The organism is Aquimarina macrocephali JAMB N27, assembly GCF_000520995.1.
In the GTDB taxonomy this organism is placed as follows: domain Bacteria; phylum Bacteroidota; class Bacteroidia; order Flavobacteriales; family Flavobacteriaceae; genus Aquimarina; species Aquimarina macrocephali.
This window is the reverse complement of sequence record NZ_JACA01000041.1, coordinates 1-57,671: the sequence shown is the minus strand read 5'-3', so window position 1 is coordinate 57,671 and position 57,671 is coordinate 1. Positions and strand designations below refer to the sequence as shown.

General features: G+C 32.8%; 65 protein-coding genes (1 of these 65 running past the window's edge). 39 read left to right on the top strand and 26 right to left on the bottom strand.

The genetic code is table 11. From position 1 onward, the window contains the following. The 22 genes from Z054_RS0120210 to Z054_RS0120105 form a co-directional block, all read left to right on the top strand. Positions 1 to 264 carry the 3' portion of an SIR2 family NAD-dependent protein deacylase gene (locus Z054_RS0120210; protein ID WP_024771854.1) on the top strand. It extends 570 nt beyond the left edge of the window, so the window shows 264 of its 834 coding nt (coding positions 571-834); its start codon lies off the left edge, out of view; it ends in the stop codon at positions 262 to 264. A 58-nt stretch (positions 265 to 322) separates the two neighbouring features. Beyond that, complete coding sequence (locus Z054_RS0120205; RefSeq protein ID WP_024771853.1) at positions 323 to 904, top strand: hypothetical protein; 582 nt, start codon at positions 323 to 325, stop codon at positions 902 to 904. A gap of 64 nt (positions 905 to 968) precedes the next feature. Then, positions 969 to 1,424 (top strand): hypothetical protein, encoded by a 456-nt coding sequence (locus Z054_RS0120200; RefSeq protein ID WP_024771852.1) that lies wholly within the window; start codon positions 969 to 971, stop codon positions 1,422 to 1,424. A 135-nt stretch (positions 1,425 to 1,559) separates the two neighbouring features. Further along, positions 1,560 to 1,805 carry a VF530 family protein gene (locus Z054_RS0120195; RefSeq protein ID WP_024771851.1) on the top strand — a complete coding sequence of 82 codons (246 nt, stop codon included), beginning with the start codon at positions 1,560 to 1,562 and terminating at the stop codon, positions 1,803 to 1,805. Between the two features lie 190 nt (positions 1,806 to 1,995). After that, positions 1,996 to 2,787 carry a leucine-rich repeat domain-containing protein gene (locus tag Z054_RS28925; protein WP_024771850.1) on the top strand — a complete coding sequence of 264 codons (792 nt, stop codon included), beginning with the start codon at positions 1,996 to 1,998 and terminating at the stop codon, positions 2,785 to 2,787. Between the two features lie 60 nt (positions 2,788 to 2,847). Continuing rightward, a complete protein-coding gene (locus Z054_RS0120185) occupies positions 2,848 to 3,678 on the top strand; it encodes a CPBP family intramembrane glutamic endopeptidase (protein ID WP_024771849.1) in 831 nt (276 codons plus the stop codon). Positions 3,679 to 3,797: 119 nt separating this feature from the next. After that, entirely contained in the window at positions 3,798 to 4,310 is a 513-nt protein-coding gene (locus Z054_RS0120180) for a GNAT family N-acetyltransferase (protein WP_024771848.1), read from the top strand. Between the two features lie 107 nt (positions 4,311 to 4,417). Then, positions 4,418 to 5,320, top strand: coding sequence for a DUF1963 domain-containing protein (locus tag Z054_RS0120175; RefSeq protein ID WP_024771847.1), 903 nt, complete (start codon positions 4,418 to 4,420; stop codon positions 5,318 to 5,320). A gap of 166 nt (positions 5,321 to 5,486) precedes the next feature. Next, positions 5,487 to 5,864, top strand: a complete 378-nt coding sequence (locus Z054_RS0120170) for a nuclear transport factor 2 family protein (RefSeq protein ID WP_024771846.1) — start codon at positions 5,487 to 5,489, stop codon at positions 5,862 to 5,864. Positions 5,865 to 6,047: 183 nt separating this feature from the next. Further along, complete coding sequence (locus Z054_RS0120165) at positions 6,048 to 6,917, top strand: DUF5694 domain-containing protein (protein WP_024771845.1); 870 nt, start codon at positions 6,048 to 6,050, stop codon at positions 6,915 to 6,917. A 300-nt stretch (positions 6,918 to 7,217) separates the two neighbouring features. Continuing rightward, the gene (locus tag Z054_RS0120160; protein ID WP_024771844.1) at positions 7,218 to 7,724 is read left to right on the top strand and encodes a flavodoxin family protein; all 507 of its coding nucleotides are present in this window, start codon (positions 7,218 to 7,220) and stop codon (positions 7,722 to 7,724) included. After that, positions 7,724 to 8,500 carry an arylamine N-acetyltransferase family protein gene (locus Z054_RS0120155; RefSeq protein WP_024771843.1) on the top strand — a complete coding sequence of 259 codons (777 nt, stop codon included), beginning with the start codon at positions 7,724 to 7,726 and terminating at the stop codon, positions 8,498 to 8,500. The genes Z054_RS0120160 and Z054_RS0120155 overlap by 1 nt, the downstream gene beginning before the upstream one ends. Positions 8,501 to 8,517: 17 nt before the next feature. Next, complete coding sequence (locus Z054_RS0120150; protein ID WP_024771842.1) at positions 8,518 to 9,051, top strand: GNAT family N-acetyltransferase; 534 nt, start codon at positions 8,518 to 8,520, stop codon at positions 9,049 to 9,051. A 58-nt stretch (positions 9,052 to 9,109) separates the two neighbouring features. Continuing rightward, positions 9,110 to 10,609, top strand: coding sequence for a malate dehydrogenase (quinone) (gene mqo, locus Z054_RS0120145; protein WP_024771841.1), 1,500 nt, complete (start codon positions 9,110 to 9,112; stop codon positions 10,607 to 10,609). A gap of 127 nt (positions 10,610 to 10,736) precedes the next feature. Then, positions 10,737 to 11,864 carry an AraC family transcriptional regulator gene (locus Z054_RS0120140; RefSeq protein ID WP_024771840.1) on the top strand — a complete coding sequence of 376 codons (1,128 nt, stop codon included), beginning with the start codon at positions 10,737 to 10,739 and terminating at the stop codon, positions 11,862 to 11,864. Positions 11,865 to 11,959: 95 nt separating this feature from the next. Then, positions 11,960 to 12,367: a lipocalin-like domain-containing protein gene (locus Z054_RS0120135; protein ID WP_024771839.1), complete on the top strand. Its 408-nt coding sequence runs from the start codon at positions 11,960 to 11,962 to the stop codon at positions 12,365 to 12,367. Positions 12,368 to 12,564: 197 nt separating this feature from the next. Next, positions 12,565 to 13,125 (top strand): TIR domain-containing protein, encoded by a 561-nt coding sequence (locus Z054_RS0120130; protein ID WP_024771838.1) that lies wholly within the window; start codon positions 12,565 to 12,567, stop codon positions 13,123 to 13,125. 626 nt (positions 13,126 to 13,751) lie between these two features. Beyond that, positions 13,752 to 16,979, top strand: coding sequence for a SusC/RagA family TonB-linked outer membrane protein (locus Z054_RS0120125; RefSeq protein ID WP_024771837.1), 3,228 nt, complete (start codon positions 13,752 to 13,754; stop codon positions 16,977 to 16,979). An 11-nt stretch (positions 16,980 to 16,990) separates the two neighbouring features. Continuing rightward, positions 16,991 to 18,406, top strand: coding sequence for a SusD/RagB family nutrient-binding outer membrane lipoprotein (locus tag Z054_RS0120120; protein ID WP_084050493.1), 1,416 nt, complete (start codon positions 16,991 to 16,993; stop codon positions 18,404 to 18,406). Positions 18,407 to 18,698: 292 nt separating this feature from the next. Further along, complete coding sequence (locus Z054_RS32240) at positions 18,699 to 19,079, top strand: hypothetical protein (RefSeq protein ID WP_024771835.1); 381 nt, start codon at positions 18,699 to 18,701, stop codon at positions 19,077 to 19,079. A 49-nt stretch (positions 19,080 to 19,128) separates the two neighbouring features. Next, positions 19,129 to 19,713, top strand: a complete 585-nt coding sequence (locus tag Z054_RS0120110) for a penicillin-binding protein activator LpoB (RefSeq protein ID WP_024771834.1) — start codon at positions 19,129 to 19,131, stop codon at positions 19,711 to 19,713. A 66-nt stretch (positions 19,714 to 19,779) separates the two neighbouring features. Then, a complete protein-coding gene (locus Z054_RS0120105; protein ID WP_024771833.1) occupies positions 19,780 to 21,195 on the top strand; it encodes a COG3014 family protein in 1,416 nt (471 codons plus the stop codon). Between the two features lie 17 nt (positions 21,196 to 21,212). Here the strand turns inward: Z054_RS0120105 and hemL are convergent, their stop codons facing one another. The 4 genes from hemL to Z054_RS0120085 are packed head-to-tail and all read right to left on the bottom strand — an operon-like array spanning position 21,213 to position 24,650. Continuing rightward, entirely contained in the window at positions 21,213 to 22,499 is a 1,287-nt protein-coding gene (hemL, locus tag Z054_RS0120100; RefSeq protein WP_024771832.1) for a glutamate-1-semialdehyde 2,1-aminomutase, read from the bottom strand. Between the two features lie 2 nt (positions 22,500 to 22,501). Next, positions 22,502 to 23,374 (bottom strand): glucosaminidase domain-containing protein, encoded by an 873-nt coding sequence (locus tag Z054_RS0120095; protein ID WP_035092840.1) that lies wholly within the window; start codon positions 23,372 to 23,374, stop codon positions 22,502 to 22,504. Between the two features lies 1 nt (position 23,375). Continuing rightward, positions 23,376 to 24,323 (bottom strand): 1-aminocyclopropane-1-carboxylate deaminase/D-cysteine desulfhydrase, encoded by a 948-nt coding sequence (locus Z054_RS0120090; protein ID WP_024771830.1) that lies wholly within the window; start codon positions 24,321 to 24,323, stop codon positions 23,376 to 23,378. After that, positions 24,324 to 24,650 (bottom strand): hypothetical protein, encoded by a 327-nt coding sequence (locus Z054_RS0120085; RefSeq protein ID WP_024771829.1) that lies wholly within the window; start codon positions 24,648 to 24,650, stop codon positions 24,324 to 24,326. Between the two features lie 29 nt (positions 24,651 to 24,679). On the opposite strand from Z054_RS0120085, the gene Z054_RS31825 reads away from it, so the two are divergent. The 3 genes from Z054_RS31825 to Z054_RS0120070 all read left to right on the top strand — a co-directional run bounded on the left by Z054_RS31825 (position 24,680) and on the right by Z054_RS0120070 (position 26,249). After that, positions 24,680 to 24,856, top strand: a complete 177-nt coding sequence (locus Z054_RS31825) for a DUF5522 domain-containing protein (protein WP_159025630.1) — start codon at positions 24,680 to 24,682, stop codon at positions 24,854 to 24,856. A gap of 156 nt (positions 24,857 to 25,012) precedes the next feature. After that, positions 25,013 to 25,543 (top strand): DUF4136 domain-containing protein, encoded by a 531-nt coding sequence (locus tag Z054_RS0120075; protein WP_024771828.1) that lies wholly within the window; start codon positions 25,013 to 25,015, stop codon positions 25,541 to 25,543. A 94-nt stretch (positions 25,544 to 25,637) separates the two neighbouring features. Continuing rightward, positions 25,638 to 26,249 (top strand): DUF4230 domain-containing protein, encoded by a 612-nt coding sequence (locus Z054_RS0120070; RefSeq protein WP_024771827.1) that lies wholly within the window; start codon positions 25,638 to 25,640, stop codon positions 26,247 to 26,249. Positions 26,250 to 26,504: 255 nt separating this feature from the next. Here the strand turns inward: Z054_RS0120070 and Z054_RS30455 are convergent, their stop codons facing one another. Then, a complete protein-coding gene (locus tag Z054_RS30455; RefSeq protein WP_161635316.1) occupies positions 26,505 to 26,975 on the bottom strand; it encodes a GNAT family N-acetyltransferase in 471 nt (156 codons plus the stop codon). Positions 26,976 to 27,309: 334 nt separating this feature from the next. Between Z054_RS30455 and Z054_RS0120060 the strand changes: the two genes are divergently transcribed. Continuing rightward, on the top strand, positions 27,310 to 27,603 hold the full coding sequence (locus Z054_RS0120060) for a hypothetical protein (RefSeq protein WP_152538625.1): 294 nt from the start codon (positions 27,310 to 27,312) through the stop codon (positions 27,601 to 27,603). Positions 27,604 to 27,679: 76 nt separating this feature from the next. Here the strand turns inward: Z054_RS0120060 and Z054_RS0120055 are convergent, their stop codons facing one another. The 13 genes from Z054_RS0120055 to Z054_RS28905 form a co-directional block, all read right to left on the bottom strand. Then, the gene (locus Z054_RS0120055) at positions 27,680 to 28,372 is read right to left on the bottom strand and encodes a nitroreductase family protein (RefSeq protein ID WP_024771824.1); all 693 of its coding nucleotides are present in this window, start codon (positions 28,370 to 28,372) and stop codon (positions 27,680 to 27,682) included. A 71-nt stretch (positions 28,373 to 28,443) separates the two neighbouring features. Continuing rightward, positions 28,444 to 29,586, bottom strand: a complete 1,143-nt coding sequence (locus Z054_RS0120050) for an FAD-dependent monooxygenase (protein WP_024771823.1) — start codon at positions 29,584 to 29,586, stop codon at positions 28,444 to 28,446. Positions 29,587 to 29,850: 264 nt separating this feature from the next. Next, on the bottom strand, positions 29,851 to 30,294 hold the full coding sequence (locus Z054_RS0120045; protein ID WP_084050491.1) for a GNAT family N-acetyltransferase: 444 nt from the start codon (positions 30,292 to 30,294) through the stop codon (positions 29,851 to 29,853). After that, the gene (locus Z054_RS0120040; protein WP_024771821.1) at positions 30,260 to 30,505 is read right to left on the bottom strand and encodes a hypothetical protein; all 246 of its coding nucleotides are present in this window, start codon (positions 30,503 to 30,505) and stop codon (positions 30,260 to 30,262) included. The genes Z054_RS0120045 and Z054_RS0120040 overlap by 35 nt, the downstream gene beginning before the upstream one ends. 68 nt (positions 30,506 to 30,573) lie before the next feature. After that, a complete protein-coding gene (locus Z054_RS30450) occupies positions 30,574 to 31,998 on the bottom strand; it encodes an AraC family transcriptional regulator (protein WP_024771820.1) in 1,425 nt (474 codons plus the stop codon). Between the two features lie 124 nt (positions 31,999 to 32,122). Then, a complete protein-coding gene (locus Z054_RS30445; RefSeq protein ID WP_024771819.1) occupies positions 32,123 to 33,589 on the bottom strand; it encodes a serine hydrolase domain-containing protein in 1,467 nt (488 codons plus the stop codon). Between the two features lie 220 nt (positions 33,590 to 33,809). Further along, a complete protein-coding gene (locus Z054_RS0120025) occupies positions 33,810 to 34,268 on the bottom strand; it encodes a DinB family protein (protein ID WP_024771818.1) in 459 nt (152 codons plus the stop codon). A gap of 5 nt (positions 34,269 to 34,273) precedes the next feature. Next, entirely contained in the window at positions 34,274 to 34,624 is a 351-nt protein-coding gene (locus Z054_RS0120020; RefSeq protein WP_024771817.1) for a nuclear transport factor 2 family protein, read from the bottom strand. After that, positions 34,611 to 35,201 (bottom strand): TetR/AcrR family transcriptional regulator, encoded by a 591-nt coding sequence (locus tag Z054_RS0120015; RefSeq protein ID WP_024771816.1) that lies wholly within the window; start codon positions 35,199 to 35,201, stop codon positions 34,611 to 34,613. Before Z054_RS0120015 ends, Z054_RS0120020 begins: the two co-directional genes overlap by 14 nt. Before the next feature lie 159 nt (positions 35,202 to 35,360). Then, entirely contained in the window at positions 35,361 to 35,855 is a 495-nt protein-coding gene (locus Z054_RS0120010; RefSeq protein WP_024771815.1) for a DUF6265 family protein, read from the bottom strand. Between the two features lie 173 nt (positions 35,856 to 36,028). Further along, complete coding sequence (locus tag Z054_RS0120005) at positions 36,029 to 36,337, bottom strand: hypothetical protein (RefSeq protein ID WP_024771814.1); 309 nt, start codon at positions 36,335 to 36,337, stop codon at positions 36,029 to 36,031. Further along, entirely contained in the window at positions 36,334 to 36,903 is a 570-nt protein-coding gene (locus Z054_RS0120000) for a DNA-3-methyladenine glycosylase I (RefSeq protein ID WP_024771813.1), read from the bottom strand. Before Z054_RS0120000 ends, Z054_RS0120005 begins: the two co-directional genes overlap by 4 nt. 83 nt (positions 36,904 to 36,986) lie before the next feature. Further along, entirely contained in the window at positions 36,987 to 37,478 is a 492-nt protein-coding gene (locus Z054_RS28905; protein ID WP_241461433.1) for a Crp/Fnr family transcriptional regulator, read from the bottom strand. Between the two features lie 315 nt (positions 37,479 to 37,793). On the opposite strand from Z054_RS28905, the gene Z054_RS0119990 reads away from it, so the two are divergent. Beyond that, positions 37,794 to 38,129: a single-stranded DNA-binding protein gene (locus tag Z054_RS0119990; RefSeq protein ID WP_024771812.1), complete on the top strand. Its 336-nt coding sequence runs from the start codon at positions 37,794 to 37,796 to the stop codon at positions 38,127 to 38,129. Positions 38,130 to 38,243: 114 nt separating this feature from the next. Here the strand turns inward: Z054_RS0119990 and Z054_RS0119985 are convergent, their stop codons facing one another. Beyond that, positions 38,244 to 38,897, bottom strand: a complete 654-nt coding sequence (locus Z054_RS0119985; RefSeq protein WP_024771811.1) for an OmpW/AlkL family protein — start codon at positions 38,895 to 38,897, stop codon at positions 38,244 to 38,246. Positions 38,898 to 39,192: 295 nt separating this feature from the next. Between Z054_RS0119985 and Z054_RS0119980 the strand changes: the two genes are divergently transcribed. Further along, a complete protein-coding gene (locus Z054_RS0119980) occupies positions 39,193 to 40,434 on the top strand; it encodes a peptidase U32 family protein (RefSeq protein ID WP_024771810.1) in 1,242 nt (413 codons plus the stop codon). Next, positions 40,434 to 40,664: a ferredoxin gene (locus tag Z054_RS0119975; protein ID WP_024771809.1), complete on the top strand. Its 231-nt coding sequence runs from the start codon at positions 40,434 to 40,436 to the stop codon at positions 40,662 to 40,664. The genes Z054_RS0119980 and Z054_RS0119975 overlap by 1 nt, the downstream gene beginning before the upstream one ends. Positions 40,665 to 40,728: 64 nt before the next feature. Here the strand turns inward: Z054_RS0119975 and hppD are convergent, their stop codons facing one another. After that, the gene (gene hppD, locus Z054_RS0119970) at positions 40,729 to 41,886 is read right to left on the bottom strand and encodes a 4-hydroxyphenylpyruvate dioxygenase (RefSeq protein ID WP_024771808.1); all 1,158 of its coding nucleotides are present in this window, start codon (positions 41,884 to 41,886) and stop codon (positions 40,729 to 40,731) included. 25 nt (positions 41,887 to 41,911) lie between these two features. Beyond that, positions 41,912 to 43,072, bottom strand: a complete 1,161-nt coding sequence (locus Z054_RS0119965) for a homogentisate 1,2-dioxygenase (protein ID WP_024771807.1) — start codon at positions 43,070 to 43,072, stop codon at positions 41,912 to 41,914. Between the two features lie 400 nt (positions 43,073 to 43,472). On the opposite strand from Z054_RS0119965, the gene Z054_RS0119960 reads away from it, so the two are divergent. Further along, positions 43,473 to 44,051 (top strand): helix-turn-helix domain-containing protein, encoded by a 579-nt coding sequence (locus Z054_RS0119960; RefSeq protein ID WP_024771806.1) that lies wholly within the window; start codon positions 43,473 to 43,475, stop codon positions 44,049 to 44,051. Between the two features lie 48 nt (positions 44,052 to 44,099). On the opposite strand, the gene Z054_RS0119955 is transcribed toward Z054_RS0119960, so the two are convergent. The 3 genes from Z054_RS0119955 to Z054_RS0119945 are packed head-to-tail and all read right to left on the bottom strand — an operon-like array spanning position 44,100 to position 47,147. Beyond that, complete coding sequence (locus Z054_RS0119955; protein WP_024771805.1) at positions 44,100 to 44,786, bottom strand: phosphonatase-like hydrolase; 687 nt, start codon at positions 44,784 to 44,786, stop codon at positions 44,100 to 44,102. Positions 44,787 to 44,788: 2 nt separating this feature from the next. Continuing rightward, complete coding sequence (locus Z054_RS0119950) at positions 44,789 to 45,946, bottom strand: TIGR03364 family FAD-dependent oxidoreductase (protein ID WP_152538624.1); 1,158 nt, start codon at positions 45,944 to 45,946, stop codon at positions 44,789 to 44,791. Next, complete coding sequence (locus Z054_RS0119945) at positions 45,930 to 47,147, bottom strand: DUF5690 family protein (protein ID WP_241461432.1); 1,218 nt, start codon at positions 47,145 to 47,147, stop codon at positions 45,930 to 45,932. The genes Z054_RS0119950 and Z054_RS0119945 overlap by 17 nt, the downstream gene beginning before the upstream one ends. Before the next feature lie 732 nt (positions 47,148 to 47,879). On the opposite strand from Z054_RS0119945, the gene Z054_RS0119940 reads away from it, so the two are divergent. The 9 genes from Z054_RS0119940 (at position 47,880) to Z054_RS0119900 (ending at position 56,448) form a co-directional block, all read left to right on the top strand. Beyond that, the gene (locus Z054_RS0119940; RefSeq protein WP_024771802.1) at positions 47,880 to 49,490 is read left to right on the top strand and encodes a glutamate synthase-related protein; all 1,611 of its coding nucleotides are present in this window, start codon (positions 47,880 to 47,882) and stop codon (positions 49,488 to 49,490) included. A 122-nt stretch (positions 49,491 to 49,612) separates the two neighbouring features. Further along, positions 49,613 to 50,359 (top strand): hypothetical protein, encoded by a 747-nt coding sequence (locus Z054_RS0119935; protein WP_024771801.1) that lies wholly within the window; start codon positions 49,613 to 49,615, stop codon positions 50,357 to 50,359. A gap of 5 nt (positions 50,360 to 50,364) precedes the next feature. After that, positions 50,365 to 50,748 carry a DUF2721 domain-containing protein gene (locus Z054_RS0119930; protein ID WP_024771800.1) on the top strand — a complete coding sequence of 128 codons (384 nt, stop codon included), beginning with the start codon at positions 50,365 to 50,367 and terminating at the stop codon, positions 50,746 to 50,748. Positions 50,749 to 50,767: 19 nt separating this feature from the next. Beyond that, on the top strand, positions 50,768 to 52,723 hold the full coding sequence (locus Z054_RS0119925) for a thiamine pyrophosphate-binding protein (protein WP_024771799.1): 1,956 nt from the start codon (positions 50,768 to 50,770) through the stop codon (positions 52,721 to 52,723). Between the two features lie 2 nt (positions 52,724 to 52,725). Next, entirely contained in the window at positions 52,726 to 52,944 is a 219-nt protein-coding gene (locus Z054_RS0119920; RefSeq protein ID WP_024771798.1) for a hypothetical protein, read from the top strand. Next, complete coding sequence (locus Z054_RS0119915) at positions 52,941 to 53,348, top strand: hypothetical protein (RefSeq protein WP_024771797.1); 408 nt, start codon at positions 52,941 to 52,943, stop codon at positions 53,346 to 53,348. The genes Z054_RS0119920 and Z054_RS0119915 overlap by 4 nt, the downstream gene beginning before the upstream one ends. Continuing rightward, a complete protein-coding gene (locus Z054_RS0119910; RefSeq protein WP_024771796.1) occupies positions 53,348 to 54,379 on the top strand; it encodes a Rieske 2Fe-2S domain-containing protein in 1,032 nt (343 codons plus the stop codon). Before Z054_RS0119915 ends, Z054_RS0119910 begins: the two co-directional genes overlap by 1 nt. An 11-nt stretch (positions 54,380 to 54,390) precedes the next feature. Continuing rightward, positions 54,391 to 55,188 carry a hypothetical protein gene (locus Z054_RS0119905; RefSeq protein WP_024771795.1) on the top strand — a complete coding sequence of 266 codons (798 nt, stop codon included), beginning with the start codon at positions 54,391 to 54,393 and terminating at the stop codon, positions 55,186 to 55,188. Positions 55,189 to 55,206: 18 nt separating this feature from the next. Beyond that, the gene (locus tag Z054_RS0119900; protein ID WP_035092826.1) at positions 55,207 to 56,448 is read left to right on the top strand and encodes a cation:proton antiporter; all 1,242 of its coding nucleotides are present in this window, start codon (positions 55,207 to 55,209) and stop codon (positions 56,446 to 56,448) included. A gap of 18 nt (positions 56,449 to 56,466) precedes the next feature. Here Z054_RS0119900 and Z054_RS0119895 read toward each other — a convergent pair whose 3' ends face one another. Further along, positions 56,467 to 57,078, bottom strand: coding sequence for a Crp/Fnr family transcriptional regulator (locus Z054_RS0119895; RefSeq protein WP_024771793.1), 612 nt, complete (start codon positions 57,076 to 57,078; stop codon positions 56,467 to 56,469). A 338-nt stretch (positions 57,079 to 57,416) separates the two neighbouring features. Continuing rightward, the coding region (locus Z054_RS28900) for a carbonic anhydrase family protein (protein ID WP_024771792.1) at positions 57,417 to 57,671 on the bottom strand (255 nt) is incomplete at its 5' end.

The window sequence follows — 57,671 nt, the reverse complement described above, 5'->3', positions numbered from 1 at the left end:
AAGAAATTTAGCGCTCTGAAAGTTGCAAAAAACAGTGGGATTCTTTTCATTGTAGGAACATCAGGTGCAACAAATTTACCTTTAGAAATTGCTCGAACAACTTTAAAATATGGTGGATATGTGGTTGATATGAATATCGAAGACAATCATTTTACAAACCTTTTAAAGGGTAAAAAAAGAGCTTTAGTAGTGAGAAAAAGAAGTAATGACATACTTCCTGTTATCAAAGAACAAATAGAAAAAAGCATAGAACAAGGGATATAATGTATGACTATACCTCAGGATAGCAACAACATCATACACAAGATCGTTAGGCATAATTATGAACAATACTGTTTTCCATAATAAAAAGTTTGAATTAAATGGAGTACCTATCCCTGATTTTGAGTTAGTATCCGGAAAAATAATAAAGGTTTATGTGCCAAATTTCGATTCTGAAAATAATGGATTAGGTTATAAGTTTTGTTTACACCTATCAGAGAGGTTTAAAAATCAAAATTCTGAATTAATGTGGATAAAAGAATATTCAGAAACAAGATTTCGGAAATTCTTAAAACCTATTTCAGTTGGAGATTTTATAATAGATCAATTAAAAACGGATTACCAAACAGCGCAAAATATCTCGGAATATCTTGAATTAGATTTCAATGAAAAAGTAAAAAACTTGATTCTCGGAAAGGGAAAAGCATTAGCAATCAAATGTAATTTTGAAAAGTATAACATGCTAATCTTTGATTATTATGGAATTGGTGCTAGTGAAATTGATTATGTTGAGAGAATTGTCAATTCGGAAATTAGAAAAGGAAAATCAGCAATAATATTTGACCGACTTGAATTTCAACGAAAGAAAGAATTGTATGAAAATATTGAACCTATAAAAATAAAAGTACCTAACGCTATATAACAAACTTTGCTGACCAAAAGGGCAGCTATGTTTTATTATATTTAGCATTACCTACAAGCGTAAAATGAAAATTAAATATTTAATTATTCTATTAATCACATTCACGTTAAGCTCATGCAAAAATGAGGAAGATTTAATTTTTCAAAAAATAATTGGGCAGTGGGCTATTCAAGAAATAACATATAAAGATGAAAATGTAAAAGATTATTTGATAGTCAATTTTATGACTTTTGATAAAGAATATTTTACAATTCCCGAGATCGGAAAACATAAAGCTGAAAATGAATACGACAAACCCCAATGGAATTTAAATATTAAAGCCTCAAATAAAAAAATTATAACATTAGACTGTAAAAACCCAATCTTTAAAGGCAGATACGAATTAAAATTCTATAAGAATTCCGAGAAACAACTCTTATCAATATCTTTGAAATCTAAAAACACATACATAATAGCTAATAAATTTTTTCAAAATTTTGATACTGATGGGAAAAATTGGTCTATGAATAAACAAGCCTAAAGCTTACCGTATATTTGCCATAGCACAAAGATTTAGAGAGGAAAAGTTATAAAACATACGAGGCCTACTCACAACAAAGAGATTCTATAATTACCAATTAAATAAGGATTAATATTTTAATTAATCATCATAGTAATGGACGATAAAAACAATTCTAACCAACAACAGCCCAACAATCCTTTGCATGGGGTAAAATTAATAAACATACTAGAGGTATTGGTAGCGCATTATGGATGGGAACAATTAGCAATGAAAATTAATATCAATTGTTTTAAAAAGGACCCTTCGATTAAATCTAGCCTTAAATTTTTAAGAAAAACACAATGGGCAAGAGATAAGGTTGAACAACTTTATCTTGAGTTACATAAAAAAAATAATTGATACTCCCTATCCTTTTAAATGTAACATCAAAAAACGCTATAAATACCTATCAAAAACATCACATCCTATTTTGTAAAACCTTATTTTTGATATACGCTCATGTTTACCCGATGAGAGTTTAAAAATAAATACAAACGAGTATATATCTACTCGTGCAGATCCCGTGATTACAAGCATCAAATCGAACCCTATGAAAACAATGATAACTCTTCTTTTTATATTGATTGTTGGCTCCTCTATCCATGCCCAAAAATCTTCATATGTTCTGGTAAATGATAGAACAGAAAATCAAAGTGTTATTGAATTTTTAGAAGGATTAATGGATAAAAAAGAAAGTATTGAAGAACTTGATTTATCCCACGGAAAACTAGATAGTATTCCAAAAATTATCCGAAAATTTAAAAACTTAAAAGTATTAAGATTATATGGTAATAATTTATCCTATATAACAAAAGAAATATGCCAGCTCACCAACTTAGAGCGTCTGGATTTAAGGTTAAATATGCTTGAAAAATTACCCAAATCCATAGAATGTCTAAAACAATTAAAAGACTTAGACTTACAAGAGAATTTATTAACCGAATTACCTGAATCGATTGGAAATTTATCCAGCTTAACCGATTTGTCTCTACAAAACAATCCGATAAGAAAATTACCAAATTCAATAGGAAATCTTAAACAATTAAAAAAAATAGTTTTAAGAAATAACGCAATCAAAGAGCTTCCTGATTCTTTTATCGACTTAGAAAATTTAGAAATTCTTTTTATCGTAAATAACCCTTTAGAACGACTTCCTGATTCAATAGGAAATATTAAAACATTACAAAGTATCTCTATCTATGATAACAAAATTTCGAGTTTACCTGGATCCATGGAGAATTTAACCAGATTAAGATATTTAGATATTCACGGAAATAAAATTAATCCTGCGGACATAGAAAACCTGGAAATAAAATTAAAATATTGTGAAATTGAAAAGTAATCTTTTACACATGAGTATATACTTATAGCATTTGTAACAATTTCAAAAGATTAATACATCATGAGAGAGTATGCAAAAAGAAACCCTGTTACTTTCTTCTTCATTCTAACGTTTGTTATCTCATGGAGTGGAATTTTGATTGTAGCAAGCCAAACTGGGATTCCAGCTACCTCAAAACAATTCGATAAATTGCTTCCGGTTGCAATGATTCCATATTTATTTGGTCCCAGTATCGCTGGTTTCATTTTACTCGGGATAACTAAAGGTAAAAAAGGATTCAAAGATCTACTTAAAAAATTAGTGAAGTGGCACTTAGGAACTAGATTATACCTCATAGCGATATTGACTATACCCATTCTTTCAATTATTTCTCTCTTTATTTTAAATCTATTTTCAGAAGTATACACTCCAGATATTATCACAACCGATGATAAGACAACCTTAATTCTAAGTGGATTAATTTATGGAATAGTTGGGGGAGGCATTCTAGAAGAATTGGGGTGGTCAGGGTTTGCTATGCCTAAACTAAGAGAACACTATGGAGTATTAAAGACAGGGTTGATTATTGGAGTATTTTGGGGAGCTTGGCATTTCCTCCCAGTTATTTGGGGATCTGGTGACAGTTCTGGTAATTTAGTCCTATCTAAATTTCTACCTGGTTTTTTCTTTCATTACGCTGGCTTAATTCCCATTAGAATTTTGATTGTTTGGATTTATGACAAATCAAATAGTTTAATTCTACCAATTATTATGCATGCAACAGGTACAGCTTCTACATTTTTTATCTTTAATATCTCCGAAGTTGGAATACCTCTCTTTATTTATTATTTTTTACTTGCTATCATGCTTTGGTTATTCATTGTATTGACCCGATACAAATTTGGATTGTAATTGGAATCTAATAATACTCTCAATAAAAAAACAAATTCACAAAATATTAGCAATTTTTGGGTTGTAGCACTCTAAAAATAGTAAGACATTTGAATACACATTTCCTAAATGAAAAGAGTATGAAAATTGAAAATTGTACAATAGATGATATCGATGAAATATACAGATTATATCGAATAGCTTCGGCGTATCAAAAATCAAAAGAAGGAGTTATTGTTTGGCCAGAATTTGAGCGAAAACTTGTAGAAGACAGTATTTCAGAAAACAGGCAATTGAAACTCTCCATTGATAACAAAATTGCTTGTGTATGGACCATTACGTTTAGTGATGAGCAAATTTGGGAAGAAAAAAATGGCGATGCCGCTATCTATATTCATCGTATCGCAACTAATCCTGATTTTAGAGGTCAAAATTTTGTAGCAACTATTGTAAAATGGTCAAAAGAATATGCCCAAAAAAGTAATAAGGATTATATACGATTAGACACCCTTGGCAATAATGTAAAACTTATCGAACATTATAAAAAGGCTGGGTTTGACTTTTTAGGATTCTTTGATTTAAAAAATACCGAAGGATTACCTGATCATTATGGTAAAGCTCCTGCCAGTCTATTCGAAATAAAACTTAATTAGTAACCTAAAGAAGAAAAAAAACTCATCTATTTCACTGAAAACAGGGAACTAAAAAAGAGAAATGTAATCTATATTTGAGACAAAATAATAGTAATTCTACCTGATACATGAGTGACTTAAAAAATTTAATTATAGAAGAGATTAAAGAGTATGAATGGGACAAAATCGATGGTGTTATAAAATCGATTATCCCTAATATTATTTTCTCGGTCGATGAGAACAAATCTACTCAAAGTTTGTTAAATTCAAGATTTGGAGGAAAACCTGCAGCTCCTTCTGGTTTTAAGTGGCCTGTACAATCTTTAGGGCAAAAGGCTCCACTTGCTTTCTTTTTTCAGCTTAATTTTGAAGAAATAAAACCATTTGACGTAGAGAATATATTTCCCAAAAAAGGGATTCTTTTATGTTTTGCTTCTGTAACAGATGATATTATGTGGGAAGACGATTTGGAAGATGCTTTTAAAATCTATTTCTTTCCAGATACAGAAAATCTTGAGCTTGTTGATATTCCAAACAACATCCCGGATGATCAAAAACTAGCTACAAGAACGATAACTTTCAAAAATAGTTTTCAACTTCCTCGTTACCCTTTTAATTTTGCTTTACTAGAAGACGGTCATATTTCTGAAGATGATGCTGACGGAATTGATCAGGTTTCAGGAGATATGATGAGCGAAGCTATCAATATCCAAATGCGAACAAAAATGGCTCTTGAATCTGGTTTAAAACCACCAACTCCAAAAAATGATTTACACACCCTTTTTAGTCACAATATATTGTTAGGTGTTCCTTTTTCTGTTCAACATTATATTGCTGAAGAATGGGCCGAAAGACATCATGAAGATGATGATATGAGTCAAAATTATGTCAACCTCATTTCCTTTGAAATGAAAGGTCATGAAGGATATGGGTTTAGTTCAAACGGTGCTCATCTTTACCTTTGCATAGATAAAGAAGATCTAAAAAACAACGACTTTAGCAATGTTATTGCCTTAGTTCAGAACACATAAATCCTTATCTTTATTTCCTATTATACATAGTCAAAAATTGTTAATAAACACAAGAGGTTTTAGCATATAAACAGGGATTAAACAATCACTACTTCATAATATATCGAAGAAATAAAATTATCTTAGTAACGCTATATACAATTAGGGTAACATAAGACTAAAAATGATGAACTTAGAAGAAAATAAAAAGAATGCAATAGCATTCTACAAAACTGCCTATACCGGAAATCCAAAAAAAGCGGTAGAACTCTATGTTGGTGATCAATATATTCAACACAATCCAGATGTTGAAGACGGTACTCAGGGATTTATTGATTACTTCGAAAAAATGCAAGTCGAGTACCCCGAGAAATCAATTGAATTTGTACGTTGCATTGCCGAAGGAAATCTGGTATCACTTCATACACACCAGACCTGGCCTGGAAATGACGAATATATAACCATGGATTTTTTTAGATTTGATGAAAAAGGAAAAATTATGGAGCATTGGGACGCTATCCAGCAAATCCCTGAAAAACGAGCAAATAAGAACACCATGTATTAATTAAAAACTACGGCTACTCTATAAAATTTTATACCAAATACCACAATTCTAAATTATAAAAGCACTGTAACAATTTCATGTTCCTTTCATCTTTACACAAACGTATCTTGATTAAGTAGTACAACACAAAGTTATCTTAATAACGATGTACGTTTGTTAGTAACAATTATGAAACATCAACTTATGAAACAATTTTCAAACAGTCTTTTACTATTATTAGTACTTGTAGTCGTATTTAGTTGTAATCCCAATAAAAGTAGCCCTGCCCTTAACGAGCTTGAGAAAGCAGAAAACACATTAAAAAATTATGATTCATTAACGCAATCAAAAATTATGATTGTAGGGACATTACATTTTGGCAAAGACATTCTCGAACCCGAAAATCAAGAGAATATTGCAAAATTGGTCAAAGCTATATCCATATACAATCCTACAAAAGTAGTATTAGAATGGGAGCCTTCTGCATTATCTGTAGCAAACAAAGAGTATCAATCTTTTGTAGCTGATACATTTAATATTTCAAATAAGAGGAATGAAGTTTATCAATTAGGATTTCGCATTGCTAAGGAAATGAAACATGATAGCATATACTTTTTTGATAACCAAACCGAATTTATAGGGTCTTTAGAAAATTTTTCCTTTGATTCATTTAGTGAGTATGCTAAGAAAAATGATGAAGGTTTTTACAATAGATATGAAAAGCACCTAACCAAGATTTTTAATCAAAATCAAAAGACATACAACGATCATAATCTATATGATCGTATTGCGCTTATGAACTCTCCAACGGCTCAAAAATTTAATGCTCAACGTATGCATATGTATGAAATAAGAGTAGGAATCCAAAAAAACTGGATCGGCCCCGATTGGTTAGGCCGATGGTATCAAAGAAATATTAGAATGGCAGGCAATATTCTAAAAATGAAACAAACAGGGGATAGAATACTTGTTATTGTTGGTAGTAATCATAAATGGACATTAGACATGTTATTTGAAAACATTCCGGATTTTGAAGTGGTTTCAAGCTGGGAATATCTAAAGAATAATCAATAACAAAGTTACCCATAATCAATAACGAGTTTGACTTTAATCCAAAAAAAAGAACTCAACTATATCTGCAATAGAATAAAAGGTATATAAAACAGTAGTGTCATAAAATTTTCTACAGATGTGATGAACATACCTCCTATCCTGCTAATACATATACAAAAAATATGGATTATAAACGACATATTATCTACCGGTGCTGATCACGATAGATTTTTCTATCTTAGTCTCAATATAACATATCGTCGTGAATAGTTATCTAAAAATTAGAACCAGATCGACAACATAAAAAGAACATAATACCCGATGAAAAAAGGAATTATAATTCTCGGTAGTTCAAATAGTAATGGAGATACATATAAAGCAGCTTCATTCGTTAGTCAACAAATGAACTATTCTATACTAGATTTAAAAACAAAAAATATATCTGAATTTGATTACGAATTCAAAAATAGAAATGATGATTTTCATCCTTTAATTAATGAAATCGTAAGTCAATATGACCTCATTATTTTTGCAACTCCCGTGTATTGGTATACAATGAGTGGAATTTTGAAAACTTTTTTAGATAGAATTTCAGATTGTTTAAAAATAGAAAAAGATGTAGGTAGAAAACTAAGAGGAATGGAAATGGCAGTACTAAGTTGTGGTTCGGATAAACAACTAAAAGATGGATTTCATATGCCATTTGTAGAAACATCAAAGTATCTGGGGATGAACTATATTGGAGATGTACATTGCTGGATCGAAAACAATAACCTTCCTGACTTGGTAGAAACAAAATTAAGCGATTTTATAAATCAAATACAGTAATGGATATTCAACCCTATCTAGAACGAATAAAGTATACGAAAGACATAAGTGCTACTGAAAAAGTTCTTTTCGAACTTCAGCAAGCTCATTTAAAAAGTGTTCCTTTCGAGAATTTAGACATTCATTATAATAGAGAAATCACTCTCGACATTGATGCTATTTACAATAAAATAGTAGTTCAAAAAAGAGGAGGGTTTTGCTATGAACTAAATGGGTTATTCTATCATTTATTAAAAAAAATTGGGTTTGATGTAAAAATGATTTCAGGTAGAGTTTATAGCAAATCAAAGGATTATGGAAAAGAATATGATCATTTAGCAATAATAGCTTCTACCCGTAACAATGATTATCTGGTAGATGTAGGGTTTGGTAAATTTTCATACACTCCGTTACTGATTAAAACCGGGGTTAAGTTATCAGATGATTTTGGTTATTTTAAGTTCGATAAATTTGATGATGATTATTTAAGAGTAAATGAAATAGTAAATGAGGTATCAACTCCACAGTATATTTTTAAAACTATAGGTCGAAATTTTAATGAATTTCAAGAGATGTGTACTTTTCATCAAACAAGTAAGGATTCTCATTTTACACAAAAAAAAGTAATTTCTATGGTAACCGATACCGGAAGAATTACTCTAAATGACAAGCAATGCAAAATTACCAAAGGAACAGATTCTGAAATAATAGAGTTTACAGAAGAAATAAAATTTAATGAGCTTCTAAAAGAGTATTTTGATATCGAAATAAAGAAGCATACAAATATCAAATCATAATATCATACTACACATAAATGGCAACTACATTTCCCATAATAGAAACAGAACGATTACTGCTAAGACAGTTTACAAATGATGATTTAGAGAATGTATATCTTGGCCTTTCAAATCCTGATGTAATCAAATACTATGGTGTTAGTTTTAATAGTCTTGAAGCTACCAAAGAACAAATGACATGGTTTGCAGAATTAGAAAAAAATGAAACCGGGATATGGTGGGCCGTCTGCTCAAAGGATGGTAACACTTTCTATGGTGCAGGAGGACTTAATGCTATAGAAAAAGAAAACAAAAAAGCAGAAATCGGGTTCTGGCTTCTTCCTGAGTATTGGGGAAAAGGAATCATGAAAGAAGTAATGCCACTCATTTGTAAATTTGGATTCGAAAACCTAGGATTACATAGAATTGAAGGATTTGTAGATGCAGAGAATACGAACTGCAAAAATGGATTGGCTAAATTCGATTTCAAATATGAAGGGACTATGGTCGACAGTGAAATCAAAGACGGAAAACATATTAGCGTAGCTATTTATGCTATGTTAAATAAATAAAAGGATAAAAACAAAAAGTGACATATAACAACGCTTAATTTAACAACAAATACATACCATGCCTAATATAAATAACTTTACTCTTATCGGTGCCGGAATTATGAGTGCCACTTTAGGTGTACTCATAAAAGAATTAATTCCTGATGCCCAGATAAACATCTACGAACGATTAGACAAAGTAGGCGCCGAAAGTTCTGATGCATGGAATAACGCAGGTACCGGGCATTCTGCCTTTTGTGAATTGAATTATACTCCCGAGCGAGAAAACGGAGCAATAGACATCTCTAAAGCACTAAGAATTAGTGCTAATTTTGAAGTTTCAAAACAGTTATGGGCATATTTGCTAGAAAAAGGTTCTATACAAACAGAAAGTCCATTTATTAATGATATTGATCATATGAGCTTTTTGTGGGGTGATCAAAACATTGCATTTCTAAAAAAGAGACATGAAGCATTGACTCAATACGACATGTTTAAGAACATGAAATATGCAGAAGATCATAAAGAAATCACTGAATGGATTCCCCTGATTATGACTGGTCGTGACCCTAAACAGAAGGTTGCTGCTACAAGAATGCCTATTGGCACAGATGTAAACTTTGGTGCTATTACACGCGGAATGATAAAATATCTCGAAACCTGTGATGGCGTAAACCTGCATCTTGGTCATGAAGTAGAAGATCTTAGAATGCAAGACAATGGTAATTGGCAAATTGATGTAACAGATTTACAAAGCTCAGAAGAAAAAACGGTTACTACTCAATTTGTTTTTGTTGGTGCTGGTGGCGGATCACTATTACTTCTAGAAAAATCAGATATCCCAGAAGAACGTGGATATGGTGGTTTTCCTGTGAGTGGTCAGTTCTTGCGTTGCAACAATCCAGATGTTATCGTTAAACACGAAGCTAAAGTCTATGGCAAAGCCGAAACCGGATCCCCACCAATGTCTGTACCTCATCTCGACACCAGAATGTTAGATGGAGAACGTTCATTATTATTTGGGCCTTATGCTGGTTTCTCTACCAAGTTTTTAAAGAATGGCACATATATGGATCTCCCACTATCTATAGAGGCACATAACATTTGGCCCATGTTAGCTGCAGGAATTCACAATTTGTCATTAACAAAATATCTAATCCAACAAGTATATCAGTCCCCAGAAGAACGATTTGCTACATTACAAAAATACTATCCCGAAGCTAAGTTTGAAGATTGGGAGTTAATCACTGCCGGGCAAAGAGTACAGATTATTAAAAAAGACAAAGAAGAAGGTGGAGTCCTTAAATTTGGAACCGAAATTGTTACCAACCAGAAAAAGACAATGGCAGTATTACTAGGTGCCTCACCTGGAGCCTCTACCTCTGTTTCTATAATGTTAGATGTTCTGTCAGAATGTTTCCCAGAAGAAATGAAATCAAAATCATGGGGTGATATCTTAAAACAAATGATTCCTAGTTTTGGTAAATCTTTAATTGAAGATGGTAAATTATGCCTTCAAACCAGAAATAGAACAACAGAGATATTAAAGTTACAATCGTCTAGACAAACTCCAACCTAGATCACTAAACTGTAAAAAAGAAAGTACATACTTTATACCAACCCTATTGTAATGTGATTTGTTTCTTAAATTATACACATATTCTACCTGAGGTACACAATTAAGACAAAATAAACTTTTATTAAGTATGAATTTTGAAATATTAGATTTTTTGATTTTAATAGGAGTAACTCAAGGATTCATCTTTGCGATCATAATTTTATTCTCCAGATTCTTTAAAAACAAAGCAAATTTATATCTGGGAATAAGTCTTTTACTTGGGGTTTTTATCAATATTCAATACTGGGCCTTACATTATGATTGGTATAAAGAATACCAAGGCTTTAGAATACTAGAAGATATTGAATTAGTATTGGTTTTTCCGGTAACTTTATATTTTTATTACTTAAAATTATTAAATCCATCATTAAAGCTTAGAAATAAACAATGGGTATTATTTGTTCCCTTTATTATATCAATAGGACTAAACTTGTATATTGGCGGGCAGTTTTATTTTGATTTATATCCTATTCATAATAAAGCATGGATACCACATTTTTATACGATAGAATATTATTTTTCAATCCTATTTAATCTAGCATTACTTGTAGTAGAATTTCGTTTGTTACTTAAAAATACGATCAAATATCAACCAGATATCGGCTATGATCTAAAATGGATACGTTTATTTTATACTTTTCATGTTTTACTCATCTTTTTTTGGATTATAACTAATGTAGTAGACTACTATTATAACAATGATTATTCTATTATTATATGGCTATTGCTTAATATTCTTTTTTATTGGATTGGTTATCAAGGTATATACAAGTTTACTTTGGCCAAAAACAGATTCGAAATAAGAGAGATAAACAAAAAGAAAGCAAATGAAAAACAGAAAGATATTATAAAATTTAAAGAAGGAGAAGACAACCCATATTTTAAAAAATTCATACAACTTTTAGAAACTGAAAAATTATATAGAAATCAACAATTGAGTAGAGATGATATTGCAGCCAGGTTAAATATAAGCATTGGTTACCTTTCTCAAATAATTAATAGTGTTACTCAAAAGAACTTTTCTGATTATCTAAACTTATATAGAGTGAAAGAAGCTAAAATCATGATTTTGAACCCTGAATTTGATAACTATGATATGGTTGCAATAGGACTTGAAGCTGGTTTTAATTCTAAATCTGCATTTTATAAATATTTCAAGAAAGAAACCGGTCATACACCAACTACATTTAAAAAAATATACAAAGAACAGATGTAATAATAAAAAGAGTCCATAATTGTTCAATTCTAACTTTTGGAGACTTCTAACTTTTAAAACCAAGCTAATTTTGCTCAAAACAAAAAAAGAAAATTATGAGCAAAAAATTAATTGTATTCGCTTTAATAGGGTTAAGTATTACTTTTTCATGCAGTACTGATGATGATATCGTCGGCACAATTAATGAAACCTTTATTATCGGTCAATGGCAATTATCCAGTTCTACTAAAAATGGAACTAATATTGATTTAGATACCTGCGACCTTATGGAGACTTATGTATTTAACAATTCAAATAAAGTAAGTATTACTCTTCATACTTCTAACACAGAAAATGTATGTGAAGAAGATTCTAAAACAACTTATGATTATACTGTTACTGGTGCTAATCTTACAATTAGCAATAATAGTGCTTTCGTAGTTTCGACCCCAGAAAACGCCACACTTGTTCTCACATCCAAAAGTTCATCAGATACTTTTGTAAATACATATAGGAGGAAATAATCCAAAAATATATTGTGTTAAAAATGTTCAGATTTGATATGATATTAGATCTGGACATTTCTATATCATATTCCCTGAACATATAGCAAAGAAACCTTTTATTACATTCGGCATAATGAAGATTTAACAATATCCACAACAACAAAACCTAGGGTCAGTACGTTAAGATATTCACACACGATCATGTTAAAGAACTCATGAATATATTACCTAAGTACGGGCTATTGCAGTTTAGAAATGCAGCGAGAATATATAGTAAGTCTATTACTGAAAGTCTACAACTCTTTAAGGAAGAAACAAAATTCCTTAAAACCTCTCTGTTTTTTTCTTATAAACACGATGAGCTTGAAGAACTTGACAGTGCAATTAATTTTTTAAAAGGGTTTGGTGTACTTATCTATGCAGATTACTTATTGTTAGATCAGAGTACTCCAGAAAAACCAAGTAAAATAACCGACAAACAGATCCAAGAAAGGACAGAAGAAAAAATAAAAGATAATAGGAAATTTATTTTCCTGGCAACAGAAAATGCCATTATTTCTAAACGCTGTAAGTGGGAATTACGATATGCCAATACACAAAAAACCAAAGATCATATCGCTATTTTTCCTATACGAGAGGATTATACAGATTATGGAGGATCCGAATACCTGCAAAAATTCCATTACATTCAAAAAAGTGAAACAAATCCAGAAGGATATGATGTTAAATCTCCTAATGGAGATGTCATAGAACTAAGTGCCTGGTTAGCATCGTAATTAGCTATCTATAACCTTAAACAGTAGCATGTCGTAGTTAAACATTTGTTATTCAAAACTTTGTATTTCTCATCAAATTTATACGCTACCGATGAGTTTGATCATTTTTTTTATTCTTCAAATATTTTTTAATTTTTTTTCAATATCTTCATAGTAAATCATAAAAAACTAAAAATTTACTGATTATCCGCATTTTTCATTAAAAAAAGTGAACTCCAATTGGGGGGGGGTAATGCCCAATAACACGTCTTATATAATAGGCACCATAGTCAATACAAGTAACAATTAATGTAGTGCCCGCGCTTAACCAATTTCTATTAGTTGTAGGTATACTTACCTATTTATAGTATATCTCTTTGGTATAAATCTTAGTAAAAACACGAAAATGCTTCTAAATAAACCATTTAGTATACATATACTGCATGTTTCATTAACCTCTATGTTAATAAGGCACCTTGATATTCTGCATATTCGATTACTCTTTATACCAAAGATGGTTTTCCTTTTTATTTCAGAATTTCATAGGATTTCACCTACTCTATATCCTCCCCAAAATATTCAAAATTATAATTCACTAACTAAAATGTAGTATCATTTTAATTCATGTCTAATCAAATCACAATTGTATGAGAAAACAACTCTTAATTTTAATGTGTGCAGTACTGCTATCGAGTATTGGCTATAGCCAAACTACAATAACAGGGACTGTACGGGACATATCAGGTCCCTTACCCGGGGCAACAATTCTAGTACAGGGAACTAGGACTGGAACGACGACAGATTTTGACGGTAAGTATACTATCGAAGCAAGTACTGATCAAACATTAGTCTTTTCGTATTTGGGATATGTCACGCGAGAAATACCGATTGCTAATCAAACCGCAATCGATGTTATCTTACAGGAAGATGCAGAAGCCTTAGGCGAAGTTATTGTAACCTCTTTAGGGTTTGTAGAAAAAAGAGATAAACTATCTTCTACTTATTCTAAAATCGATGCAGATAAACTAGTACAACCTGTAGAAAATAAGATTATTGATGGTATAGCCGGTAAAGCTGCTGGTGTAAGTATCAATGCCACCTCTGGAGATCCCGGAGCTGGTTCTAATATTCAAATCAGGGGAACAAGTTCTCTGGGAGGCTCTAGTCAACCTCTAATTATTGTAGATGGAGTACCCTTAAACAATGATACAATAGAAGGTTCTGGTAGTGGAGATACTTCTGCCGGAGTGTCACAGCAATCCAGACTTAATGACCTTAATCCCGATGATATTGAATCTTTTCAGGTATTTAAAGGAGCTTCTGCCGGAGCATTGTATGGAACAAGAGCGCTTAACGGAGTAATTGTAATTACCACCAAAAAAGGTAAAAAAGGTAAAATGAGAATTACCTTTTCTTCTGGTGTTTCTATTGATGAAGTATCTTACAAACATCCATTACAACAATCTTTTGGGCAAGGTACCAATGGTAATTATAGCCCAACATCTGCTTTCTCCTGGGGAGATAGAATCTCAGACAGAAGTGGAGCTCAAGACGATGTAGATACTACCGGTGAGTTTTTTGAATCTTTGGTATCCAATAATACTATTTATCCAATTACTCAAAAAAATAGAAGAGAACAATATGTCGATAGTAATTTTGATAAAGTATTTGGTACCGGGATCACACTCGATAACCGTTTCACCTTAAGTACAGGAAATGAAAAAGGAACCTATTTCTTAAGTGGAGGCCATGTAGATCAAGACGGAACGATTAAAAATAGTTTTTATAAAAAAACTAATTTCACCTTATCTACTTCTCAAAACTTTACAGATAGGCTTACTGCTAATATCAAAGGAAATTACATTCATACCAGTTCTAACAGAATTCAGCAGGGTTCTAATACTGCAGGATTATACCTGGGATTACTGCGTACTTCACCAGATTTTGATATCACAGATTATAAAGGAGATTATAATAATGGCTCTGGGACTATTGTACAATCACGTCATCGTTCTTACCGAAGATATCTTGGAAATAGTGACAACGCTATTTATAATAATCCCCTTTGGACAATCAATGAACAAGGAAGTACTGCCAAAGTAAATCGTTTTATTGGTACAGCAGAATTAAAATATCAATGGAACGATAATATCAATTCTATCCTTAGAGGAGGTGCAGATTTTTATTCTGATAACAGGGTATATTTCTTCCCATACTATACTGCAAGTTCTGCTCGAAGGTTTGGTTTACTTAATGACGAAACCATAAATAATGAAGAATATACGATGGATATACTAACATCTTTTAGATATGCATTAACCGAACAACTAAACACCAATGTAATAGTAGGATATGGTATCAACGACAGGAGAAGAAAACGACATTTCATTGAAGCAGATAATTTTATTGCCAATTTCAGAAAACCGTTGGATCCTGTAGAAATCTCGGCAAAAGAAAATATCTCCTCAGAGATTACCAGAACCTCGAGAAGAAATATCCGCTTCTATGGTACTGCTAATTTTGATTATGCCAATCAATTGTTTTTAACTCTCGGAGGAGCTTATGAAAAACATTCTGTACTCCCTAAAAGTGATAATGCATTCTTTTATCCGAGTGCAGAATTAGGATGGACTTTTAGTCGTTTGATCAATGGTTTTGATCCTTTATCCTTCGGTAAACTCAGGCTCGCTTTTGGTCAGGTAGGTAATGTTCCTCTGGCGCATAGAGAGGAGACTGTTTTTGAAGTAGGATCTTTTTCTACTTTTTCTGATGCGATAGCACTGGAAGATTTTGGAGGAGGATTTCAATTCGATGAACGCCTTGGGAATCCAAATTTAAAACCAGAAATCAAAACAGAATACGAGGTTGGATTAGATTTTCGTTTCTTCACTAATAAGCTTTCACTATCGACTACCTATTACAAAAACGAAACTAAAGATGTATTACTGAATATAGCAATACCTCCAACATTAGGGTTTTCTGAGATCTATGGAAATGGAGCTACGATAGAAAATGAAGGATTTGAAGTCGAATTGAAATATGATTTTATAAAAAACAGAGATTGGAAAGCTAGTGCTGCAATAAATTTTAGCACCAATAAAAATCTGGTTTCTAAGATTGAAGGAGGAGGAGTTGTTAGCTTTACCCCAGGTAGTTCTATCCAATCTGTAGCCATAGAAGGAGAACCATTAGGAGTTTTGTATACACAGGGAGCCCAACGTAATGCTGATGGAAGCCTGGTATTAGATGCCAATGGTTTTCCAATAGTAGATACTGGTGGTAACAAAGTGGTAGGAGATCCTAATCCAGATTGGTTAGGAGGTTTACAATTAAGTGTATCTTATAAAGATATATCGATATCAGCATTGTTTGATACCAGTCAAGGTAATGATATGGCTCAAAGAACCCGTTTCATTACTTCATACTTCGGGACCCACGGAGATGTAGGAAATACCATTACTCTAAATGAAGATCTGGTGAATTTTAATGGAGATGTTGTCCCGGCAGGTACAAGCGTAAGAGCTAATATAGGTAACTTCGGAAATGGAAATGTATTGCTAGATGAGAGTTATTATAGAAACCTATATGGTTTTGGAGATGGTAAATTAAATGAATTTGCTGTTGGTGATGCTAGCTGGACAAGGTTTAGAGAACTTTCATTATCCTACCAACTTAATTCTCAAGGGCTACAAAAAACAACAGGATTAAGCTCTATTGAATTTACAGCCTCTGGAAGAAACCTGGTCATCTGGACCGATGTAGTTGGTATAGATCCTGATGTAAATCAATTTGGGGTCGGTAGAGGAAAAGGACTGGATTATTTCTCGAATCCAGGAGTGAGAACCTATGCTTTTAGTATTAAGTTTAATTATTAAAAAACGAAATCATGAAGACTATATATAAAATAATAGTATCCTGTATCGTAATCACGATGTTCTCCTGCGAAGATTATCTGGATGTTAATGAAAATCCAAATCAGTTGGTCGAAGTTCCATCTGGAGACCTTCTATTAAAAGGAACACTCTTGGCCAATGCACAGGTACAACAAGGACAACTAGCCAGAACCTCTATGTATTATTCTGGCGGACTTATTGGATTAAATCTGGTACAGCAAACGCTCTATAATTATGATTACACACCAGGTGATTCTGATGCCGTATGGGAATTAATCTATAACGGAATATTAGTTCAAAACAAGGAAATTAGAAGGATTTCTCCTAACCTTGATTTACTGCAAGGGATCATCGATGTTAATGAAGCATTAGCTATTGGTACAGGAACATCTCTTTTTGGAGATATCCCCTATTCTAATGCAGTGCCAGATAATGCTAGTTTAGAATCTCCTGATCCTACAATAGACCTGCAATCAGACATCTATAACAATTTGCAAACTTTACTGGATGGAGCTATATCCAAAATAAATAATGCCACTACTAATGTTGGTAGCGAAGATATTTATTTTTCTGGCAATGGTGCTTCCTGGGTTGCATCTGCATACACTCTAAAAGCCCGGTATTATTTACAAACCAAACAGTACAATCTGGCATTAAACAATGTAGTAAATGGTATTAACAGTGCATCTGGCACCATGGCTTATAAGCCTATTGGTAGTGTTGACTCAAACAGTAATATTCTTTTTAATTTTGTAAACAGTAGCCGTGCAGGTGATATGACCGGTGATAATGCTTTTTACCGCGATCTTATGGATCCTGCTAATACTTCTGGCAGAAATAATACTAAAACAGATGAAACTGCTCGTAGAAACTATTCTTACATTAGCGGAGATGGAAATCAGAATGATGGTATCGATGGACCATCTACACCTATGAAGTTAGTAAGCTACGAAGAAAATCTATTGATCTGGGCAGAATGTATCTTACGTATTAATAATGATAATCAAGGAGCTATTGATAAACTTAATGAATTAAGAGCTTATCTAGACTCTGGAAATGCATTTAACCTTATCGATGTAGCTGATACATTTAATTATGACCCGTATGTTCTGGCAGATTTTCAAGCAGGAGGAATTGAAAATGCTGATAATATAGCGGTAGACAGAGCAATTTTAAGAGAGATTATCGAAGAACGTTATGTAACAGGGTTTAGTACCTATATGCCATTTAACGATGCTCGAAGATTACTAAAATCCGATAGTGATGTTATTGTTCCTTTTCCCTTAAACAATACCACTACCACAATTAATCCACAACGATTTTTATATCCGCAGGATGAGTTAGATAGTAATGCTAACATACCAAATCCAATTCCCGATTTATTCGCTCCTACGCCAGTAAATCAATAGCCTAGTTATTCCATTTTGGAAACAATTAAAAACCAACGAAGTTAACTTCGTTGGTTTTTTTTATGTAAAATTAGAAATACCGCCTGATCCGCTCCTAACAAATTTTGATTAGACAAATTTTAACATTTTTAGAATAGGGTAACATCAATACTAAATGTTGTGTATATAAATTGAAAAGCCAAAATAGTTTCATAGATATGAAAATTATTTTCTCATATGATGCAACCCTTTGGCTTTTAAATTGTCATTTATTATTAGGTAATATTTGTATGGAAACTAATCTATAAGCATTATGAGAAACATATTTTCAGTATTCGTTTTTGTTATAATAGGGTGTATTGGGCATACACAAGAGGTACAACTCGAAGAAGATCAAAATCCTAATTATAAAATGGCTATGAATAGATTCTTAAAAAACAGTCAGGAATATACATTACAACAAGGCACTACAGCACAAGAAACCTATAAAGCCATTGATCCTCTTGAAGAAAAAAGAGAACTACGTTCATTACGAAGACAATACAGGTCACAAAGAGCATACTGGAGGCATGAACGAAGATTAAAGCGTATCGAAAACACCAGATATTATGACTATGGATCTTATTATGGTCATAGATCATATGGGTATGATTGGTTAACACTAGGAATTTTGGGAGCATGCATCCTTTGGTAATATCACTAAAAAAAACGCTAATTAAAATACATTAAATAAAAATTACAAAATGAGAAAATTAATCGCTGCTATAGCAGTATTACTGGTAGTATCTTTAACTTCTTCATGCGCAAGAAAAATTACACGTGTAGCTCCGGATACACAAATTGATATTAGCGGACGATGGAATGATACTGATTCACGCTTTGCAGCAGAAGAACTAACGCAAGAAGTACTTACAGCAAACTGGATAACCGATCATGTTCAGGAAAAAGGGAAAAAACCTGTGGTTATAGTTGGTTTAATACGTAATAAATCACATGAGCATATAGAAAGTGAAACCTTTATTAAAGATATAGAGAAGGCATTTATTCAACGACAAAAAGTTAGAGTAGTACAAGGTGGTAAAATGCGTGAAGAACTAAGAGCAGAACGTGCCGATCAACAAGACAATTCCTCTATATCTACCGTCAAAAAATTTGGATTAGAAACCGGAGCAGATTATATGCTTCAAGGTAATATTAACTCTATAGTCGATGCACATAAAAGGGACAAAGTAGTATACTATCAAATCGACCTGGAACTAACAAATATTCAGACTAATGAGAAAGTATGGATCGGAGATAAAAAAATAAAAAAGTTTGTTAAAAACTAATTCTTGATACTCTAAATTCAAACAAAACACCAAGCTTTCTCAGGAAAGCTTTTTTGATAATTGAACATGATCCATATAAAAATGATCTTTCGTGCTACACTATTGTGTTGCCTTTCAATATTGCTTAGCAATTGTGGTAGTTATCATACCAAGAGTGCACTTTTTCAAGGAAAGGTGCAACAAGGTGATGTAGAAGGTGCTATGGAGGTAATTGAAAAAAATAAATTTTTAGGAAAACCCAGAAATCATCTTCTATACTTATTAGAAAAAGGGAAATTAGCATACCTGGCAGGTAATTATACCTTAAGTAATAAACTTTTAAACGAAGCAGATCTGTTTATAGAATCTAATAAAAGAGCTATAGGAAATCAAGTTCTGGGAATTCTTTTAAATCCCGAAAAAGAAACATATAAAGGTGAAGATTTTGAAAAAGTTGCAATACACTATTACAAAGCACTTAACTATATATTTTTAAACAAATACGACGAAGCTATTGTTGAAGCTAAACGCATTTCATTACAACTACAAAGAATAAATGAAAATTATCCTCCTGAGAAAAAGAATAGATATAATGATGATGCATTTGCTCATATATTGCAAGGTCTATTATACGAAGCTTCAGGAGATATAAACAATGCATTTATTGCGTATCGCAATGCTGTAGACTTGTTTGTAGAAAACCAAGGTACTTATATTGGAGTTAATATACCCGAGCAACTTTACCAGGATATGTTTCATACAGCAAGTGTTATGGGATTTACCGATGAAATAGAACGTTATGAAAATCTATTAAACACTACCTATATTCCTAAAAAAACCGCTGAAGGTGGAGAAGCAATTATTTTTTGGGAAAACGGACTGGCTCCTTATAAAGATGAAACCTTTTATACGTTTACCATCTTGCCAGGTAACGAAATCGGGTTTCTAACCATTATCAATGAGGATCTCTCTTTAAATTTACCATTACCGATACCAACTGGAGGAGATAATAATTCTGATTTTTCTGATCTGGATATTTTTAATGTTGCATACCCTAAATATGTGAGTCAGCAATCTCTATACAATAATGCAGAGATACAAGTGGATAGTTTATCATATTCCTTTGAACTAACACAAGATTATGAAGAAATTGCTTTTAAAACTTTAAAAGACAGAACATTTAGAGAAATCGGAAAAATAGCCTTGCGACTAGGAACAAAGAAAGTTTCAGAATATATAGTAAAAAACCAAAATAGCGATTTAGGAGCTTTATTGGGTGTTTTTAATGCATTAACCGAAGGTGCCGATACACGTAATTGGCAGAGTTTACCTAAAAAAATATTTTATACTCGAGTCCCATTAAAGAAAGGAGAAAATACTTTAACCGTTAAACTACGTACAAATCAAGAAGTGCTAACTTCTAAAAATATCCTCATACAGGGAACTGGAGGAATTCAATTTGAAAAAATCACAACCCCAAGAGTTTTACACCCCAGTCAATAATTAATCTTGTTTATCTTCTAAAGTGTTTTAGCTACTTTTTGTACTACAGCAATAGTCTCATCCAGATCTTCATAAGTAAGTGCTTCGGTTATAAACCAGGTCTCAAAAGCGCTTGGTGCTATATAAACACCGTTGTCTAGCATCCCATGAAAAAACTTCTTAAAAGTATCGTTATTGCCTTTTGCAGCAGTATCAAAATCCACCACAGCATCCTCGGCAAAATGAACCGAAATCATAGAACCAATTCTATTGATCGTATAAGTGATATTATGCTCATCCAGGGCATTAGCAATTCCATGATGTAAGTATTCTGTCTTATCGGTCAGGCTTTTAAAAATCTCTGGGGTATTATTCAACTCGGTAAGCATTGCTAATCCTGCTGCCATAGCTAATGGATTACCACTCAAGGTTCCTGCCTGATACACTGGTCCAAGAGGTGCTAAGTGATTCATAATTTCAGAACGTGCTGCAAAAGCTCCAACAGGTAACCCTCCTCCAATTACTTTACCAAAAGTGACGATATCGGCATTTACACCTGTAAGCTCTTGTGCTCCTCCTTTAGCTAATCTAAAACCGGTCATTACCTCATCAAAAATTAACAGTATATCATGAGCATCACATAGAGATCTAAGTCCTTCTAAAAATCCTTTTACCGGTGGGATACATCCCATGTTTCCGGCAATAGGTTCTATGATAATACAGGAAATCTCTCCTTTGTTAGACATGATAATACGTTCTACATGATCCAAATCATTATATCTTGCTAATAAAGTATCTTGTGCTGTTCCTTTAGTTACACCCGGACTGTTAGGGCTTCCAAAGGTAACTGCACCACTTCCTGCCTGGATCAGAAAAGAATCGCTATGCCCGTGATAACACCCTGAAAATTTAATAATCTTATCCTTTCCTGTATATCCACGTGCTAATCGTACAGCACTCATACAAGCTTCGGTACCCGAGTTTACAAATCGTATTTTATCGATATTAGGTACCATGGCAACAGCAAGTTCTGCAATCTGAGTTTCAATTTCTGTTGGCATTCCAAAACTAGTTCCTTTTTTGGCCTTATCAATAACTGCATCAACTACAGGAGGATGTGCATGTCCCAAAATCATAGGTCCCCAAGAATTGATATAATCTATCAATCGGTTACCATCTTCATCATACAAATATGCTCCTTTGGCTTCTGTAACAAATATAGGGTCTCCTCCTACAGCTTTGAAGGCTCGTACTGGTGAGTTAACCCCTCCCGGGATCACTTTTTGCGCTGCTGTAAATAGCGCACTACTTCTTTTATAGATCATGCTTAATTAAAATCTTCTTCCTCTTCGTCGGCAGCTGCTACTTTAAGAACTTGCCCGACCGAGATATTATTATTGACCAGATTATTAAATGCTCTGAGTTCCTCTACAGAGATTTTATATCTCCTGGAAATCGAATATAGAGTGTCTCCTTTTTTTACTGTATAGCCATCCTTATTAGAAATGGAAGTTATAATCGCAACAGCTTCGCTTTTTTTACTTTTTCTTAAAGGTTTTGTGCCAAGTACCTCATCGTCAAATTTATCTAAATCATAACGTTCTATAATGGCAATAAGTTTTTGTGGATATTTTTTATCGGTAGCATAACCTGCTTCACGCAGACCACGTGCCCAAGATTTATAATCCTTTTGCTTAAATGTAAACAGTCTGGAATATCGTTTTCTATCTTTTAAGAATAAAGAATGATCTCTAAATGATTCACTTGCCTTATTGTATTTTCTAAAACATTCCTGAGAACGATCATCATCATGATATACCCGATCTCCTTCCCAATCATGACATTTAATCCCAAAATGGTTTCTTGCTCTTTGCGTTAGATCTCCATATCCCGCTCCAGACTCCAATATCCCTTGTGCTAATGTGATACTAGCCGGGATCCCGTACGTTTTCATTTCACTTTTAGCAATACCCGAAAACTCATTAATATAGCGTTGCACTTTATCGGTATACGACAATGCAGGAAGTGGTTTTCTGGTAGTATGCTCTTCTACTATAACTTTTTTAGGGCTTTGTTCAGCCTTGGTTATAACCGTTTGTTTAGGTTTAGGTTTATGCGTTCTCGAAGATGTTACCTTTTTGCTTCCTCCACAAGAAATCATAACCATAGCAATACATAACAATACAATAAATTTCCTCATTTTAATATTCAATTGTAATAAGGGGTAGTTTCTTTTTCTTTAATTTTTTGTTCATTCCGGCTATCCCTTGCAAACCACCGGTATGAATGGCTAAAATACGAGTATTTTTCTTAAAAACACCTTTTTGTGCCAGGTCAAAAATACCAAAAACCATCTTAACTGTATAGACTGGATCTAACGCAATATGTTGCTGATCGCTAAACACATTCATAAACTCAATTCCTTCTTGGTTTATTTTACCATATCCTCCAAAATGATATTCATGAATGAGTCTCCAATTGGTTTTTGATGTATATTTTTTAATCTCTTTGTCGAGGAAATCACCTTTTAAAGCAGGAAATCCCATAACGGTCTGATGAGGCTCTGTACTATTAATGATTCCTGCGATTGTGCCTCCCGTTCCTACTGCACAACAAATAACATCATAGTCACTATCTTGCGCAGTTAATATTTCCCCACACCCCTTAACAGCCAGATCATTAGTTCCTCCTTCGGGGATAATATAACATGAACCAAACTCATCCTTTAGTTGTTCTAAAAAAGCTAAAGATGTTTTATCTCGATATGCTGTTCTGCTAATAAACTTAAGACGCATTCCTGAAGCACTAGCAAATCGAAGGGTGTCATTTTCTGATAGTGTTTTCTCAAGATTGCCAGCCAGTTCTTCTCCTCTAATAATTCCTACGGTTTGTAATCCCATGATTTCTCCTGCAGCAGCAGTTGCAGCAATGTGATTGCTATAGGCTCCTCCAAAGGTAAGTACAGTAGTGCAACCAGACCTCTTAGCTTCAATAAGGTTATATTTTAATTTTCTGAATTTATTCCCCGAAACGTCTTTATGAATCTGATCTTCTCGTTTGATATCAAGAAATACTCCGGCTTTGTCCAAAATAGAATGCGTAATTGATTGATTTTTTGAAAGTGGTGTTTCCGAAGAAAAAATGTGCATTTATCGATATTTAATAAAACTCCAGAGTTTTCTGGTTTTGAGATAATCGAGGTTATCTTCATTAAGATATGCTTCTCTTTCAAAAGAAATATTACGATAGGCTTGCTGTAAATTTCTATATTGAATAACTCTAAACAAATATTCTGTAAAGTAAAAAAAATAAAAAGGTACAACTAACAGTTCTGCCTGCTGTCTTAAATGGATTTTTTCGTGATTAATAAAGACTTCATCCTCTTTGAGGAAAGAATTATTAATCACAATAAAAGGCCAAAGAGCGATACCAACAAAATGGCGACCTATCAAATATTTGTTAACAACAATGGGCATATAACTGCAAGATACTATTTTTGTAACTTATGGACAATCCTAAAAAAGTATTAACTCCAAAAGAAGGAGATTATTATATCACTCCAGAAGGGTATCGTTGTTTTACAGAACAATATCACCTAAGAAGAGGCTATTGTTGTGAGAGTGGTTGCAGGCATTGCCCGTATGGCTATGACAAAAAAACAAATAGTTATTCTAAAAAATAGATTTGCTATCTGTCTCATGGTACGATTATTGTGGTTAAATTTATTGAATATAGCTATTGTTAAACGTATATCAAATGCTCATTAAATGATTGATAAAATGTATTTATCTTTCTCAATCATCACAAAATCTATTTGATATTATAAAAAACTAGGATTATGAAATTTTTTTCACTTTTATCATTAATCCTTATCATAACTCTTAGTTCTTGCTCCACAGTGCGTGTTGCTTCGGATTATGATAAGCAGGCTGATTTTAACACTTATAAAAGCTTTGCATTTTACAAGCCTGGAATCGACAAAGCAGAAATTAGCGATCTTGACAAAAAACGTATCCTGCGTGCTATCGAAGCAGATATGACCTCAAAGGGTTTTGCAAAATCAGCAAATCCAGATGTGTTGGTAAGTATTTTTACAAAGACTAAGGAAAATGTAAACATCTATCAAAATAACTACGGATGGGGTTATGGATGGGGGTGGAATCCATGGTTCTGGGGAGCTGGATACAATACTGTTTCTACGACTACAGAAGGCACGCTCTATATAGACCTTATAGATGCCTCTAAAAAGGAATTGGTCTGGCAAGGAATGGGTTCTGCAGCATTAACCAAGGATGTGAACAAAAAGCAAGAAAAAATGAATGAGATTGTTACTGCAATCTTAGAAAAATATCCACCACAGGAACGTTAAAAAAATACTCTTTTATTTATATTACAAATAGCCTTTCTTTATAAGAAGGCTATTTTTTTGTGTACATTTATACTCAACTTGATACTATAGATGTATGCGTAATTTTCTACTCGGTGCACTTTTAACAGCACTCTTGGTATTTGGAATCAAATATATTATTGATCAATCTAATACCCAAAAAACAGAAGTAGCATCTTCTGGTCTTATTCTGGATCAAATCAAAAACGTTGGTAAGCTCGTGGTTACAGAAGGACACTTTTCTGATATAATTACTTATAAAAATGACAAAACCTATTTTAAAGTAATCTCATCAAAGAAAAAAATAATTGTAATGGTTAATGCCAATGTACAAGTCTCTTATGACTTAAGAAAGATTGAACATGTTATTGATCAAGAAACAAAAACACTTACTATAACAAGAATCCCTGCTGCAGAGGTTAATATTAATCCGGAAATAAAATATCATGATATTGAAGAAGGGATTATTAATAAATTTAACCCCGAAGATCATAACGCTATACGTAAAATAGTGATGGAGCAATTAGATAAAAAAGTAAAAAAATCTACACTTGTTACCAATTCACAAAATCGACTCATTAGTGAATTGCAGAAAATATATATCCTTACTAATTCTCTGGGTTGGACGTTAAAATATAAGGATGCAACGATAGACAGCCAAATAGGTGTAAAAGAATTTATATTTTAAATCTTAAACTATACATCAAAAAAAATGGGAAGAAATAATTCTTCCCATCTATAAATTTAAAAAAATCTGAATTACAGAATTCATTTTGTCCCTTAAACTCTAGTGTTATTACAGATTTACAAATTTGTTACTTCTTTATAACGCTTTACTTTCTAGATACCCTACCCCCCTTTGTCAAAAAAAAAAATAATATCTCTAAAAAGGTATTCAACTTCTTTAATATGATATCTTAATTCATCGGTATCATCAGGTGTTCTATTTTCTTAACCTATATTTTCGTTCTATACTATTTTCTTTTTCTGCATAAAATTCTTCAACATAATTCATTTCTTTTTCAAGGATACGTATAGAACCTATATTATCTTTACTTGCGTATGCAGTTAACTCATCTAATTTAATTTGGTCAAAACAGTATCCAAACAATCCTTTTGCTATTTCTCTACCAAATCCATTTCCCCAGAAACATTCTCTTAACCGATAGGCTATTTCAAATTCTGATCTATCATTTTCATATACTCCACATATACCTGCCAATTGATTACTATTACGTTCTATTACTGCCCAGATTTTAAAAAAAATATCAGTATCCTTATAATACCCAATAAAACGATTCAATTCTTGCTTACTCTCCTCAAAATTCATCGTTTTTTTGATATATCGCATTACATTAGGGTTGCCTTGCATATCATAAAAAGATTCTAGATCACTATCCTCTAGATGTCTCACAAACAGTTTTTTTGTTTCAAATAGTATCATTTCTACTTTACAGATTACACATTATCATACATGACTATTTCTTTTTAAAGTTATCCCAAACCTCTTTTTTCCTCTAGAGATTCTACACATAAAAAAGGCACAAGATTTTGTAACCTTTTCTCAAAAAAATTATCAAAAGACAAAAGCATGAGACAAAATTTAAAATAAATATAAACCAAACACACAAATTATGAAATCAATATCAAACATTAACAAGATTCTAGCTGTGGTTATATCGATAATTGGTTAGGTGGAGTTTTTTTCTTTGGATTTAATTTATCAAGAGTATTTTAATACAATTGTTATGGTGTTTAGAAATACAATCCCTATTCAAAATCTAAAATGCAATAATTGCGCTATAGCCCTAAAAAAGGAAATATTGCAGATTCAAAATATTTCAAAGGTGTATATCCATAGTGATTATTCTCATATTTCTTTTAATCATACTTCGGTCAATGATTTATCGAATATTGAAAATATGTTGACTCTTTTAGGGTTTCCGCCTGTAGGCGAAAAAATCAAAAAAAAGAATAATGCAGGGTATTATTGTAATGATCAATCCAGAAATTATTGCGTCTTCGAAAAGATTAGTGCATAAATCTCTAATCCAGGTTATGAAATAATTCGATTTTTTTCCTTATTACAAAGAGTAATTCTACTTTAGGTTTTTAATTTTATTCATAAAAAACGGTCATTTCATCCAATCCTTTTCTTTTTAAATCCGGCACATAGGCAGGAAATTTGGGATAGCCAACTGGGAGTAATAAAAAAGCTCTCTCATTAGCTGGTCTTTTAAGGATATTTGTCAAAAAATTCATAGGGCTTGGGGTATGGGTTAATGTCACCAATCCAGCATTATGAATTGCAGAGATTAACATTCCGCACGCAATCCCTATAGATTCATTCACATAATAGTTATTATGTTTATCACCATTTTCTTCGAATTCATATGCTTTTTTGAATGCTATAATCAACCAGGGAGCGATTTCTAAAAAAGGTTTGTTCATATCGGTAGCTAGTGGTTCGAGGTCTTTTTTCCATCGTTCACTCATCCTATTCCCATAGTTGGTTTTTTCTTCGATTTCTGCTTCTCTACGGATTTGAGTTTTTAATGCAGGGTTAGAAATGGCACAAAATGTCCAGGGCTGCTTATGTGCTCCAGATGGAGCAGTAGAAGCACTTTTGATAAGATTCTCAATAACCTCTTTTGGAACGTGTTTGTCAGAAAAATCTCGCACAGATCTCCTTTTGTCTAACCAATCATAAAATGATTTACTTTTTAAAACTAACTCTTCTTCAGAGAAAACATCAGAATGGTAAGAAACATGGTTATATCCGTTGATGGTAATGCTACTTGGTGATTCCATTTTTATAGTTTTGTATTATCGTTAATTATTACTTCAATATTCTTATCCTGCATTTATATTATTATATAAAGTTAACATACTTTTTCTAATTGATACATTTCATTCATTTTTTTCTGAATCAAGTTTTTTGGAATACTTTTTAGTATAAAATTCCTCATTCCTTTTCCGTATTTCCAATGTGCCATTTTTCCTGTAGCCCAGGATTGTTTTACTATTGTATTTACTTTTTGTTTTCGTTTTTCCTGAAATAGCCTGAAAACATTGGCATTATTTTCGTTTTTAATAAGGTTACTCAAATAATAAGCATCTTCGATAGCTTGTGCTCCTCCCTGCCCCATATTTGGAGTTGTGGCATGACCTGCATCTCCAATGAGACAAATGTTGTTTTTATACCAATGATTAAGCGGTATTAAATCACTGATATCATTTCTCACTATTTTATCTTGAGATGTAGCTGCAATAAGTTCTTTGACTAATGGATGAAAATTAGCGTATGTTTTCAACAACTTATCTTTTATCAATGTATCATCATCTTTCTGATTTGGCTTGCTTAATGAGACTGCAAACCAATACACTTTATCTTTGGCTACTTTTGAGATTCCAAATCGAATTTGATTTCCCCATAGTTCTATTCCTCTGTGTTCAAAATCAGCATCCATCGTATAATCTGCTATACCTCTCCAACAGGTCTGGCCAGAATATCTTGTTTTGCTTGATGGAAAAAGTTGATTTCGTATTTTAGAATTAATTCCATCGGCACCAATTAAAAAATCAGTTTCGACCTTAGAATCATCATTAAAAGTAACCTGGATTCGTCCCTCTTCTGCTTCTTTAAATTCTTTAAACGATTTTCCCAGATGGATTTTTTCTTTTGGAACTTGTTGAAGTAATAACTTCTGAAGTTCTGCTCTATGAATAGCAATGGTAGAATACCCAAACTTGTCTTTTACATCATGTTGAAAACTATCTGATAAAGGCGACAGATCAGATGTACCTACAGTTACTCTATCGATAGAATTTCCTTTTGTTACAACATCGTCTAGTATCCCAAGCCATTCGAACACCTGCAAAGCGTTTGGAGCGAGCCAAATCCCTGCCCCTACTTCATTTAACTCAGGAGCTTTTTCGAATATCTGATACTCTATTCCACATTTTTCAAAAGCTAAAGCTGTGGTTAATCCTCCGATTCCTGCTCCTATTATTGTATATAGCATATCTTGTTTTTATCTTAAAATTTAAAGACTTTACTACATACAGAATAGAAAACTATGCCCTACATCTTAATCAAGAATAGGTTGTACCAAAATCTTTATTTATGGATTCTAAATTTACTCATTTTACAGCAGTTAAATCAAAGAATTTACAATGTTTTGTTTAGTGATTACACTTTTGTTTTGTTGACAAGAACGCGAAAATTCTCTCTATTTATTTTTATCATATATTCCTGGATTATTTATATCAAAAATGTAGAAATTCTTTTATTTTAATTCCATTAGTACTCGTTGTGAATTACCTCCGTAATAGTTTGAATCATTTTTAATAATCTCGAACCCTATTTTTTTATAAAAATCAACTGCAGGACTATCTGGTTCGGTGGTCAAAATAATACTGCCAATATCCAACTCATTAATTTTTTTTATAACGGTCGAAACTAGTTTTAGGCCTATTCCTTGTTTTCTAAACCTCTTTTCAGTTGCCAGAGCGAGTATCCAGCCAACTTTCTCTTTAGGATTAATTCCTCCAAGAACATATCCTGCTATTTCCTTTTCTTCATTTTCGGCAACAAGAAAATAATCTGAAAATAAATCATAATACTGTCTAATTACAAATAGTGGATAGTTCATTGGGGAAAATACATTTTCCTCAATTTTATAAATTATCTCCAATTCACTTAATGTTACCGGTCTTATCGATATTTCCATTTGCTTTTCTTTCTGAGTTTTTTCTTTTGAGGTTTTCTTTTTTCATCAATCCTAATGCCCAAATCGCAAGTCCAAAATATAAAATGATTTCTCTAACTTCTAGTATTGGGTCTAAGAATTCTAAATTCAAGAAGTTGTCGATTAGAAATAAAACTCCTCCGATTACTAAAATTATAAATCCTATTATCTCTAATTTATTTTGATTTTTCATTTAATTAGTTTACTCTCAATATTGTTTTTTGTGTATTTGCTAACCTTCTGTGTATAGTGTCGTTTTTATCATTCGAGAATATCTCTAATTTCATTTATAAATTTTAATGATTCGGTTTCAATTTGCTTTGTTAAGACACTTCTATTATCAAAATTAAGCTTTTCCACTATTATATGATCTATAATAGAAAGACTGCTATTAATTGATTCTGCCAAATGGTATTTATCCCAACTACTGTCTTTAAATACCTCCCAATATTTCTTCCTAATATTTTTATTCTGACCAGATAAACAAATTTCAAATCGCATCATCTTATGATTGAATATTATGACAAATTTTAATTTTTGTTTTTTCAATTCCTGAGTAGTCAAGGAAAAATAGGAAAAATCCATATTTCCTTGATAAATATTTCCTATTATAAAATCTGAAGCATATTCATTACGAAAATAGGTCCTTAATTCTTTGATGTAATTTATCAATTGACTATAATCCTTTTGTATCTGCCCTTCACTGATTTGCTTTCTATAATTGGATAAGTTCCCCTTATTTAATGTCTTATCAGTTTTATCAAATTTAATTTTATTGCTTTTTTCAAGAGGGATACATATGTCTACTATAAATTTTTGTTCAGGATGAGTTTTATGATCATTATGATACACTTCAAAATAATCTCCATCTCTAAAGTTATACTCATTCTCTATCACCCATATACAAATACTCTCCCATGCTTTTGAAAAATCTTTTGCTTTAATTTCATAATGTCCGATAGCATAAATACCTTTTTGGATCACAAGTGGTCTGATTTCTCCTTCTGCTTCGATATCCTTATTAATGGTAACACACGCACTATATCTTACTTTTGAAGTCTGGGTCACATTGGGGTTATCGTGATACACGGTAATTGCCTTAAAATCAGACACACTCAACACTTCTTTTTGAGTTCCCCATTCTATTAATCTTTGATACATATCACCAATTTTATCAAATTCTCCAATATGCATTATACCAGCAAGTTTTATCTCATGCAATTCTTCTACTGTTATTTGAGCATTCATATCAATCCATTTTTTAATGTTATCAATGCTGCAAATGTATTTTTCCATTGTTAGAGGTTCTATACCAATCTTGCTAAGTACACTTATTCCTTCCGATTTAAACACAGTAGAGCTAATACCATAATATTTTTTAAATGACCTTGAAAATGAGCTTTCACTATTAAAACCATAACTGTAAGCAAGTTCCTTTATAGATTTACTACTATCCACTAGTAAGATAGATGCAATACGTTCTATTCGCTTTCTATTGATGAATTCGTTTAAATTTTCACCTACAATAGCTGAAAATACTCTATGAAAATGATACAATGAATAATTGGCTTTTTCGGATAGCTGTTCAAGTGATAAATCTGCATCAAGATTCTTTTCAACAAAATCCAATACGTAATTTATTCGTTTAATATATTCTCGCCTTGTCTTGCTTATTTCAGATTGCATTTCTTCACTTGATTTTAATACAATTAAACACAACGGTTTGTGTATGAAACATAGCATAAAAAAGCACTAGCCTTTCGACTTAGCACTCATCAGCTATGTTTTACATACTATGTCAGGCTCAGTTTTATTCCGAAAGTTCATTAATCATTTTTTGGGAATGCTCTGATGCCCATTTTTCATTTTCTGTACAATGTTCAATTGTTTTTTCAAAATATTCTATTGCTTTTTCTATCTTCTTTTCTTGTTGATAAATTACAGCCGTTCCATAATATCCACCAAAATAGTCTGGATAATCACTTTCTAAAACTGAAAACAGTTGTAATGCGTCATTTTTTTTATTAGCATTAATGTAGCTAATTCCGAAATTGAATAATGCACCTTTCGATACAGCATAATTTAGAGTATCTGTTTTTATTTTGTTGTACAAATCAATTGCGTCAGTAATTCCATTCTGGTCTATTTCCTTTTCTAAAACTATCTCAAATGGCATTCTAAATTTACCATCTGTAAAATGACTTATTAAAGCTTTTGCTCTATTTGGTAATTCTTGCCCTCTTTTATTTCTATTGGTAAATATTGCTACAGAAATATTCTCACTAGGTACTCTAATGACATGACTTCCGAAACCAGTTGATGAACCACCGTGTTGCAAAATCTTAACTCCTTTGTCGTAATTGACTATCCAACCATATCCGTAGCCATTTTCATTAGATTTTCCGTTTTCATCGTAATTGTAAAAAGCATTATCTAATTCAGTTTGTGAAATCAGTTTATCCGAATACAATACTTTATCCCATTTATAATAGTCTAAAACAGATGAATAAACGCCCCCATCTCCTTGAATGGCACTTGTCATACTTTGGTCTTTGGCAGTTATCGTAGTGCCTTTAACCATATAACCGTAAGCTCGATTTTTAATTTCTTTATCTATTTCAAGAACTCTGGAATTAGTCATATTTAATGGTTGAAATATTTCCTTTTCCATAAACTTTGCAAATGACATTCCAGATATTTTTTCAATGACTTGAGCCAAAACGGCATAACCAGTATTACTATATGCATATTTTGTGTTGGGATAGAAATACGTGCTATCGGTTTTCAAAAGTCCGTTTAATACGTCTTTGTCCAACATTTGTTCTGTTCTATTTTTCTCGATAAAACGATTGTATTTTACTAAACCAGAACGGTGTGTCAAAATATGTTTTATGGTAATATCATTTCCATATTTAGGGAATTCAGGAAATATATCGGTAAGTTTTGTTTCGTAAGATAGTTTGTTTTGATTTACCAAAATCATTATTGCCAATGCTGTAAATTGTTTTGTAACTGAAGCAATTCGATAATTTGTTTTTGGTGTTGCGAGTATTTTATTTTCTAAATCTGCGTATCCATAACTTTTTGCAAACTCAATTTCTCCATTTTTTATTACAATAATACTTGCGCTTGGTTTACTTCCGCTATAATCTTTAAATAAGTAATCGATAAACTTAATGTCGAAATTTGAATTTGTTTTATTCTCACTGACATTCTTTGATGAATTACATCCTGAAAATAAGATTGAAAAGATTGATATTAATTGAATGAATTTCATTTTTTCTAATTGTTCCTAACGTTTAGTATAAGAATAATAAGGGAATAAAAAAACTTGCTTTCAGTTTAGCACTTAGCCAAATTTACAATTTTACCATTATATTTCTTTTAACCTTCAAATTGTAAATTTGGCGGGCTTTGTTAATATGTACCAACTTTGGGTTTGGCACTTAACCCTTATTATTTTTATACATTGCTACCTGCTGGCTTTTCTCGATTTTTTACTTGTTGTTCCAATTCCACAATCCAAAATTTAGAGATTTATCTAATTCTAAACTATTTCTGGATGCGATTGCCATTATCTGTCCACGGTGATGAGATTCGTGAGCAATCATTTGAGCAAAAAATGCAACTGGATGCGGACTGTATCCTTTAATACTTTCCTGCTCTAATATCTTGAATAAAGTTTCATTCATTTTTTGCGATGACTTATGCAAGGCATCAATGAGTTGTTTTTTATCATTAGCATATTTCTTGCCCAATTTTAAATCAGTTTTTTCGCCAACCTTACCTATCCAAAAAGAACGAATATTATTTATATGCTGAAATTGTTCACCAATACTCCGTCCTTTTCCGTTGATTTTTGTTGGTAGCCATTCATTTTTGATGTTATCAAGCAAGTATACTGTAACCTTATTGTTTAAGTACCAAGAATGGATTAAGTCTTCTTTGATATTCATAAACTTTAGTTTTCCTTAAAGAAACTTGTTATTTGTTTCAGTTTACCGTTTTCATAAGTTGCGAAATCAGAACCGTTACCAACAACTTCATTTTCTGAATTAACCATATTCCAATGTGTTAAACTTCTACCGTGATGAATTTTTATATCGGTAATAGTAAAAGAAGCTCCAACAAATTCTTTCTGAAATTGTGACATATATTCTGAAAGCTGTTCGTAACCTTTTAGCTCTACGTTTGGGTCAAGGTATTCAAAGTTATCGGTCATTATTTTTCGTAGGTTTTTAATCCGTTCAACTGAATTATCTTCAGACCAACAAGACGTATAGGTTTCCCATATTTGATTAATTTCTTTCATATTTTCTATTTTTTAGTGTGTTTAAAAAAGTGGTCATTACTGTACTACCAGAAGTCTTTGTGCTCTTTGACCTTGTGAGCAAACCAAAAAACGTGGTATGGATTATTTCCGTTAGCAATTTTGAATTTATGGTGTTGCACAAATCTTTATCTTTCTGTGCTTCACGAACTGTCGGTTCAATAGTATTCAAGAATTTGTTGAATTGGTCTGATGTTGCAGAAGCTATGGATGCATTCAAGGCTCCCATTTCGGACATTGTATTATTCACAAAACAGCCTATATGCTTATTTTTGGTCTGTGCATCTAACAACTCTTTGTAAAGAAAGAGCAATTTGTCGAATGCCTTTAGTTTACTATTTGTTAGTCTTTTTTCCAAATGGTCTGAAATTAAGTTGCCATAACTCTCAATTGTAGAGTTAAGGTAATTTTCCTTGCTTTTAAAGGCGTTGTAAAAGGCTCCTTTAGTCATTCCTGTTTCTCTACAGATTTCAGCTACGCCCAAATTATGATAACCCTTTGCCCAAAATAATTCCATTCCTTTTTTAATGACTTTGTCTTTATCATGCTTGTAATTCATACCACAAATATAAATAAACCGACCGGTCGGTACAAATGTATATCAATTTAATTCAATGTTATTAGTTTTTTTCAGCTTGCAGGTAACGTCTCTTGTATGGTACGTTCACACCTCAAAGGAAGGGTGCATATGCAATATACAAATTGTTAACCACTGGCTTTAATCGCTCAGTTTCTCAAATTCAAATGGTATTTTCATTTCTCCACCAGAAACCATTGCATTTATTCTATCCCCATTTTTCCAATATTTTATCTTATTTGGAAAATCAATTTCTTTATTTTCACAAGTAAATTCGTTTTCATTATGACTGATTCCATTAAAAGTAATTGATTCAGATCCTTCAGGAACTTTTACAATCAAATTCCATTTTCCATTTACTTTAGTTAATCGAATTTTTTCTTGCTTAATTGTATCTCCATTTTGCATTGTGAAGCCAATTCCAGAATATTCCGTTTCCTTAATTTTATTCCAGTTTTCAAAAGTTTCTTTTCCTTCTTCTTCGTTTAATCTTTTCCATTTTCCTAACAACCAATCAAAATTTTCAGATTTTTCAATCGTAGTTGTCGATTTTATATCTTCTTTTTGTTTTTTCCTTTTTGTTTGGTTACAAGATATAATCAAAATTCCAATTAAAAGTATCAATATTTTTTTCATAATGCTTGGTTTTTGCTTGTGCCTAACGGTCTCGTATAAACGCAGTAGCGGATTATACAAACTTAATTTTCAGCTAACAACATACTTAAGTAATAACATAAACGGTGCAAGTTTACACTCAAACCGTTATTACGTTTATACAATGTTGTATGCCGTTCTTTTTGATAATATCTTTAATTAGATAATTCAGCGTTTTGTAGAGGTTTTAATACCTCCATTGATACAGATTCCAATAAGATTAATTCTAATAGATTTTTTAATGATTCTTTATCTGCCATTCTTTCATTTGAGAGATGAGCATTTTCTGTTGTATCCCAATAATAAATGTCAATCCAATTGTCATCTTCGTCTTTATATAAAGTTTGACTGATAAATCCTTTCAGTTTTTTTAAGTCCGGAACCATAGTATTTACGGCATCAATTATTTTCTTGTTTGAAACATTAGGTTTCGCCTTCCATTTTACAATTTCTAATACACTCATTTTATATTTTTAATTTCATTATATCTAAAACAATCAGTTGTGTGGTCATTTACCATTCCTACTGCTTGCATAAAAGCATAGCAAATAGTTGTACCAATGAACTTAAACCCTTTTTTCTTTAACATTTTACTCATTAAGTCCGAGATTTCAGTTTTGGCAGGAACATCTTCAAATTTTTCCCATTTATTTTGAATAGGTTTACCGTCTACAAAACCCCAAATAAATTTAGAAAAGCTCCCAAACTCTTTTTGAACTTCAAGAAAAGCTTTGGCATTGGTTACTACAGAATTGATTTTTAGCTTATTTCTAATAATTCCAGAATCATTCAGTAATTCATCTATTTTTTTCTGGTCATAGGTTACAATTTTTTTTGCTTCGAAATTGTCAAATACTTTACGGTAATGCTCTCTTTTAACCAAAACGGTAATCCAACTCAATCCTGCCTGAGCACCTTCAAGTATTAAAAATTCAAATAATAGTCTGTCATCAAAAACCGGAACTCCCCATTCTGTATCGTGGTATTTTTCTTCAAGTTTATGTTTAGTTACCCAAGTACATTTTTTCATTTTGTCTTTATATCTTTCTTATTGTTTAAGATGTACAAAGTTATTGGACATAAACATTCAAAGCATTAATCTAGATTAAGGTTTTAAGCTTTTTTTCCTTTTACCTTGCTAAGTGCCTCGGGTGTAATACCTAGATATGAAGCAATCATTCGTTGTGGAACTCTCTGTATTATTTTTGGATAAGTCTTTACAAAATGTTCGTAACGTTCAAGAGCTGTTGAACTCATCATCATTATGACTCTATTTTGAAGAGTTTCTAAACGGTTAAGAATTTTTTGTAATTCTATTTTGTCTTCTTTTCCTTTTTCAAGAATATATACCTCTGAATCTTCAATAACATCAATAAATAGTTTACAAGGTTGGTTAACTGAGGTGTTATCTGTCATAATCCAATTTTCAGATGCAAACATAAAAATGTGCTCTTTTCCTTTTTTATCTATTACATAACTACGAAGTAAGCCAGATTTTACTATGTAAATCTTAGTGTTAATTTCACCTGCTCTTTGAAGTATCTGTCCTTTTTTTATTTTGATTTCGTTCGATTTTATAGTGGTATACAACAAGTAAATAAACACACCTATTGTGTTTATTTTTATAATTTGTTTTAAAAATACACTTTTTAGAATAAAAAATTCAGTTTTTAAATAACATCACAAACTCCTGGCAATCAATATTTCTATTTATTTACAAACGACTACAAATGATTACAAGCGAAAATAAACACTTCCTAACCGAATCTACGTGAGATCCCAATTTATGTTTGCAGTGTTGAATTAAAACAAGCTTTTCTTATACAATACAAGAAGTTTATAAAATTCGATACTCATTAAAAAGTTCCTGAAGCGCATTCGGGGCAAGGTATTAACTGTTTAACACGTAAAATTAAAATTATGAACACGCTAAAAAACAAAGTACAGTTGATTGGAAACTTAGGACAAGAACCAGAAATCGTAAGTCTTGAATCTGGTAAAAAACTCGTTAAATTCTCTATTGCAACAAACGATCATTATTATAACAAAGAAGGCGATAAAATCACAGATACCCAATGGCATAATATCATTGCCTGGGGTAAAATTGCAGATATCGTAGATAAATATGTAAACAAAGGACAAGAGGTCGCTATCCAGGGAAAACTAACCTCTCGTAGCTATGACGATCAAGAAGGTCAAAAACGATATATCACAGAGGTAGTTTGTAATGAACTATTGATGTTAGGAAATAAATAGCCATCAATTTATTTGAGTATTATTATAGCTAAGAGTCTGTTTAAACATGCTCTAATCAAAAAACCGCTTAACATTTCTGTTAAGCGGTTTTTACACGATATAACTTGTATTTATTTATAATTTAATACCTACACCAGCTCCAAATATCCATGGATTAATATCTACATCTGCTCCTACAGTTGCTCCTAATGCTGTTGTAGCATTAATCGTAGCATCGGTACTTAAAAATACTTTTTTAACATCAACATTTATAAACCATTTGTCATTAAGCATAAAATCAAAACCACCCTGAAAAGCAAAACCTACAGCAGTATCATAATCGACATCATCTGCCACAGGTCCTTCATCGACTCCATAAAAAAGAGTTAGATTAAGCCCAGCACCAAGGTAAGGAACAAAATTACCGCCAGTAAAATGATATTGCCCAAGTAAAGTAGGAGGCAATAACCACACATCTCCTAAATCTATGTTTCCTGCAGCAGTACCCACAGCTTTCACATCATGTTTTGTCGTTGCTAAAATTAATTCTGCAGACCAGTTTTCGGTAAAGAAATAAGTAATATCTAATTCTGGTACAACAGCTGTAGAAATATCTACGTCACCTCCTATGGCTTCTATTGTAGCACTTTCATCTGGTGATACAACGATTCCTCTTAGTCTGATCTGCCATTTGCTAAAATCAGCATTATCATTTGATTCTTCTTGCGCATACGCAAAATTAGTCACTCCTAATAGTACAACCAATACAGTAATTATTACATTTTTCATCTTGAAAGAATTTTGAATTATGTAACAAAAATATCGACAAGAAAAAGGGCTAAATATGACTTTTATCATTCCTTGGATTAGACCTCTCATGTCTTAAAAACAGTTGTTTTTATACACTTAAAAATCAACATATTACCACTAACAAAAAGAATAAAAAAGAATGATTTTAAATATCATTTTTACTCAGTAAATAACATACATTTGCGTTTTAAAAATAATTACTCTTAGTGCACAAGTTTTCACTTCAAAAAAGATGGAAATAATGTATTTTTGCACTTGAATTAATGAAGAAAATATGACCCCTACAGGAACAATGGAATTAATGGCACCAGCAGGTAATTTTGAATCTTTACAAGCTGCTATTGATAATGGAGCAGATTCTGTTTATTTTGGAGTAGATCAATTAAATATGCGAGCCAGAGCCAGCATAAATTTTACGATTGCTGATTTACCTGAAATAGCTCGTCGCTGTACCGAAAAAAATGCACGTACCTACCTCACACTCAATACCATAATTTATGATCATGATTTATCGATTATAAAAACGTTATTAGATGCTGCCAAATCGGCAAATCTGACCGCTGTGATTGCGATGGATCAAGCCGTTATAGCCTATGCCAGGCAGATCGATATGGAGGTTCATATTTCTACTCAAATCAATATCACTAATATTGAAACAGTAAAGTTCTATTCTCTCTTTGCAGATACTATGGTGATGAGTCGGGAATTGAGTTTACGACAGGTAAAGAAAATTTGTGATCAGATAGAGAAAGAACAAATTAAAGGCCCTTCAGGAAGGTTAGTTGAAGTTGAAATTTTTGGACATGGAGCACTTTGCATGGCCGTGTCTGGTAAATGCTATATGAGTTTACACTCACACAACTCTTCTGCCAACCGTGGTGCCTGCAAACAAAATTGTAGAAAGAAATACAGTGTTGTAGATCAGGAAACCGGTTTTGAAATGGAATTGGATAATGAGTATATCATGTCTCCTAAAGATTTATGCACATTAGATTTCTTAGATCAGGTTATAGATACAGGAGCCAAAGTATTAAAGATTGAAGGTAGAGGGCGAGCTCCAGAATATGTGGCAAAAGTAATTAAAACCTATCGCGAAGCTATAGATGCCTGTGCCGATGGAGTTTTTACCAAAACGAAGGTCGATCATTGGATGAAGGAGTTAGAAAAAGTATATAACAGAGGTTTTTGGAGTGGGTATTATTTAGGACAAAAATTAGGAGAATGGAGTGACGTTTCCGGATCCAAAGCCACACAAAAGAAAGTCTATATCGGTAAAGGTGTTCACTTTTTTCCTAAGCCCAGCATCGCAGAGTTTAAAATTGAAGCTTATGATATTAAACTAGGAGATACTATTTTAATCACAGGCCCAACAACAGGAGTAGAAGAATTTGAACTCAAAGAGATGATGGTAAACGATGAGCGATTAGATACTGCACAAAAAGGAGATTCGTGTACTATCCCCACTAATTTTAGAATACGCCCGTCTGATAAACTTTATAAAATCGTTCAAGAATAATGGTAGTAGTTACCCTACAGCGCGAAAAATGTATTGGTTGTAATTACTGTGTAGAAATGGCACCTACCCAGTTTCAGATGTCTAAAAAAGATGGAAAAACGGTATTACTGCACGCTACAGATAAAAAAGGGTTTCATACCTTAAAATCTCCTGATAATACCATTTACGATGATTGTGTACAGGCTCAAAAAGCCTGCCCCGTAAAGATTATTACGACAAAGATGGTATAACCCCTCCTATCTTTAATAATGTAACTTTTTTCTTTAAAGGGCAGCCTATTCTATACATGCATTTCTATAGTGTTCCTCGCCTTGCTTGTTCTGCTTCTATAGATTCAAACAAAGCTTTAAAATTTCCTTTTCCAAAAGATTGAGCTCCTTTGCGTTGAATGATTTCAAAAAACAATGTAGGTCTATCGGTCAATGGTTTGGTGAAAATCTGAAGTAAATACCCTTCATCATCTCTATCTACCATAATTCCATGTTTTTTAAGGAGTTTCATATCTTCTGCAATTTCACCTACACGATCGCCAACAGTATCATAATATGTTCCTGGTACATATAAAAACTCTACTCCTCTTTTTTTCATTTCGCTAACTGTAAAAACAATATCATCGGTAGCTACTGCGATATGTTGACATCCGGCACCTCCATAAAAATCGATATATTCTTCAATCTGAGATTTCTTTTTGCCTTCGGCAGGTTCATTTATTGGAAACTTAATTCTTCCATTTCCATTGGTCATTACTTTACTCATTAAAGCAGTATACTCTGTAGAAATATCATTATCATCAAAGGTGATCAGGTTTGCAAATCCCATCACTTCGTTATAGAATTTTGCCCAAACATTCATTTGTCCCCAATCTACATTACCTACCATATGGTCAATATATTTTAAACCACAACTTGTTGGATTGTAATGAGATTCCCATTTTTCAAACTTTGGAAGAAATGTTCCATTATAGTTTTTACGTTCTACAAAAATATGCACTGTATCTCCGTAGGTATGTATTCCCGATCGTACTACTTCTCCATCTTCATCTTTTTCGACTCTTGGTTCAAAATAAGATTTTGCACCTCTTTTTGTAGTTTCTTCCCAGGATTTACGTGCATCTTCGACCCATAATGCAATAACTTTGACCCCATCTCCATGTTTTTGAATATGATCGTATATTTCTTTACTCTCCCCACCTGGCATCGGTGTTGTAAAGACCAAACGTATTTTATCTTGTACCACAACATAGGATGTTCTGTCTTTTAGACCGGTCTCTAATCCAGCATAGGCCAAAGATTGAAATCCAAGTGCTGTTTTATAAAAATGGGCTGCTTGTTTTGCGTTTCCCACATAATACTCTACGTAATCTGTTCCTAAAAGTGGTAAAAAATCTTCGGCTTCAGGAAATATTTTCTCTAAGCTATATTTATAATTTTCTATATTTTTTAAATCTGGCATGTCTTTAAGTTTTTAAATGAAAACCCTATTCGGTTTTCCAGGATTTATAATAATCATCTACTTGTAAATTCATTGCTTCTTCTGTGATCATAACAGGATTAAAAGGATCTATCATAACTGCGAGTTCTTCTGTCGATTTTTTACCAACACTTCGTTCTATTGCTCCCGGATGAGGCCCGTGAGGAATACCTCCTGGATGTAGCGTAATCTGACCTTTTTGGATATTATTTCTGCTCATAAAATCACCATCTACATAATACAGCAACTCTTCAGAATCAATATTACTATGATGGTAAGGCGCAGGAACTGCTTTAGGGTGATAATCATATAATCGTGGTACAAAAGAGCAGACTACAAATCCTGCTGCTTCCCATTGCTGATGTATTGGTGGTGGAAGATGTATACGCCCCGTTATAGGTTCGAAATCAAAAATTGAAAAAGCAAATGGGTAATTAAATCCGTCCCAACCAACTACATCAAAAGGATGATTGGCATAGGTATATTCCCATAATACATCTTGTTTTTTAGAAATAATCTTAAACTCCCCTTTTTCATCATGAGTTTCTAAATTTTGTGGTAATCTAAAATCACGTTCACAAAACGGAGAATGTTCTAAAAACTGCCCGTAATTATTTCGGTAACGTTTAGGTGATTCTATTGCACTTGATGATTCGATGAATAATATTCTATTGGTTTCGGTATCAAAATCTATTTGATAGGTCGTTCCTCTTGGTATGATCAAATAATCTCCATATTTAAAAGAAATATTGCCATACATTGTTTTTAATGTCCCCGAACCCACATGGATAAATAACATTTCGTCTGCATCACTATTTCTATATAAATAATCTTGTGAAAATGCTATGGGAGCAGCCAGACCTATCTTTAAATCGTTATTTGTAAATAGTATTTTTCTGCTTTCCAGAAATTCTTCTCCTTTAGGAAGCGAAAAACCCTGAAAACTCATTGCTTTCATGTTTTTATCAATAGCTATTTTTGGAGTGACGTCTTTACCTCTTTTAATTTCTGAAACTACTGTGGGAGGGTATAGATGATAGATAAGTGATGACATCCCGGCAAAACCAGCTGTTCCAAATAATTCTTCTTGATACAACCCTCCTTTAGGGTTATCAAAAGTGATATGTCTTTTATGAGGGATCTCTCCCAATGAATGATATCTAGGCATAAAATATTGCGTTAAAATGATTAATATGAAATAAATAGGCGTAAGGTTAGGTAAACCTTATTCTGGGTTTCTCTTGATGAGAAAGTGCAAATAGATGAGTATGTATATCCATTGAGAATTCACAACGCTAATAAAAGTATTGTGTCTTAGAAAAAACATGACAAATATCATGTTACAACACATTTATTCTTCTGATAAAGAACATAGCAAATCAGGGAAAAAACTATATGTAGTATATCAAAGAGGAAGAGCTGCTATTACCATTTCAATTCTTAAATCAGAAGCAACAATAAATTTGTTAAATAATACTAGTTATTTCCCTGATATTACGATCAGAAACATTTTCTTTGTCTTTCCTTTTAAGAATATTGTTCTACTATTATTTACTATTTACAAACAAATGGAAGATTATTTAATAGGTATCGGTAAACGTTTAAAAGAAATTCGCAAAAGCGATAAAAAAACCATTAATGAAATTGCCACAAAAGCAGGGGTTAGTAATGGTCTTATTTCTCGAATTGAAAATGGAAGAACCATACCTTCTTTACCTGTTTTGTTAAATATTATCAAGGCACTTGATATAGAGATTCCTGCTTTTTTTAATGGGATGCCTAGTCAGACTAATTTTACGTTTTTAGTCACTAGAGCTTCTGAATATAGTGTCATTGAAAAAGAGGACGATGCTATTGGATTTAGCTACAAATATATTTTTGGAAAACAGCTGACTTCTATTGGTTTTGAAGCTGTCTTTTTGGAAGTTCAACCAGGTTCTGAACGTAATAAAGTAGAGACCGATGCTTATGAATTTAAATATATCCTAACCGGAGAATGCCATTATATTATTGGGGATGAAGAAGTTCTTTTGAAAGAAGGAGATTCGATTTTCTTTGATGGACGGATTCCTCACGTGCCTGTTAATCGTGGAAAAACACCTTCTAAAATGATTGTTTTATATTTCTTTTTAGACAAGGAAAACTAAAAAACCGCCATAAGGCGGTTTTTATAAACAAACAATTAAAACGTTAATCTAATAAAATATAATATTGATCAACTCTATTAACTCATTTACAATATAATCTGGTTTAGCTTTTTCTAGTTGTTCTCTATTTTGCGCTCCGGTTAAAACACCAACTGTAATTCCGCAATCAGCATTTTTACCTTCTTCAATATCAATAGCAGAATCTCCAGCTTTTAATACTTTAGAAGCATCGGTAACATCAAACATTCTCATTGCTTTACAAATCATTTCTTTATGGGGCCTACCATTGGTTACATCATCTGCTGTGAGTAATGCATCAAAATGCTCTCCTTTTTTCCAACCCAATTTCGTAATAAGTTGATTTGCCGTCTTTGAATCATATCCTGTATTAAGAACTACTTTTATTTCATTATTCTTTAATATATCGAATAACTCTTCAACCCTGTCAAAAGCTACAACATCTAACTCCTTATATAGTTTTTTTAAAATAGGTTTAAAATTAGAAAATGCTCTTTTTGCAGTACTTTTTACTTCTCCACAAGAAGTCACACTAGTCAAAATATCTACTATTGCCTGGTACTTTTCTTTACCTGCTCCATATTCAAGTACGTTATCCAAACTTATATCATACCCTTCGTCATTAATAACTTGTTGTACTGTTTTATAAACGATATTATCTTCATCTACTGTGGTTCCTGCCATATCAAAAACAGCCAGTTCTATTTTTTTATTCATACTCATAAATTAAAAATTCTAATACTATTTTCTTTTGCAAAACCAGCGCTTCCTGTCATTCCTTTACCTCCGATTCCGGTAACAATATGGATATTGCTACCTATCGTTTTCTGAAATATATCTTTTGTTTTACATTGAGAATACATTCCATACCATCGATGTTGAATATCATAGGTCGGTAAATCAATAATTTTTTGCGCTTCGGTAATCATAAAATCATCTATATTCATATCTAAATCATACCCCAAATCTTCTATATGCTTTGCATCGGCATATGTATGAGAATCTCCAATAATTACTGATCCGTCTGGTGCCTGTTTAAACAATATATGTATTCCCCATTTTTTCTGAAGTGAATCCGAATCTTCTTGAGATTTAATTTCTGTAAAGGAATCACATTCGGTAAATGCTTCATATCGTCTAATAGACCAACCTGTTAATATATTTCCTGGTAATTGATATCCCGATTGAGGTTTAGTTTGAAGCATTTGCAATTTTGTTACTTCGAGATCACTTTCATTAAAAAGCTTTGGATACAGGTTTTTAAACTCGTTTCCATTACAGATAATCACTTTTTCTGCTTCAAAAACTTCTTTTGAAGAAGAGGTAACTCGTACTCCAGTATTTGTTTCGTCGCAAGAGATTACATTTTGATTTGTAAAAAAGGCCAGATTCATATGTTTCACCATAAAATCCTGCAATCGATGGATCATTTCCCGGGCTTCTACAGTAACTTCCTCTGGAAAAAATAACCCTGCTTGTATATAATCTGATCGCAATCCTGGGTATTTTCTCAGGCATTCTTCCTTGGTTAATACTACTGAGGCATATTGGTTGTTCTTGTTAATTTGATGTAATTCTTCGATAAGTTGTACTTCTTCTGGATTTGAAGCAAGATAAACGGATCCATTTTCTCGAAGTGTAATATCGAATCGTTGTTGAATCTCTTTGTAGGTTTTTAAACTTTCCCTACCATAGATCTGCCATTTGGTATTCATCCCAGATGGGACCACTTGTCCGAAATTTTGAGTCGTAGCTCCTTGCGGTATTTTATTTTTCTCAAGCAAGGCTACCTGTAATCCATTTTGTAGTGCATGATACGCATGAAACGTACCCAGCACTCCACCTCCTATAACAATGAGGTCATATTTTTTCATAATGTAATTCTGTTTGTATAGTTTCTAATCGAGTTTGATATGCATTTTTAAAATAAAGCAACGATCCCAGTATGCAGAATATCCCTAGTACTGTCACGGTGTATGCTCCGTAAATAAAAAAGTCTAACCATGTTAAATTTGCTTGTCCAAAATTTTTATATAATAAAGCAGATATACTGCCTAAATATCCAAAAGAATCTGCGATATAGATTAAAAATCCCGCATTTCCTCTTACTTTGAATGCTGCTATAAATCGATCAAAAAACAAGCAATTAAAGGGAACGTAACAAATGTAAAGTCCAAAACCACAAATCACCATCCAGATAAAAGGGTTCAATATCTCTAACTGAAATAGAAGTGTAGAAACTCCAATGCACAGGATACCTGTTAAAATCAAAAGATGATAGATATACAATGCTTTTGCATTGTTTTTGATGTAAAATGTGCTTCCTAAGATTAATAAAACTACTATAGCAATGATAGTTTCTGAAGCGGTATACACAGAGATGTCACCCTGATAACCGATACTGTCCCAGAGCTCTCGGGCAAAATTATCCCTAAAATCCCTAAATGCTGTTAAGATCGTATAAAACACTACGATTCCTATAATTGGTATAAAAAAAGAAAACAATAAATGCTTACGATCTTTGGATGACATTGGTACACGTATAGAACGCATTTTCTTATCCTCCTCAGTAGTATCAGGTAGTTTTTCTAACAACCATGCAAAAAATAACAATGGGACTATAAATAATGCTCCGGTCGCTGCAGGCATCCAAAACTGAGAGATCTCCCAGGTATTCATAAGGTATAAGCCAATAGACTTTACAATTCCACTAGACACAATAAAACTGGAACATAGTGCAACCCCAAGTATTTCTGTAAATTTTCGTCCCTCTAAATAAGAAAACACGATACCCCATATCATTCCCAATGGTAATCCATTAAAAAATAAAGAAATTGCATTGTATGGCCTCGGAAGTATTGCAAAAAGTAGTAATGCTACTTCTGCCAAAAGAATTAGCCCTATTAAATAAAATATACGTTTCCCTGTTTCTAATTCTGAAATTACTTTAATTCCAAAAAACTTTGATAATGTATATCCCAATACCTGAGCAATAATCAATATGATTTTGTAGTCTATATTGAAAACAGAAAGATTCTCAAAAGTAGCAACACTAAATGGTTTTCTAAAGGCATACATACAAAAGTATGCCCCAAAAGAAGCGATACAGGCATGTAAAATAAATTTAAGGTTAGAGAACTTAATTTTTTTTCAATTTTTTACAATTAGTAAATTTTATGATTCAAAATTGAATAATATTTTACTATTTGTAAAATTATTAGGTTTAAGAAATATTTACCATAGCTTTGATTAATTGTAAAACTATAGTTAAGAATGTTTTCAGAAATAAAGAGAACTGATAACGAATTCTTAATCTTAAGAAAGTAATAATAACTATTATAATTTGATTAAGACACTACACAAAAACCTCACTCCTTCGCCTTTTATTTTACTGATAATCAACAAAATTATAAGATTTCATTCAAGATAATTTTCAAAAACAATTATACGGTAGTATTCTTAAAATTCAGTATTTTTAACAATACTAACTAATAACTCACCCTCTTGAATATATATCCAGATATTAGTTTTCTAATGAGACTAACCTCTTTAATAAGCTTGAAGAATAATCTATTTTATTGTTAACACAAGTTATTAATAGTCTATATGGAGATTTATTTGACTTTAAAATGAAGTCTGTTTTTTAAATAGTACAACACCAATAACGAAGTGATTATTAGTCAGTTTTATCTGAAAAATAAAAACAAATTTTATGAACAGATGAAAGTCTTGCTAAAGTTTTGAGACCAAATACAATATTTATTCTGATCAAGATCAAAATAAATTCTACCTAACCTAATAAAAAAATAGATGAAACAACCTGTCATAATAGCACAACTTAGTGATTTAGAAAATAAAGAACCCGCTCATGCCCTGGTTAATGGATTAGATTTGGTCATTATAAAGTATGATGATGACATTTCTGTATTATACGGGAGATGTTTACACAGAGGAGCGCTTATGGCAGATGGGCATATTGATGGACATAACCTCATCTGCGGAGTACACGGTTGGGATTATCGATACGATTCTGGTGTTTCTGAATATAACAACAGTGAAGTTTTACATAAATTTAGTACCAAAGTTGAAGGGGATAACCTCTATGTAGATGAAATTGAAATCAATTCCTATATTGAAGATCATCCGCAACCATTTAATCGTGAAGAATATCTTGGTGCTTATGCAGATACTCATCCTGAAGATACAGAACCATACACTGGGTACATCAAAGAATTAGCAAAAAATGGTTTGAAAAATCTGGGACATCATGGATTCTCTGCATCAATGGGAGTAGATCGAAATACGCTACCAAAATGGAATGATATTCAATTTTTACCTGCTCAATTAGCCAACAGACCTTTATTAGACCATGAAGAAGTAGCCACTAAAGTAATAATCGGTTCTAAGGCCAAAAAGCCTTTAACCATTAATATGCCCCTATTTGTAAGTGATATGAGTTTTGGAGCGCTTTCTCGAGAGGCAAAAATAGCATTATCCAGAGGAGCAGAAATGGCAGGGACCGGTATCTGTTCGGGAGAAGGTGGAATGCTACCACAAGAACAGGAAAATAACACCAAATATTTTTATGAATTAGCCTCGGCACAATTCGGATTTTCATGGGATAAATTAGATAAAGTACAGGCTTTTCATTTTAAAGGAGGGCAAGGTGCTAAAACAGGAACAGGAGGGCATCTCCCAGGAAGTAAAGTAAGCAAAGAGATTGCAGAAGTTAGAGGATTACAGGAAGGACAGACCGCAATCTCTCCTGCAACCTTTCCGGATTTTCATGGTGTACAAGATTTTAAAACTTTTGCAGATCAGGTACGTGAACGCACTGGTGGTATCCCAATCGGTTTTAAGATTGCTGCCAGCCATATCGAAAAAGATATTCAATTTGCATTAGATGTAGGTGTAGATTACATTATTCTTGATGGTCGTGGTGGAGGAACAGGTTCTGCTCCTACTATTTTACGTGATAATATTAATGTTCCTACCATACCTGCACTCGCAAGAGCACGAAAATACCTGGATAAAGTAGGCGCAAACGACGTAACGTTAATCATTACCGGAGGGCTTCGTATTGCCGAAGATTTTGCAAAAGCAATGATGCTGGGAGCAGATGCTATTGCCGTATCCAATTCTGCACTGCAAGCGATTGGATGCCTGGGGATGCGTGCTTGCGGAAGTAATAATTGCCCCGTAGGGATTGCAACACAAAAAGAATCTTTAAGAAGCAGAATGATTATAGAATCTTCTGCTAAACAATTACATAATTATTTTGACGCGACCAATGACCTTATAAAGGTAATTGCAAGAGCTTGTGGGTATGATGATGTTTCCAAATTTAATCATGATGACCTCTCTACTTATGATTATGACATGTACCGATTAGCAGGTATTAATTATGCTGGTATTGTCTAAAATTGAAACATTACAGATCAAAACGCCAGTATAAAATGGTAGACATAAGCCTTACTTCAAAAATGAAAATTTCTGAAGTATTGAAAACAAATTGACCTGATAAACTAATAAATCAACAAAACATGACCACTCAAATGCATTTAGCAGCGCAATATCTGGCAGCTGCGGGGATTAGCTTTCTAGAAAAGAAAAATGATGATAGCCATACTAACCTGGGGTTTTCTATAGAGAAAGGAACTTTATATACCAGACCTCTTAATTCATCTAAAGATATATTGTCTCTTAATTATAATCTTTTCGCTTTAGAATGGAACAGTCATAATTTAACAAAGACATTGCAATTAGATGGTACTTCGCATGCAGAAGTTTTGCAATGGATAAGACGTATGGCAAAAGACAGCGATATCAATACACCGTATAACTATGCTCTGCATTATGAGCTGCCTTATACGATAACAGATGACTACATCTATACGCTGAAAAATATAAGTAGATTACGAGAACTGGTAGCATTTAGAAAATTATCCAAATCTGCTATCCAGGAATTTTTACAAAACAATCTATTAAATTCTGAGATTAGAATATGGCCTCACCACTTTGACACAGGAGCTTTTGCCTCATTAGAAGACGAATCTGGCCTTGCCATAGGTCTAGGACTTGCCATTCCTGATACGATGTGCAATGATTATTATTTCTATATCAGTGGGTATCAAGGCCATGATAGCCTGGGTACTTCCGATTTCAAACCATTAACAACAGGAAAATGGTATAATGAGGGGTTTAAAGGTGCTGTTTTACCTATTTCTGGAGTAAATAAAGCTACAGTTATTGCCTTTTTTGAAGAAGCATTTACGGCCTATAAAAATTAAATACTATGGAACATTGGTATATCCCGGCTACTATAATACCAGGTATTGGGCTTTTGATATTATCTACTTCTAATCTATTAGTCAATCTCAGTACCGAGATTAAGACTTTAATTGTAGAAGTAACACTCAAGGAAGCTCTCATAAAACGTAAGCTTAGGCAACTTAAATTATTAAACAGTGCAATGGTTTTCTTATATGTTGCTGTAGCTAGTTTTGTAGTCTCTGCACTAATTTCTGGAGTATATAAAAGCGTAGAAACCAGTTTTGATTCTGCAATATATATTACCATAGCAGGCATTATTAGTGCTTTATTAGGTTTGATTGCGCTAATTGTATATTCATTTAGAGCGGTAAAAATCAGGCAAGATCAATTTAATAACAAATGTTAACACCTAAAAATAATCGATCATGACTTCAGAAAAAGAAATAGTATGGTATAAAGTACTCAGTAATAAAGATAAACTTCCTGAAGGAAGGGTTCAAACCGTTACTGCTGGTCACCAAGGTGTATGCCTAACCCATTTTGAAGGAAAATTCTCTGCATTGGATAACCGATGTCCTCATCAGGGAGGGCCACTAGGAGAAGGGTCTATAGAAAACGGTTTGCTTCGTTGCCCTTGGCATGGCTGGGATTTTGATCCATGTACAGGACTTCCTCCCGGAGGTTATGATGACGGTGTAACTACTTTTGATGTTAAAGAAGAAGGTGATGCTATTTATGTAGGTATTCCTGAAGAACCTGCTCACGAAGAGACCGTTTCTGATGTTATGATTCAAACCATGGTTAACTGGGGAATAGATACTGTTTTTGGAATGGTAGGTCATAGTAATCTTGGTGTTGCAGATGCTATGCGAAGACAGGAAAAGGAAGGTAAATTACGCTTCTTTGGTATTCGCCATGAGGGTGCAGCAGCATTTGCTGCTTCAGGGTATGCCAAACTAACTGGTAAACCCGCTGCTTGTTTTGGAATCGCAGGCCCCGGAGCAACTAATATGTTCACTGGTATGTGGGATGCTAAAGTAGATCGTGCGCCGCTATTAGCACTATCAGGGCAAGTAAATACTCAAGTAGTTGGCACCGGAGCTTTTCAGGAAGTAGATCTTACCAAAGCATTTGATTCTGTAGCAGAATTTAATCACGCTGTTCATCAAAATTCTAACCATAGTGAATTGATGGCATTAGCAGTTAAAACTGCACTTATTAAAAGAGATGTTTCGCACTTAACTTTTCCTGATGAAGTTGCTTTCAGTAAAAAACCTGGTAACGCAAAACCACAAACTCCAGAAAACAGAATTACCACTTTTGGTATTTCTCCACCAAAAGAAATGGTCAATAGAGCGAGTGATATGATTCTTTCGGCAAAAAGACCCGTTATCATTGTTGGCCATGGAGCTCGTTTTAATATGACTAGTATTATTGATTATGCCAAGACTCTTAATTGTCCTGTGATTACTACATTTAAAGGAAAAGGACTTATTGCAGATGATCACGAATTAGGGTGTGGTGTTTTAGGTAGAAGTGGTACTCCTATTGCTTCCTGGTTTATGAACGAAAGTGATCTGCTTATCGTCTTTGGAGCTTCTTTTTCTAATCATACCGGTATCACCCCAAAAAAACCTATTATCCAGGTAGATTTTGACCCAATGGCATTAAGTAAATTTCATAAAGTTGATGCCGCCTTATGGGGAGAAATTTCAGAAACACTAGATATTCTTACCGAAAAGACAAAAGGCAAAACAAATACAATAGATCAAAAACCAGAAATAGACGAACGCTGGAAACTTTGGAAAGAAGAAAAACAAAGTCGTCTCGAAGATTCTAGTAGTAAAGGACTAAGCTCTATTGCTGTTTTTGATGCAATGAATAAGATAACTCCTGCAAATGCAGTGATTGCCGTAGACGTTGGAAATAACACATACTCATTTGGAAGATATTTTGAACCTCAAAACCAATCCATCTTAATGTCTGGGTACCTAGGATCCATAGGATTTGCATTACCCGCCGCTATGGGTGCATGGGCAGCACAAGGACATGAGAGACCCATATGGTCTGTATCAGGAGATGGAGGTTTGGGACAATATCTGGCAGAGATTTCGACATTAGTAAAATACAATATGAATATTAAGCATATCGTATTAAACAATTCTGAACTTGGTAAAATCTCTAAAGAACAACGTGCTGCAGAATTAGATGTCTGGCAAACGTCACTCCATAACCCAAGTTTTGCTGCATATGCAGAGAATTGTGGTGCTTTAGGAATACGAATAGAAAAATTAGAAGATCTAACTACTGCTATGGAAAAATTAAGAGACCATAATGGCCCTGCTCTTCTTGAAGTAATAACAGATGTAAATCTTATTTAGTTATGACAATAGTAATTCAGATTATAGTAAGCTTTTTAGGGGTGTATTTTGGAATAGGTTTTTTATTCGGAATCTATTTTTTCATCAAAGGTGCTTCTCAATTAGATGAATTAATTACAGAAAGTAAATGGACAGTTCGTTTATTACTGGTTCCGGGAGCAATAGGTCTTTGGCCTATTCTTCTTTTGAAAATAATTAATAAATCAAGAATCGACTCATGACTTCAGGAATAAGAAAAATGCATAAAATTATATGGATATTACTGATCATTATCATGCCAGTATTAATCATCTTATCTATTAAGAGTATTAAGGAGCCTTTACTCACGGATGGTGATGTATCATTAACCCCTACACTATCCGGGCAACGTATAATTATAGAAGACGATATTTTTTTTATCAGTATAAAAGAACAAAGTTCCTTCAACTCGCTTCAAATCATTCTGAAGAGACCTATAAAAAGTGCTTCATCACTTATATATGGTATTTCTAATCATAAAAAAGACACCTATTTAGGAACCATAAATAAGAAAGGAGTATACACTTTTGAAATCGATAAGAAGATTAGAAGTATAAGAATTTATGATGAAATAAAGAAAAATGACATTATTAATATAGAATTATAATGGGAGTAAATTATCAACCAGTCCTTTGGAATCGAAACAAAAAGATCTATGATAAATGGATCGTAATCAGTATACTTATCTATCTTTTATGTTTCATAGGAATTACTATAATCACTAATAATGGGACAAGTGTAGAAACATTAATTATACGAGCTTTTGGGACATTGGCAATTGCTTTATTGCATATCATATTAGCTATTGGACCTCTCGCCAGATTAAATTCCAGATTTTTGCCTTTATTATATAACCGTAGACATCTGGGAGTAAGTATGTTTTTGGCCGCGATGGTTCATGGCGGGTTTTCAATTTTTCAATTTCATTCTTTAGGAAATGTAAATCCTATCTATGCCATTTTTACATCTAATATGGATTATGGTTCCCTCGCAAATTTTCCTTTTCAGGTATTAGGTTTTTTTGCATTGGTCATTCTATTTCTAATGGCGGCAACCAGTCATGATTTCTGGCTAAAAAACCTTTCTCCTAAAACATGGAAACGCTTACATATGATGGTATATCCAGCCTATGGATTGATAATTCTACATGTTTTTCTGGGTGCTTTACAACAGCAACCATCAATAGGGTCTATTGCTATTATGAGCTTAGGGTTTATAACTATTGCTACATTACATTTGGTAACCGGAATAAAGGAGACCAAAGCAGATAAAATTAAAACTCAACATATCAAAAACGGATGGGAATATGTATGTGATATTGATGAAATACCAGAAGACAGAGCCAAAATATTTATTGTAGACAAAGAACGAATAGCAGTTTTTAAATACGATAATAAATTATCTGCTATCTCTAACGTATGCAAGCACCAAGGCGGCCCTCTTGGCGAAGGAAAAGTAGTAGATGGATGCGTTACTTGCCCCTGGCATGGATATCAATACCTACCTCACAATGGGCAATCACCACCTCCTTTTACCGAAAAAATAACCACCTATCGACTTAAAAATGACAATAATAAAATATACGTTCTACCAGAAGCCCTTGCAGAAGGAACCGAGGTCGAACCTATCATCTTTTAAACATTAGATTTATGGAAAATAAAGAGGATGATTTTTACATCGGATACGTTGATCATGTTTCTACAAAAACAAAAAAAACAATAAAGAGCTTTGTACTCTTTGGTATACTAGCTCTTATAACCATAGCTGTTACTTTTGCTTTTACACAAAATACTTTTAAGAACAGCTCATTCGAACTTACGACCAATACCAAAATCATGGGGGTTTATCATGAAATGCCCTATCCTATGCTAAAAGTTAAAACAGCAGAAGATACTTTTAAAAATATACTGCTACTTGGTTTTGGAAAATCCAGTGCTAATCCATTTCTAAAAAAAATAAGAAATGAAGTATCTCAATTATCCGGGAGTATGCTAAGTATTGAAGGTAATCTCATCTACTATAATGGAAAGACATTATTGCAAATCACAAACGATGAGAAAATAACATTGATAGAAAAAGCAAATTCAAAAAGATTACCTGAAATAAAATCATTGGTTAAAAACATGGAACTTAAAGGAGAAATCATTGATCCCAAATGTTATTTTGGAGTGATGAAACCCGGAAAAGGAAAAATTCATAGAAGCTGTGCCGTACTATGTATTTCTGGAGGGATTCCGCCTGTGTTGGCTACTACAGATGAAAATAATATATCAGAATATTATCTGATTACAGATCTCAAGGGAAATCCTATCAACAAAAAGATATTACCCTACATCGGAAAACCATCATTGCTTACCGGTAGTATCGTACAATTAGAAGATTGGTATCAATTACGAATTGATGTTAATACCATTAAGGATTTACACAGGCCTTCAAAAATATATTAATATAAAACCTTAGAAAACATGTTACAATCTTTCAGCATCATTTTTGCTATCGCTGCTTTCTTCAACTTTGTGAACTATAAGTGGCTCAAACTACCTACTACTATTGGGTTGATGCTGATGAGTTTGGCTACAATCTTAATCATAACCATTAGCAAAAGTATTATCCCAGAATTCTATCAGTTTTTTTGTGACATTGTTACCAACTCAGATTTTAGATCTTTACTTTTGGATGGAATTTTAAGTTTTCTTCTTTTTGCAGGAGCGTTACACGTAAATATTGACGAATTAGCTAAAGAAAAATGGCCCATTCTTCTATTTGCAACTTTTGGTGTATTAATCTCAACCTTTATTGTAGGTGGACTAACCTTTGGAACTGCACAATTAATTGGTCTTGAGCTTCCTTTTTTACATGCCTTACTATTTGGTGCATTGATTTCCCCTACGGATCCAATAGCAGTAATGGCTATTCTTAAAAAGGCGAATATTGCTAAAAGCCTTGGCATTAAAATTGAAGGAGAATCACTTTTTAATGATGGTATTGGGGTTGTCGTTTTCTCTGCAATATTGATTCTTTCGGGAATGGGAGAGCACCCTATAGAAGGCTCTATAACCTCTGAAATAGGCAAGCTTTTTCTTGAAGAAGCTATTGGCGGAATATTATATGGAGGACTTCTTGGTTTTATTGGATATCAATCTATCAAATCTGTAAAAGACAATCCTCAATTGGCAGTAATGATTAGCCTGGCAATTGTAATGGGTGGTTATGCATTTGCATCCCTCATCCATGTTTCTGGTCCATTAGCTATGGTAGTTGCAGGAATGATCATTGGAAATAAATTAAATATTGCTACAAATAAAGGTCCGACCAGAAAAATGCTTAATGATATTTGGGAAGTACTTGATGATGTATTTAATGGTATTTTATTTGTACTTATTGGATTAGCCATTCATTTATTAAAATTTGATCTGGATCATTTAATCCTGGGAAGTATAGCTATCCTGATTGTATTGATTTCGAGATTCATTTCTGTATTTATTCCCTATTCTTTGTTGAAACATTCAGAAAATAACCCAATAAAAACGGTGACTATATTAACATGGGGAGGCTTAAGAGGTGGGATTTCTATCGCATTGGCATTAAGTTTAGCCGATTATCCTTCTTCAGAAATCATATTATATATTACTTATGTAGTAGTCCTATTTTCTATTATTATACAAGGACTTAGCATAGGGAAATTAGTAAAGAAATTATACGATTAACCAACCATGAAATCACTGTTATACGAGGTTAGTTATACTTATTAGTTTTTCCATGTCTTTAACCATAATTACATTTTCTTGGATCTCAATAATTCTCTCCTCCTTAAAATCATGCAATACTCGAACTAAAGACTCAATCGATGTTCCCACTATATTACTGTGGTCTTTCCTGGATAATTTAACTCCCACGTCCATAATTGATTCTTCATTAAAGAATTCTTCCAGTTTTATGATAGACAAAGCAGTTCGTTCTCTAACACTATGCTGAGCCAGAATCTTAGAATTATTTAAAAACACCCCAAACTCATGACTAATATTTTGTAATAAACGATTCAACATGTCTCGATTATTTTCTATGATCGAAAAGAAAATGTGTTTAGGAATTAAATAAAATGTACATTCTGTTAAACAAGCTGCAGAATGGGAATAGGTTTCATTACATAATATATTATGATGGCCAAGAATTCTATTTTCTCCTACCAAATGAAAAATATGTTCTTTTCCATTTAACCCAGTAGCATATTTTTTTACTTTTCCTTGCTTTAGTATATATACCACAGTCGGGATTGATCCTTCATGAAACAATACCTGACCTTTTTTAAGCTTAAGAACAGTTTTTTTTTTCTTCAATTATTTCTAATACATCATCTGGAATACATTGTAAAAACGATTCATGTATAAATGAATATTGCTTATTGGGGAAAAGAGCACTAATCATAGGGTATAATTATTTAGTGAATCTTATTTAAAAACGACATTTGATTCAAAAATTAACATCTTTTATGTTAATTTAACGTAAAAAACATGAATTTATTGTAATAGTAAGGCTACTTTATATTGTGTCTTAATAGCAGAAAGAGAGACAAATATAATAGTATACGTTATCTTAATCATAAAGAAAAGGTTCCCCTTATTTCTAAAGACAACCTCTCCTCTCAATTTAGGTTAGTGATGGGGAAACTTAACCTTTAATCATCATTAGAACGAACTATTCTTCCATTCAATGCTTGAACTGGTCTGAAATTTTCATGCATGATATGCTTAAATTGCTCTAACTGTGCATGTGATGCCTGGATAGGTTGTTTAACAACATACCAGGTAACAATTTCTGAACATGCAGGGGTCGTTAAAGAACCACTATAGGTATAAAAATCCATATCACCAGGAAGTATATCAACTATATGGTACTCATCATTACTTGTGTAATATTCGTCCTCATGTTC

What these genes read in the sequence shown, in the direction of transcription:
- Z054_RS0120205 (WP_024771853.1), top strand. Translation starts at nt 323, where the DNA reads ATGAACAATACTGTTTTCCATAATAAAAAGTTTGAATTAAATGGAGTA.
- Z054_RS0120200 (WP_024771852.1), top strand. Translation starts at nt 969, where the DNA reads ATGAAAATTAAATATTTAATTATTCTATTAATCACATTCACGTTAAGC.
- Z054_RS0120195 (WP_024771851.1), top strand. Translation starts at nt 1,560, where the DNA reads ATGGACGATAAAAACAATTCTAACCAACAACAGCCCAACAATCCTTTG.
- Z054_RS28925 (WP_024771850.1), top strand. Translation starts at nt 1,996, where the DNA reads ATGAAAACAATGATAACTCTTCTTTTTATATTGATTGTTGGCTCCTCT.
- Z054_RS0120185 (WP_024771849.1), top strand. Translation starts at nt 2,848, where the DNA reads ATGAGAGAGTATGCAAAAAGAAACCCTGTTACTTTCTTCTTCATTCTA.
- Z054_RS0120180 (WP_024771848.1), top strand. Translation starts at nt 3,798, where the DNA reads ATGAAAATTGAAAATTGTACAATAGATGATATCGATGAAATATACAGA.
- Z054_RS0120175 (WP_024771847.1), top strand. Translation starts at nt 4,418, where the DNA reads ATGAGTGACTTAAAAAATTTAATTATAGAAGAGATTAAAGAGTATGAA.
- Z054_RS0120170 (WP_024771846.1), top strand. Translation starts at nt 5,487, where the DNA reads ATGAACTTAGAAGAAAATAAAAAGAATGCAATAGCATTCTACAAAACT.
- Z054_RS0120165 (WP_024771845.1), top strand. Translation starts at nt 6,048, where the DNA reads ATGAAACAATTTTCAAACAGTCTTTTACTATTATTAGTACTTGTAGTC.
- Z054_RS0120160 (WP_024771844.1), top strand. Translation starts at nt 7,218, where the DNA reads ATGAAAAAAGGAATTATAATTCTCGGTAGTTCAAATAGTAATGGAGAT.
- Z054_RS0120155 (WP_024771843.1), top strand. Translation starts at nt 7,724, where the DNA reads ATGGATATTCAACCCTATCTAGAACGAATAAAGTATACGAAAGACATA.
- Z054_RS0120150 (WP_024771842.1), top strand. Translation starts at nt 8,518, where the DNA reads ATGGCAACTACATTTCCCATAATAGAAACAGAACGATTACTGCTAAGA.
- mqo (WP_024771841.1), top strand. Translation starts at nt 9,110, where the DNA reads ATGCCTAATATAAATAACTTTACTCTTATCGGTGCCGGAATTATGAGT.
- Z054_RS0120140 (WP_024771840.1), top strand. Translation starts at nt 10,737, where the DNA reads ATGAATTTTGAAATATTAGATTTTTTGATTTTAATAGGAGTAACTCAA.
- Z054_RS0120135 (WP_024771839.1), top strand. Translation starts at nt 11,960, where the DNA reads ATGAGCAAAAAATTAATTGTATTCGCTTTAATAGGGTTAAGTATTACT.
- Z054_RS0120130 (WP_024771838.1), top strand. Translation starts at nt 12,565, where the DNA reads ATGAATATATTACCTAAGTACGGGCTATTGCAGTTTAGAAATGCAGCG.
- Z054_RS0120125 (WP_024771837.1), top strand. Translation starts at nt 13,752, where the DNA reads ATGAGAAAACAACTCTTAATTTTAATGTGTGCAGTACTGCTATCGAGT.
- Z054_RS0120120 (WP_084050493.1), top strand. Translation starts at nt 16,991, where the DNA reads ATGAAGACTATATATAAAATAATAGTATCCTGTATCGTAATCACGATG.
- Z054_RS32240 (WP_024771835.1), top strand. Translation starts at nt 18,699, where the DNA reads ATGAGAAACATATTTTCAGTATTCGTTTTTGTTATAATAGGGTGTATT.
- Z054_RS0120110 (WP_024771834.1), top strand. Translation starts at nt 19,129, where the DNA reads ATGAGAAAATTAATCGCTGCTATAGCAGTATTACTGGTAGTATCTTTA.
- Z054_RS0120105 (WP_024771833.1), top strand. Translation starts at nt 19,780, where the DNA reads ATGATCCATATAAAAATGATCTTTCGTGCTACACTATTGTGTTGCCTT.
- hemL (WP_024771832.1), bottom strand. Translation starts at nt 22,499, where the DNA reads ATGATCTATAAAAGAAGTAGTGCGCTATTTACAGCAGCGCAAAAAGTG.
- Z054_RS0120095 (WP_035092840.1), bottom strand. Translation starts at nt 23,374, where the DNA reads ATGAGGAAATTTATTGTATTGTTATGTATTGCTATGGTTATGATTTCT.
- Z054_RS0120090 (WP_024771830.1), bottom strand. Translation starts at nt 24,323, where the DNA reads ATGCACATTTTTTCTTCGGAAACACCACTTTCAAAAAATCAATCAATT.
- Z054_RS0120085 (WP_024771829.1), bottom strand. Translation starts at nt 24,650, where the DNA reads ATGCCCATTGTTGTTAACAAATATTTGATAGGTCGCCATTTTGTTGGT.
- Z054_RS31825 (WP_159025630.1), top strand. Translation starts at nt 24,680, where the DNA reads ATGGACAATCCTAAAAAAGTATTAACTCCAAAAGAAGGAGATTATTAT.
- Z054_RS0120075 (WP_024771828.1), top strand. Translation starts at nt 25,013, where the DNA reads ATGAAATTTTTTTCACTTTTATCATTAATCCTTATCATAACTCTTAGT.
- Z054_RS0120070 (WP_024771827.1), top strand. Translation starts at nt 25,638, where the DNA reads ATGCGTAATTTTCTACTCGGTGCACTTTTAACAGCACTCTTGGTATTT.
- Z054_RS0120060 (WP_152538625.1), top strand. Translation starts at nt 27,310, where the DNA reads ATGGTGTTTAGAAATACAATCCCTATTCAAAATCTAAAATGCAATAAT.
- Z054_RS0120055 (WP_024771824.1), bottom strand. Translation starts at nt 28,372, where the DNA reads ATGGAATCACCAAGTAGCATTACCATCAACGGATATAACCATGTTTCT.
- Z054_RS0120050 (WP_024771823.1), bottom strand. Translation starts at nt 29,586, where the DNA reads ATGCTATATACAATAATAGGAGCAGGAATCGGAGGATTAACCACAGCT.
- Z054_RS0120045 (WP_084050491.1), bottom strand. Translation starts at nt 30,294, where the DNA reads ATGGAAATATCGATAAGACCGGTAACATTAAGTGAATTGGAGATAATT.
- Z054_RS0120040 (WP_024771821.1), bottom strand. Translation starts at nt 30,505, where the DNA reads ATGAAAAATCAAAATAAATTAGAGATAATAGGATTTATAATTTTAGTA.
- Z054_RS30450 (WP_024771820.1), bottom strand. Translation starts at nt 31,998, where the DNA reads ATGCAATCTGAAATAAGCAAGACAAGGCGAGAATATATTAAACGAATA.
- Z054_RS30445 (WP_024771819.1), bottom strand. Translation starts at nt 33,589, where the DNA reads ATGAAATTCATTCAATTAATATCAATCTTTTCAATCTTATTTTCAGGA.
- Z054_RS0120025 (WP_024771818.1), bottom strand. Translation starts at nt 34,268, where the DNA reads ATGAATATCAAAGAAGACTTAATCCATTCTTGGTACTTAAACAATAAG.
- Z054_RS0120020 (WP_024771817.1), bottom strand. Translation starts at nt 34,624, where the DNA reads ATGAAAGAAATTAATCAAATATGGGAAACCTATACGTCTTGTTGGTCT.
- Z054_RS0120015 (WP_024771816.1), bottom strand. Translation starts at nt 35,201, where the DNA reads ATGAATTACAAGCATGATAAAGACAAAGTCATTAAAAAAGGAATGGAA.
- Z054_RS0120010 (WP_024771815.1), bottom strand. Translation starts at nt 35,855, where the DNA reads ATGAAAAAAATATTGATACTTTTAATTGGAATTTTGATTATATCTTGT.
- Z054_RS0120005 (WP_024771814.1), bottom strand. Translation starts at nt 36,337, where the DNA reads ATGAGTGTATTAGAAATTGTAAAATGGAAGGCGAAACCTAATGTTTCA.
- Z054_RS0120000 (WP_024771813.1), bottom strand. Translation starts at nt 36,903, where the DNA reads ATGAAAAAATGTACTTGGGTAACTAAACATAAACTTGAAGAAAAATAC.
- Z054_RS0119990 (WP_024771812.1), top strand. Translation starts at nt 37,794, where the DNA reads ATGAACACGCTAAAAAACAAAGTACAGTTGATTGGAAACTTAGGACAA.
- Z054_RS0119985 (WP_024771811.1), bottom strand. Translation starts at nt 38,897, where the DNA reads ATGAAAAATGTAATAATTACTGTATTGGTTGTACTATTAGGAGTGACT.
- Z054_RS0119980 (WP_024771810.1), top strand. Translation starts at nt 39,193, where the DNA reads ATGACCCCTACAGGAACAATGGAATTAATGGCACCAGCAGGTAATTTT.
- Z054_RS0119975 (WP_024771809.1), top strand. Translation starts at nt 40,434, where the DNA reads ATGGTAGTAGTTACCCTACAGCGCGAAAAATGTATTGGTTGTAATTAC.
- hppD (WP_024771808.1), bottom strand. Translation starts at nt 41,886, where the DNA reads ATGCCAGATTTAAAAAATATAGAAAATTATAAATATAGCTTAGAGAAA.
- Z054_RS0119965 (WP_024771807.1), bottom strand. Translation starts at nt 43,072, where the DNA reads ATGCCTAGATATCATTCATTGGGAGAGATCCCTCATAAAAGACATATC.
- Z054_RS0119960 (WP_024771806.1), top strand. Translation starts at nt 43,473, where the DNA reads ATGGAAGATTATTTAATAGGTATCGGTAAACGTTTAAAAGAAATTCGC.
- Z054_RS0119955 (WP_024771805.1), bottom strand. Translation starts at nt 44,786, where the DNA reads ATGAATAAAAAAATAGAACTGGCTGTTTTTGATATGGCAGGAACCACA.
- Z054_RS0119945 (WP_241461432.1), bottom strand. Translation starts at nt 47,147, where the DNA reads ATGTATGCCTTTAGAAAACCATTTAGTGTTGCTACTTTTGAGAATCTT.
- Z054_RS0119940 (WP_024771802.1), top strand. Translation starts at nt 47,880, where the DNA reads ATGAAACAACCTGTCATAATAGCACAACTTAGTGATTTAGAAAATAAA.
- Z054_RS0119935 (WP_024771801.1), top strand. Translation starts at nt 49,613, where the DNA reads ATGACCACTCAAATGCATTTAGCAGCGCAATATCTGGCAGCTGCGGGG.
- Z054_RS0119930 (WP_024771800.1), top strand. Translation starts at nt 50,365, where the DNA reads ATGGAACATTGGTATATCCCGGCTACTATAATACCAGGTATTGGGCTT.
- Z054_RS0119925 (WP_024771799.1), top strand. Translation starts at nt 50,768, where the DNA reads ATGACTTCAGAAAAAGAAATAGTATGGTATAAAGTACTCAGTAATAAA.
- Z054_RS0119920 (WP_024771798.1), top strand. Translation starts at nt 52,726, where the DNA reads ATGACAATAGTAATTCAGATTATAGTAAGCTTTTTAGGGGTGTATTTT.
- Z054_RS0119915 (WP_024771797.1), top strand. Translation starts at nt 52,941, where the DNA reads ATGACTTCAGGAATAAGAAAAATGCATAAAATTATATGGATATTACTG.
- Z054_RS0119910 (WP_024771796.1), top strand. Translation starts at nt 53,348, where the DNA reads ATGGGAGTAAATTATCAACCAGTCCTTTGGAATCGAAACAAAAAGATC.
- Z054_RS0119905 (WP_024771795.1), top strand. Translation starts at nt 54,391, where the DNA reads ATGGAAAATAAAGAGGATGATTTTTACATCGGATACGTTGATCATGTT.
- Z054_RS0119900 (WP_035092826.1), top strand. Translation starts at nt 55,207, where the DNA reads ATGTTACAATCTTTCAGCATCATTTTTGCTATCGCTGCTTTCTTCAAC.